At 68.3% G+C, this 57671-nt stretch carries 52 protein-coding genes and 1 riboswitch (1 of these 53 running past the window's edge); of the genes, 36 read left to right on the top strand and 16 right to left on the bottom strand.

Going from position 1 to position 57671, the window contains the following annotated elements; genetic code table 11:
- Positions 1 to 182, bottom strand: the 5' portion of a protein-coding gene (locus tag ON19_RS09830) for a hypothetical protein (protein ID WP_043689298.1). 517 nt of this gene lie to the left of the window's left edge; 182 of the gene's 699 nt are visible here — the first part of the coding sequence; its start codon is at positions 180 to 182; the stop codon falls past the left edge of the window.
- Between the two features lie 380 nt (positions 183 to 562).
- Positions 563 to 656, top strand: a riboswitch (SAM riboswitch).
- Between the two features lie 185 nt (positions 657 to 841).
- Between ON19_RS09830 and ON19_RS09825 the strand changes: the two genes are divergently transcribed.
- The 9 genes from ON19_RS09825 (at position 842) to ON19_RS09785 (ending at position 10863) form a co-directional block, all read left to right on the top strand.
- On the top strand, positions 842 to 2461 hold the full coding sequence (locus ON19_RS09825) for an ABC transporter substrate-binding protein (protein WP_043689296.1): 1620 nt from the start codon (positions 842 to 844) through the stop codon (positions 2459 to 2461).
- Positions 2462 to 2463: 2 nt separating this feature from the next.
- Positions 2464 to 3468: an ABC transporter permease gene (locus ON19_RS09820; protein ID WP_043689294.1), complete on the top strand. Its 1005-nt coding sequence runs from the start codon at positions 2464 to 2466 to the stop codon at positions 3466 to 3468.
- A 135-nt stretch (positions 3469 to 3603) separates the two neighbouring features.
- Complete coding sequence (locus tag ON19_RS09815) at positions 3604 to 4401, top strand: ABC transporter permease (RefSeq protein ID WP_043689351.1); 798 nt, start codon at positions 3604 to 3606, stop codon at positions 4399 to 4401.
- Positions 4398 to 6020 carry a dipeptide ABC transporter ATP-binding protein gene (locus tag ON19_RS09810; protein ID WP_043689292.1) on the top strand — a complete coding sequence of 541 codons (1623 nt, stop codon included), beginning with the start codon at positions 4398 to 4400 and terminating at the stop codon, positions 6018 to 6020. The genes ON19_RS09815 and ON19_RS09810 overlap by 4 nt, the downstream gene beginning before the upstream one ends.
- 83 nt (positions 6021 to 6103) lie before the next feature.
- Positions 6104 to 6433: a hypothetical protein gene (locus ON19_RS09805; RefSeq protein WP_157229642.1), complete on the top strand. Its 330-nt coding sequence runs from the start codon at positions 6104 to 6106 to the stop codon at positions 6431 to 6433.
- Complete coding sequence (locus ON19_RS09800; protein WP_043689289.1) at positions 6433 to 7545, top strand: LLM class flavin-dependent oxidoreductase; 1113 nt, start codon at positions 6433 to 6435, stop codon at positions 7543 to 7545. Before ON19_RS09805 ends, ON19_RS09800 begins: the two co-directional genes overlap by 1 nt.
- Positions 7542 to 8912, top strand: coding sequence for an NtaA/DmoA family FMN-dependent monooxygenase (locus ON19_RS09795; protein WP_043689288.1), 1371 nt, complete (start codon positions 7542 to 7544; stop codon positions 8910 to 8912). The genes ON19_RS09800 and ON19_RS09795 overlap by 4 nt, the downstream gene beginning before the upstream one ends.
- The gene (locus ON19_RS09790; protein ID WP_043689287.1) at positions 8909 to 9715 is read left to right on the top strand and encodes a DUF1684 domain-containing protein; all 807 of its coding nucleotides are present in this window, start codon (positions 8909 to 8911) and stop codon (positions 9713 to 9715) included. The genes ON19_RS09795 and ON19_RS09790 overlap by 4 nt, the downstream gene beginning before the upstream one ends.
- A complete protein-coding gene (locus ON19_RS09785; RefSeq protein ID WP_043689286.1) occupies positions 9712 to 10863 on the top strand; it encodes an LLM class flavin-dependent oxidoreductase in 1152 nt (383 codons plus the stop codon). Before ON19_RS09790 ends, ON19_RS09785 begins: the two co-directional genes overlap by 4 nt.
- 149 nt (positions 10864 to 11012) lie before the next feature.
- Here the strand turns inward: ON19_RS09785 and ON19_RS09780 are convergent, their stop codons facing one another.
- Complete coding sequence (locus ON19_RS09780; protein ID WP_043689348.1) at positions 11013 to 12014, bottom strand: methylenetetrahydrofolate reductase; 1002 nt, start codon at positions 12012 to 12014, stop codon at positions 11013 to 11015.
- Positions 12015 to 12198: 184 nt separating this feature from the next.
- Here ON19_RS09780 and ON19_RS09775 point away from each other — a divergent pair, with 184 nt between their 5' ends.
- From ON19_RS09775 to ON19_RS09760, 4 genes are all read left to right on the top strand, one after another.
- Positions 12199 to 13332, top strand: a complete 1134-nt coding sequence (locus tag ON19_RS09775) for a polyprenyl synthetase family protein (RefSeq protein WP_043689283.1) — start codon at positions 12199 to 12201, stop codon at positions 13330 to 13332.
- 37 nt (positions 13333 to 13369) lie between these two features.
- The gene (crtI, locus tag ON19_RS09770; RefSeq protein ID WP_043689282.1) at positions 13370 to 14953 is read left to right on the top strand and encodes a phytoene desaturase family protein; all 1584 of its coding nucleotides are present in this window, start codon (positions 13370 to 13372) and stop codon (positions 14951 to 14953) included.
- 63 nt (positions 14954 to 15016) lie between these two features.
- Positions 15017 to 16735 carry an alpha-(1->6)-mannopyranosyltransferase A gene (locus ON19_RS09765; RefSeq protein ID WP_083899257.1) on the top strand — a complete coding sequence of 573 codons (1719 nt, stop codon included), beginning with the start codon at positions 15017 to 15019 and terminating at the stop codon, positions 16733 to 16735.
- Positions 16732 to 17766 (top strand): phytoene/squalene synthase family protein, encoded by a 1035-nt coding sequence (locus ON19_RS09760; RefSeq protein WP_051168688.1) that lies wholly within the window; start codon positions 16732 to 16734, stop codon positions 17764 to 17766. Before ON19_RS09765 ends, ON19_RS09760 begins: the two co-directional genes overlap by 4 nt.
- An 862-nt stretch (positions 17767 to 18628) precedes the next feature.
- Here ON19_RS09760 and ON19_RS09755 read toward each other — a convergent pair.
- On the bottom strand, positions 18629 to 18997 hold the full coding sequence (locus tag ON19_RS09755; protein WP_043689281.1) for an Rv2175c family DNA-binding protein: 369 nt from the start codon (positions 18995 to 18997) through the stop codon (positions 18629 to 18631).
- Between the two features lie 118 nt (positions 18998 to 19115).
- Here ON19_RS09755 and pknB point away from each other — a divergent pair, with 118 nt between their 5' ends.
- The gene (pknB, locus tag ON19_RS09750) at positions 19116 to 21086 is read left to right on the top strand and encodes a Stk1 family PASTA domain-containing Ser/Thr kinase (RefSeq protein WP_043689342.1); all 1971 of its coding nucleotides are present in this window, start codon (positions 19116 to 19118) and stop codon (positions 21084 to 21086) included.
- Between the two features lie 45 nt (positions 21087 to 21131).
- Here pknB and ON19_RS09745 read toward each other — a convergent pair whose 3' ends face one another.
- Positions 21132 to 22517 carry a class II 3-deoxy-7-phosphoheptulonate synthase gene (locus ON19_RS09745; protein ID WP_043689279.1) on the bottom strand — a complete coding sequence of 462 codons (1386 nt, stop codon included), beginning with the start codon at positions 22515 to 22517 and terminating at the stop codon, positions 21132 to 21134.
- A 186-nt stretch (positions 22518 to 22703) separates the two neighbouring features.
- On the opposite strand from ON19_RS09745, the gene ON19_RS09740 reads away from it, so the two are divergent.
- Positions 22704 to 23204 carry a polyadenylate-specific 3'-exoribonuclease AS gene (locus tag ON19_RS09740; RefSeq protein ID WP_043689278.1) on the top strand — a complete coding sequence of 167 codons (501 nt, stop codon included), beginning with the start codon at positions 22704 to 22706 and terminating at the stop codon, positions 23202 to 23204.
- 67 nt (positions 23205 to 23271) lie between these two features.
- On the opposite strand, the gene qcrB is transcribed toward ON19_RS09740, so the two are convergent.
- From qcrB to ctaE, 4 genes are all read right to left on the bottom strand, one after another.
- Positions 23272 to 24891 (bottom strand): cytochrome bc1 complex cytochrome b subunit, encoded by a 1620-nt coding sequence (gene qcrB / locus ON19_RS09735; protein WP_043689277.1) that lies wholly within the window; start codon positions 24889 to 24891, stop codon positions 23272 to 23274.
- Positions 24888 to 26063, bottom strand: coding sequence for a cytochrome bc1 complex Rieske iron-sulfur subunit (gene qcrA, locus ON19_RS09730; protein ID WP_372478723.1), 1176 nt, complete (start codon positions 26061 to 26063; stop codon positions 24888 to 24890). The genes qcrB and qcrA overlap by 4 nt, the downstream gene beginning before the upstream one ends.
- 103 nt (positions 26064 to 26166) lie before the next feature.
- Positions 26167 to 27030 carry a cytochrome bc1 complex diheme cytochrome c subunit gene (qcrC, locus tag ON19_RS09725; RefSeq protein WP_083899255.1) on the bottom strand — a complete coding sequence of 288 codons (864 nt, stop codon included), beginning with the start codon at positions 27028 to 27030 and terminating at the stop codon, positions 26167 to 26169.
- A gap of 85 nt (positions 27031 to 27115) precedes the next feature.
- Positions 27116 to 27727 carry an aa3-type cytochrome oxidase subunit III gene (gene ctaE, locus ON19_RS09720; protein WP_043689275.1) on the bottom strand — a complete coding sequence of 204 codons (612 nt, stop codon included), beginning with the start codon at positions 27725 to 27727 and terminating at the stop codon, positions 27116 to 27118.
- A 210-nt stretch (positions 27728 to 27937) separates the two neighbouring features.
- On the opposite strand from ctaE, the gene ON19_RS09715 reads away from it, so the two are divergent.
- Together ON19_RS09715 and trpD are read left to right on the top strand one after the other, a co-directional pair.
- Positions 27938 to 28357, top strand: a complete 420-nt coding sequence (locus tag ON19_RS09715) for a hypothetical protein (protein WP_086006617.1) — start codon at positions 27938 to 27940, stop codon at positions 28355 to 28357.
- Positions 28358 to 28423: 66 nt separating this feature from the next.
- On the top strand, positions 28424 to 29485 hold the full coding sequence (gene trpD, locus ON19_RS09710; protein ID WP_043689270.1) for an anthranilate phosphoribosyltransferase: 1062 nt from the start codon (positions 28424 to 28426) through the stop codon (positions 29483 to 29485).
- Positions 29486 to 29697: 212 nt separating this feature from the next.
- On the opposite strand, the gene ON19_RS09705 is transcribed toward trpD, so the two are convergent.
- Positions 29698 to 29973, bottom strand: a complete 276-nt coding sequence (locus ON19_RS09705; RefSeq protein ID WP_043689267.1) for an Lrp/AsnC family transcriptional regulator — start codon at positions 29971 to 29973, stop codon at positions 29698 to 29700.
- A 5-nt stretch (positions 29974 to 29978) separates the two neighbouring features.
- The gene (locus ON19_RS09700) at positions 29979 to 31760 is read right to left on the bottom strand and encodes a DEDD exonuclease domain-containing protein (protein WP_051168687.1); all 1782 of its coding nucleotides are present in this window, start codon (positions 31758 to 31760) and stop codon (positions 29979 to 29981) included.
- Positions 31761 to 32344: 584 nt separating this feature from the next.
- Between ON19_RS09700 and ON19_RS09695 the strand changes: the two genes are divergently transcribed.
- From ON19_RS09695 to ON19_RS09630, 14 genes are all read left to right on the top strand, one after another.
- Entirely contained in the window at positions 32345 to 32914 is a 570-nt protein-coding gene (locus tag ON19_RS09695) for a C40 family peptidase (protein WP_043689335.1), read from the top strand.
- Positions 32915 to 33195: 281 nt separating this feature from the next.
- Entirely contained in the window at positions 33196 to 34197 is a 1002-nt protein-coding gene (locus tag ON19_RS09690; RefSeq protein ID WP_086006616.1) for an NlpC/P60 family protein, read from the top strand.
- Positions 34198 to 34350: 153 nt separating this feature from the next.
- Positions 34351 to 35352: a hypothetical protein gene (locus ON19_RS09685; RefSeq protein WP_043689262.1), complete on the top strand. Its 1002-nt coding sequence runs from the start codon at positions 34351 to 34353 to the stop codon at positions 35350 to 35352.
- Positions 35353 to 35901: 549 nt separating this feature from the next.
- Complete coding sequence (locus tag ON19_RS09680; protein WP_043689259.1) at positions 35902 to 37029, top strand: glycosyltransferase family 4 protein; 1128 nt, start codon at positions 35902 to 35904, stop codon at positions 37027 to 37029.
- Between the two features lie 29 nt (positions 37030 to 37058).
- The gene (locus ON19_RS09675) at positions 37059 to 37442 is read left to right on the top strand and encodes a hypothetical protein (RefSeq protein ID WP_043689257.1); all 384 of its coding nucleotides are present in this window, start codon (positions 37059 to 37061) and stop codon (positions 37440 to 37442) included.
- A gap of 37 nt (positions 37443 to 37479) precedes the next feature.
- Entirely contained in the window at positions 37480 to 37917 is a 438-nt protein-coding gene (locus ON19_RS09670; protein ID WP_043689255.1) for an SRPBCC family protein, read from the top strand.
- Entirely contained in the window at positions 37914 to 39224 is a 1311-nt protein-coding gene (locus ON19_RS09665) for an ArsA family ATPase (RefSeq protein WP_280925705.1), read from the top strand. Before ON19_RS09670 ends, ON19_RS09665 begins: the two co-directional genes overlap by 4 nt.
- On the top strand, positions 39214 to 39624 hold the full coding sequence (locus ON19_RS38810; RefSeq protein WP_051168686.1) for a hypothetical protein: 411 nt from the start codon (positions 39214 to 39216) through the stop codon (positions 39622 to 39624). The genes ON19_RS09665 and ON19_RS38810 overlap by 11 nt, the downstream gene beginning before the upstream one ends.
- Positions 39621 to 40631, top strand: coding sequence for an ROK family protein (locus ON19_RS09655; protein WP_043689250.1), 1011 nt, complete (start codon positions 39621 to 39623; stop codon positions 40629 to 40631). The genes ON19_RS38810 and ON19_RS09655 overlap by 4 nt, the downstream gene beginning before the upstream one ends.
- Before the next feature lie 176 nt (positions 40632 to 40807).
- On the top strand, positions 40808 to 41539 hold the full coding sequence (locus tag ON19_RS09650) for a lysophospholipid acyltransferase family protein (protein WP_043689248.1): 732 nt from the start codon (positions 40808 to 40810) through the stop codon (positions 41537 to 41539).
- A 50-nt stretch (positions 41540 to 41589) separates the two neighbouring features.
- Positions 41590 to 42243, top strand: coding sequence for a phosphoribosylanthranilate isomerase (locus ON19_RS09645; RefSeq protein WP_043689246.1), 654 nt, complete (start codon positions 41590 to 41592; stop codon positions 42241 to 42243).
- Positions 42244 to 42346: 103 nt separating this feature from the next.
- Positions 42347 to 43111, top strand: coding sequence for a sporulation protein (locus tag ON19_RS09640; protein WP_043689244.1), 765 nt, complete (start codon positions 42347 to 42349; stop codon positions 43109 to 43111).
- Positions 43112 to 43187: 76 nt separating this feature from the next.
- Positions 43188 to 44753, top strand: a complete 1566-nt coding sequence (locus ON19_RS09635; RefSeq protein WP_043689242.1) for an alkaline phosphatase D family protein — start codon at positions 43188 to 43190, stop codon at positions 44751 to 44753.
- Positions 44754 to 44805: 52 nt separating this feature from the next.
- Entirely contained in the window at positions 44806 to 46083 is a 1278-nt protein-coding gene (locus tag ON19_RS09630) for an FAD-binding oxidoreductase (protein ID WP_043689239.1), read from the top strand.
- 61 nt (positions 46084 to 46144) lie between these two features.
- On the opposite strand, the gene ON19_RS09625 is transcribed toward ON19_RS09630, so the two are convergent.
- The 3 genes from ON19_RS09625 to ON19_RS41745 form a co-directional block, all read right to left on the bottom strand.
- Positions 46145 to 47338 carry an MFS transporter gene (locus tag ON19_RS09625; protein ID WP_043689236.1) on the bottom strand — a complete coding sequence of 398 codons (1194 nt, stop codon included), beginning with the start codon at positions 47336 to 47338 and terminating at the stop codon, positions 46145 to 46147.
- A gap of 264 nt (positions 47339 to 47602) precedes the next feature.
- On the bottom strand, positions 47603 to 48364 hold the full coding sequence (locus ON19_RS09620; RefSeq protein WP_043689234.1) for an ESX secretion-associated protein EspG: 762 nt from the start codon (positions 48362 to 48364) through the stop codon (positions 47603 to 47605).
- A complete protein-coding gene (locus ON19_RS41745) occupies positions 48361 to 50106 on the bottom strand; it encodes a hypothetical protein (protein WP_157229641.1) in 1746 nt (581 codons plus the stop codon). The genes ON19_RS09620 and ON19_RS41745 overlap by 4 nt, the downstream gene beginning before the upstream one ends.
- A 296-nt stretch (positions 50107 to 50402) precedes the next feature.
- Between ON19_RS41745 and ON19_RS09610 the strand changes: the two genes are divergently transcribed.
- The 3 genes from ON19_RS09610 to ON19_RS41740 all read left to right on the top strand — a co-directional run bounded on the left by ON19_RS09610 (position 50403) and on the right by ON19_RS41740 (position 54063).
- Positions 50403 to 50705: a type VII secretion target gene (locus ON19_RS09610; RefSeq protein ID WP_051168685.1), complete on the top strand. Its 303-nt coding sequence runs from the start codon at positions 50403 to 50405 to the stop codon at positions 50703 to 50705.
- A gap of 6 nt (positions 50706 to 50711) precedes the next feature.
- On the top strand, positions 50712 to 53261 hold the full coding sequence (locus ON19_RS09605) for a TPR repeat domain-containing protein (RefSeq protein WP_043689231.1): 2550 nt from the start codon (positions 50712 to 50714) through the stop codon (positions 53259 to 53261).
- Between the two features lie 100 nt (positions 53262 to 53361).
- Positions 53362 to 54063 carry a hypothetical protein gene (locus tag ON19_RS41740; RefSeq protein WP_157229640.1) on the top strand — a complete coding sequence of 234 codons (702 nt, stop codon included), beginning with the start codon at positions 53362 to 53364 and terminating at the stop codon, positions 54061 to 54063.
- Positions 54064 to 54071: 8 nt separating this feature from the next.
- Here the strand turns inward: ON19_RS41740 and ON19_RS40080 are convergent, their stop codons facing one another.
- Positions 54072 to 54683 carry a DUF3558 domain-containing protein gene (locus tag ON19_RS40080; protein ID WP_083899253.1) on the bottom strand — a complete coding sequence of 204 codons (612 nt, stop codon included), beginning with the start codon at positions 54681 to 54683 and terminating at the stop codon, positions 54072 to 54074.
- A 9-nt stretch (positions 54684 to 54692) separates the two neighbouring features.
- Positions 54693 to 55079, bottom strand: a complete 387-nt coding sequence (locus ON19_RS09600; RefSeq protein ID WP_043689229.1) for a hypothetical protein — start codon at positions 55077 to 55079, stop codon at positions 54693 to 54695.
- Positions 55080 to 55301: 222 nt separating this feature from the next.
- Here ON19_RS09600 and ON19_RS09595 point away from each other — a divergent pair, with 222 nt between their 5' ends.
- Both ON19_RS09595 and ON19_RS40075 read left to right on the top strand, forming a co-directional pair.
- A complete protein-coding gene (locus ON19_RS09595; protein ID WP_157229639.1) occupies positions 55302 to 56261 on the top strand; it encodes a hypothetical protein in 960 nt (319 codons plus the stop codon).
- Complete coding sequence (locus tag ON19_RS40075; RefSeq protein WP_169334168.1) at positions 56258 to 57394, top strand: hypothetical protein; 1137 nt, start codon at positions 56258 to 56260, stop codon at positions 57392 to 57394. Before ON19_RS09595 ends, ON19_RS40075 begins: the two co-directional genes overlap by 4 nt.
- Here ON19_RS40075 and ON19_RS09585 read toward each other — a convergent pair.
- Positions 57363 to 57572, bottom strand: coding sequence for a DUF397 domain-containing protein (locus ON19_RS09585; RefSeq protein ID WP_043689226.1), 210 nt, complete (start codon positions 57570 to 57572; stop codon positions 57363 to 57365). The genes ON19_RS40075 and ON19_RS09585 overlap by 32 nt on opposite strands.
- Positions 57573 to 57671: the final 99 nt, after the last annotated feature.

The raw sequence follows: 57671 nt of genomic DNA, 5'->3' as shown, positions 1-57671 counted from the left end.
CGCAGCGCGTCGAGTGCGGCTTGGTAGGCGCCGAACAGGTCGCCTGGGGCGGCCACCTGCACGGAGTCGTCGGAGAACGCGGGAATCGGGGCATCCGGAGCCGCGAGCGCGGCGCCCGGCCCGGCGAGCACGAGAGCGATGGAACCGGACACGACAGCGGACAACTGGGTCAGAGAACGCATTGTGATCACGAAACCTCCTCATCGGCGGGACGATCGAGGGGCACAGTACTCCGGCAAACGCGTCCAGCAGTATGGATTACGAACAGCAATTTTGTGGCGAGTCCCGTTTGCCCGAAACGAACCGGCCCCGCGCCCCAACCTTCGGCAAGAGCCGTATGCTGCATCGGGCCGTCGGCATTCGGCGCTGGACGCTCGCCGGCGATGACGCGGTGCTCGCACCGCCCCGGCAGAGCAGCGCATGCCTGGTTACTACAAAGATCCGATGAATCCGGGTGCGACAAGATCTACGCTCACGGTGATTACTTCCCTTGTTCCCGGCTTCACTTGCTGGGCATCATGATTCGGCTCGACCCTGTCGCCCGATGACGGTGGGTCGGCGCCAACCATCCAGAGCGACCGAGAGACCTGGCTCATCGACGTCGCAGCAACCCCCCGGTCACCGGGTGCGGGTGCTTCCGCCGGGACCGATGGAGGAGTCGAAGTGATCATCGCCGACGCCGGCACGACGCATGAACCCGCCCGGCCTGCAGAAGAAGCGGTGAGCCGATGACCCGGCAGCGCCGCCGCATGCCCAGCCGAGCGTCGGCGACCGGTGTCGCCGGCGCCGATCCCCACGAGGGCGAACAGCTCGCCCGCACCGAAGTATCTGGAGTTGTCTCGTGATCCGAACCCGTCACCGAATCCTCGCGCTGGCCGGCGCGCTCGCCGCGGCCACCACCGTGGCCGCGTGCGGCAGCGATTCGGCCGCGCCCGGCGGCGACGCGGGCCCGCCCCGGCCGGGCGGCATCCTGCGCTACGGCCTGTCCCAGGCGCCGACCTGCTCGGACCCGGCCCAGGCCGGCACCAACCAGACGGTGTACGTGGCACGGCAGATCGTGGATTCGCTGACCGACCAGGATCCGGCCACCGGCGAGCTGAAGCCGTGGCTGGCGCAGAGCTGGGAGGCGACCCCCGACGCGAAGGTCTTCACCTTCCGCCTGACCGACGGCGTCACCTTCGGCGACGGCACGCCGCTCACCGCGGACTCGGTGCGCAACACCTTCGATTCGATCGTGCGGCTCGGCTCGGGCAAGGCGCCGCTGGGCAGCAGTTACCTCACCAACTACGTCGGCACCACGGCCGTCGACCGGCTCACCGTCCGGGTGGAGTTCAGCAAGCCCAACGCGCAGTTCCTGCAGGCGTCCTCGACCGCGCAGCTAGGCATCCTGGCCGACGTGACCACGGCCGAGCCCGCCGAGCAGCGCTGCCTCGGCGACAACGTCGGTAGCGGGCCGTTCACCTACGTGGCCTATCGCCAAGACGCGGCGGTGACGCTGGCCAAGCGCACCGGCTACCGCTGGGGTTCGGCGGTGTTCGCACACCGCGGCGAGGCCTACCTGGACAAGATCGAGTTCACCGTGGTGCCCGAATCCGGCGTGCGCACCGGCAGTCTCGCGTCCGGGCAGCTGGACGCGATCAGCGACGCACTACCGCAGGACGCGCCGCAGATCGAGGCGGCGGGCGGACGGGTGCTCAGCACGGCCAACCCGGGTGTGCCGTTCGGCCTGCAGCCCAACGTCACCCGCGGACCGCTGCGCGATCCCGCGGTGCGCCAGGCACTGCTGCCCGCGATCGATCGCAGGCAATTGGTGGACACCGTGCTCGGCCCGCAGTTCCAGCCCGCCACGAGCGCCCTGGCAGCCAGCACACCCGGCTACACCGACCTCTCGGCCCGCCTGTCCTACGATCCGGCGAAAGCGCGCACCATCCTCGACCAGGCCGGGTGGGTGCCCGGCGCGGACGGCGTCCGGACGAAGAACGGTGAGCGATTGTCGTTCTCGGTGCTGTTCAGCCAGGTGTTCGCGGGCAACCAGGCGATCCTCGAGCTGGTGCAGCAGCAGCTGCGGCAGGTCGGCGTCGAGCTGAAGCTGGACCTGGTGTCGGTGGCGGAGACCACGGCGCGGCAGAGCAGCAAGGACTTCGACACCTTCTACGGCAACACCACTCGCGCCGACGGCGACATCCTGCGCACCTCCTTCGGTCTCGAAGGGCGCAATCTCAACGCGCGCGGCCCCATCCCCGCGTTGGACGACGCGCTGAACGGGCAGGTCGGCACCGTGGACACCGCGACGCGCAACGAGCTCATCCGCACCGCGCAGCAGCAGGTGCTCGACGCGGGGCTGTTGATCCCGACCGTCGAGCTGTCCCAGGCGATCGGAGCGGGCGGGAACACGCAGGATCTGAAGTTCGAAGCCTCCGCGCGATTGCAGTTCTTCGACACCTGGCTGAGCGGACGATAGTCATGGCACGCTATCTGGCCCTGCGCGCGCTGCAGGCGATCTGGGTGCTGTGGGCGGCGTTCACGCTGTCGTTCGTGGTGCTGTACCTGCTGCCCGCCGACCCGGTCTCGATCGCGGCCGACGGCGGCGGCTCGGGCACACCGGTGGACCAGGCCGCCATCGCCGAGTTGCAGGCCCGCTACGGGCTGGATCGGCCGCTGTGGGAACAGTATTGGACCGCCCTCGGCCATGCCGTCCGCGGCGATCTCGGACATTCCATCGCGACCGGGCAGCCGGTCACCGACGCCATCGGTGACGCGCTGCCCGCCACGCTCGAGTTGACCGGCACCGCCCTGCTCTTCGCGGTCATCGGTGGCGTCGCGCTGGCCTTCGCCGCGACCCAGACCAGGCGGCCGTGGCTGCACAACGCCTTGGCCGCACTGCCATCGCTGGGCGTCTCGGTGCCGACCTTCTGGACCGGACTGCTACTGCTGCAGGTGTTCTCGTTCCAGTTGCGGCTGGCGCCCGCGTTCGGCGGTCAGGGGTTCGCGGGTACGGTGCTGCCCGCCCTCACCCTGGCGCTGCCGATCGGCGCGGTCATCGCGCAGGTGCTCACCGCCGGGCTGGAGACGACCTGGCGTCAGCCGTTCGTCGACGTGGCCTTGGCCAAGGGCGGATCGCGCTGGTGGGTGCGGCGAACGCACGTGCTGCGCCCGGCCAGTGTGCCCGCGTTCACCATCGCCGGGGTCCTGATGGGCAACATGCTCGCCGGATCGGTGGTGGTGGAGACGGTCTTCGCCCGCCAAGGCGTGGGGCGGCTGACCCAGACCGCGGTGCTGGCGCAAGACATCCCGGTGGTGCAGGGCATCGTGCTGCTCACCTCGGTGGTGTTCGTCAGCGTGAATCTCGCGGTCGACCTGCTGTATCCGCTGCTCGACCCGCGTATCGCGGCCCGTTCGCGCGGCGCGAGCGGCGAATCCGAGCACACCGCCGCAAACGCCGCCGAGGAGGCGATCATCCGTGCCTGACGCTGCTCCCGCCGTCCGTACCGGTGCGCGGCGCGCCGCTTGCCGAGGAGGTGCGTACTCGTGGTCGACGTGACCGAAGAACAGCGCAGAGCGGTACTGCCCCGCCTGCGGCGACCGGCCGTGAGCTGGAAGGCGTTGCGCGCCAATGCGGGACTGCTGGTCGCGGCCGCGGTCGCGCTGCTCGCCGTGGGATGGGCGCTGGCGCCGTCGGTGTTCGCGGCCGGCGACCCGCTGACCGGCGTGCCAGCGCAGAAGTTCCAGTCCCCCAGCGCCGAACACTGGTTCGGCACCGACAACCTCGGACGCGACCTCTACACCCGGATGGTGCACGGCGCCGGTCTCTCGCTGACCGCCACGCTGGCGGCCGTCGGCATCGCCCTCGTGGCCGGGTCGCTGCTCGGGCTGCTGTCCGGCGCGATCGGCGGGGTGGTCGACGCGCTGGTCATGCGGCTGGTCGACGTGCTGCTGTCGATCCCCGCACTGCTGCTGTCGCTGGCGCTGGTGACCGCGCTCGGCTTCGGCACCGCCGACGTGGCCGTCGCGGTAGGCGTTTCGCTGGTGGCCAACTTCGCGCGGGTGATGCGTTCGGAAGTGCTGCGGGTCCGCCAGGCGGTGTACGTGGAGGCGGCGCACGCCGCGGGCGTGCGCTGGTACACCGTGCTGACCAAGCACGTGCTGCCCAACTCCTACCAGCCGGTGCTCGCCTTGGCCGCGGTCGAATTCGGCATGGCGGTGCTGGCCGTGTCGGCGCTGAGCTTTCTCGGCTACGGCGCGAAGCCGCCCACCCCCGAGTGGGGCACGCTGATCTCCGAGGGACGCAACTACCTCGCGACCGCATGGTGGATGACCACACTGCCCGGCTTCGTCATCATCGCCGTGGTGCTCGCCGCCCAGCGCCTCGGCCGCGCGATCGCGAAGGGGGAACACGCATGAGCGCCACGGCGTCGCCGCTGCTGCACATCGAGGACCTGCGGGTTCGCTATCGGTCCGAAGCGGGCCCGATCACCGCGCTGGCCGGCGTCTCGCTCACCGTCGCCCGCGGTGAGGTGGTGGCGCTGGTCGGCGAATCCGGCTCCGGCAAGTCCACCCTGGCCCAGGCTGTGATCGGGCTGTACGGGGCGAACGCCGAGATCGCCGGTGGGACCGTGACCTTCGACGGGGCGGTGGTCGACACCGGCGACGAACGCGCGCTGCGGCGGCTGCGCGGCGCCCGGATCGGCTTCGTCCCGCAGGACCCCGGGTTGTCGCTGAACCCTGTCCGCCGCGTCGGCGATCAGGTGGCCGAAGCACTGCTCGTGCACGGGCGCGCCGACCGCAAGGGTGCCCGGGCGCGGGCGATCGACCTGCTGGCCGACGCGGGCTTGGATCGGCCGGAATCGCGCGCGACCCAGTATCCCCACGAGTTGTCCGGTGGTCAGCGCCAGCGGGTGCTCATCGCCGCGGCGCTGGCCTGCGCACCGGACCTGGTCATCGCCGATGAGCCGACCAGCGCGCTCGACGCGACCGTCGCGCGCCGGGTACTGGACCGGCTCGCCGAGCAGATCGCGGTGCGCGGCACCGCGGTGCTGCTGATCACCCATGATCTGGCCGTCGCCGCCGAACGCGCGGACCGGCTCGTCGTGCTCAGCGGTGGCGAGGTGGTGGAGAGCGGCCCGACCGCCGAACTGCTGGCGGCGCCGCGCCACCCGTATACCAAGCGTCTGCTCGCGGCGTCGCCGAGCCTCGCTCCACCCGGCGACTACCGCGCACCCAAGCCGCGCGCTGGCGAGCCGCTGCTGGTCTTGCGCGGGATCCACAAGAGCTTCCGCGCGCACGGCGGCGACACCGTGACCGCGGTGGCCGGCGTCGGTTTCGAACTCTGCCGCGGCGAGACGCTCTCACTGGTCGGTGAATCGGGATCGGGCAAGTCCACCACGGCGCGGATCGCGTTGCGGCTCACCGAACCCGACCGCGGCGAGGTCACCTTCGACGGGCAACCGCTGTCGAAGGCCCGCGGGTCGCGACTGCGCGCACTGCGTAGACGCTTCCAGGTGGTGTACCAGAACCCGTACGCCTCGCTGGACCCGCGCTGGCGGGTGGGCGCCATCATCGAGGAACCGTTGCGCGCGTTCGGGGTCGGGGATCGCGCGGGGCGGCGGGACCGGGTGGCGGAGCTGCTCGCGCAGGTCGCGCTGCCGTCCGAGTTCGCCCGGCGCAGACCCGCCGAACTCTCCGGCGGACAGCGCCAGCGGGTCGCCATCGCCCGGGCGCTGGCGCTGCATCCCGAGCTGCTGGTGCTCGATGAGCCCGTCTCCGCACTGGACGCCTCGGTACAGGCGCAGATCCTCGAGCTGCTGGACCGCCTGCAGGCCGAGCTGGCGCTGAGCTACCTGTTCATCTCGCACGATCTGGCGGTGGTGCGCCGCATCAGCGACCACGTCGCGGTGCTGCGGCACGGCCGCATCGTCGAATCCGGCCGCACCGCCGAGATCTTCGACAACCCGCGCCACGAGTACACCCGCGAACTGCTGTCGGCCATCCCCGCCCCCGCCGTCGCGAAAGGCGTGGCCTGATGTCCAACCGTTCCCGCCTCCCGGAACCCACCACCGGCCACAAGCCCGAGACATGGTGGCACCGACCGAAAAGGATCGCTCTGATGGTGTACTCCGCCTTCAACCGGAAACCGGCCGCCACCGATGCCGGAACGTCACCCGCGCCGGAGATTCCGGCCGATCTCCCGGACGCCGGGCCGGCCCGCTGGTGGCGCACCCGCCTGCGCGCCCCGCGTGCCGCCGACACCTTCGGCAGCGGCCGGGTACACGCCGTCGCACCCGTTCGCGCCGAGCGGGACCGCCGTGTCGTCCGGTCCTCGCGTGGCGTATCCGCCGCGCTGTGGCAGGAAGCGTTGTTCCTGGCGCCCGACGTCGCCGGTGCGGGGACGCATCCGGCGCTGCGGCGGCAGATCGACGCGGAGGGCACGGCCTGATGGCGCACCCCGGCTTCTTCCTCGCCGTCGAAGCGGCGGGCACCGGCGCGCACCCCGCCTCCTGGCGGCGTGCCGACTCCCGCGCCGAGGACCTGTTCACCGGGCGGTACTGGGTCGAGCTGATCGTCGCGGCCGAACAGGCCGGCCTCGACGCGGTCTTCCTGCCCGGCTCGTTCGGTGTTCGGCCCGGCGGCAGGCTCGACGCGGTCGCGATCGCCGCCCGTGTCGCCGCCGCCACCCATCGCATCGGCCTGATTCCGCAGGCGCCGGTCACCCACACCGAACCGTTCCACCTGGCGAAGGCGATCCAGAGCTTGGATTTCGCCACGCTCGGCCGGGCGGGCTGGGAGGTCACCGTCTCCGAAGGGGACGAGCAGGTGCGGGCGTTCGGGCGCAAACCGGCGCAGGACGCGGCGTCGCTGTGGCACGAGGCCGACGAGGCGATCGAGGTCGTCACCCGGCTGTGGGACAGCTGGGAGGACGACGCGGAGATCCGCGACGCACCGACCGGCCGCTTCATCGACCGGGACAAACTGCACTACATCGACTTCACCGGCGACAACTTCGCGGTGAAGGGCCCCTCCATCACCCCGCGCTCGCCACAGGGCCAGCCGATCGTCGCCGTGCGCGCTGACGGCGCCGCCGCGACCGAGATCGCGTTGCACCGCGCCGACCTGATCCGGATCGGCGCGCGGGACCTCGACGCGGCGCGAGCGCGGCGCACCGAGTTGCGTTCGGCGCTGGCCGATGTGGGGCGCGACCCCGACAGCGTGCACATCCTGCTGGATCTCGACGTCCATCTGGCCGACTCGGCGAATGCGGCGGTCACCGAACTGCGCGCTCTGGACAGCTGGGCCGCCCCGGTCGCCGCCGCGCCGACGGCGCTCCGCCACATCGGCACCACCGAGACACTGCGCGAGTTGCTCGCTGCCGTGGACAGCGCCGAGGCCGCCGACGGTGTGGTCCTGCGCCCCCTCGCGCTCCCCGCGGTCGTGCGCCTGCTGCCAACACTCGACCGGAAACCGCAGTCCAGCGGCATCTTACGCGATCGTCTCGGCCTGGCTCGCCCGGCGAGCCGCTACGCCGCCAGCACGGAAGGCACGCCGTCGTGACCGACAAGCCCCGCAAGCCCGTCCACCTCGCCGCCCACTTCCCCGGGGTGAACAACACCACCGTCTGGAGCGATCCCGAGTCGGGCAGCCAGATCGATTTCGCGTCGTTCGAGCATCTGGCGCGGACCGCCGAGCGCGGCCTGTTCGACTTCTTCTTCCTCGCCGAAGGGCTGCGGCTGCGCGAACATCGCGACCGCATCCACGATCTGGACGTCGTTGGCAGGCCGGACACCTTCACCGTGCTCAACGCGCTGGCCGGGGTGACCGAGAAGCTCGGGCTGGCGGGCACCATCAACAGCACCTACAACGAACCGTTCGAACTGGCCGAGCAATTCGCCTCGCTCGACCACCTCTCCGGTGGACGCGCCGCCTGGAACGTCGTGACCTCCTCCGACGCGTTCACCGGCGCGAACTTCCGGCGCGGCGGCTATCTCGAGCACGGTCAGCGCTACCACCGCGCGGCCGAGACCGTCGCGGTCGCCCGGGCGCTGTGGGACAGCTGGGCCGAGGACTCCTTGGTCATCGACCGGGAAGCGGGCGTATTCGCCCGCGAAATCCCCGAAACCCGCTATCGCGGAACCCAGTTCGACATCGCCGCCGGATTCGAGCTGCCGCCGAGTCCGCAAGGCCATCCGGTGCTGTTGCAGGCGGGCGACTCCGACGACGGCCGGGAATTCGGCGCGGCCACAGCCGACGCGATCTTCACCGGCCACGGCGCCCTGGAAGACGGGCAGCGTTTCTACGCCGACTTGAAGGGCCGCCTGGCCAAGTACGGCCGCACTCCCGACGAGCTGAAGATCTTCCCCGCCGCCACGTTCGTCCTCGGCGACACCGAGGCCGAGGCACAGGAACGCGCCCGGCACATCCGCCTGCAACAGGTCGGCCCGCAGACCGCGATCGCCTTCCTCGAGCAGGTCTGGGGCCGGGACCTCTCCGGCTACGACCCGGACGGTCCGCTGCCCGACATCGAGCCCACCGACAATGTCGAGATCACCCGCGGTCGCGTACGCCACGCCAAGGATCCCCGCGCGGTCGCCGCGGCCTGGCGGGTCAAGGCGGAGGCCGAAAAGCTCAACATCCGGGAGCTGATCATCGAGGTCACCGCGCGCCGGCAGTTCGTCGGCACGCCCGCGTCGGTCGCCGAGCGGATCGACACCTACGTGCAGTCCGACGCCGCCGACGGCTTCATCCTCGTCCCGCACCTCACCCCGCACGGGCTGGACGAATTCGTCGACCGGGTCGTCCCGGAACTTCAGGAACGCGGCAGCTTCCGCACCGAGTACACCGGCACAACCCTGCGCGACCACCTCGGCCTGCGCCACCCGCACCGTCGCACCACCGCCCACGAAGGAGCCAAAGCGTCATGACCACCAGTATCACCAGCGTTTTCGAGACCGAATGGGCGCACTGGCACCAGGCGCGCGAAGACCAACTGCGCGACCCGCTCGGCTTTCTCAGCCTGACCGCGCTGCACTGGCTCACCGACAGCCCCGAGCGGCTGCCGGACGTGCCCGGCACCTGGTGGGTCACCGACGGCAAGGTGTTCATCACCGCACAACCGGCCGACCGGCTGCACTTCGACGGACTGGACATCGCGGGCGTGCAGATCGTCACACCCGTCGAAGGCGCGCCCGGCCTGCACGTGTCGCACGAGCGGCGGGTGCTCGAGGTGATCCGCCGCACCGGCCGCCACGCCGTGCGGGTGCACGACCCGGCCGCGCCCGCCTTGCTCACCTTCGACGGCATCCCGGCCTACCAGCCCGATCCGCGCTGGGTGCGCTCCGGGCGGTTCACCCCGTTCGAAACCCCGCAGACCGTGATCACCGGCGCTGTCGTCGAGGGCCTCGAGCACCACCACAGCGCAGCGGGCACCATCGAATTCCGCATCGGCGAGGTGACCGAACGCCTAGTCGCGTTCGGCGACCGGGACGACCTGCGGGTGCTGTTCACCGACGCGACGAGCGGTGTGACGACCTACCCGGCGGCGCGTTCGCTGACCGTCGGCGCGCCGGGCCCGGACGGCACGGTGGTGCTGGACTTCAACCGGGCGGCGAATCTGCCGTGCGCCTTCACCGATTTCGCGACCTGCCCGGTCGCGCCCGCGCAGAACCGGCTGCGCGTGGCCGTCGAGGCGGGCGAACAGGATCCACGGCAGGGACGTGCGGCATGACCGTCCCGGTATCGATCCTGGACCTGTCCCCCATCAGCGCGGGCTCGACCGCGCAGCAGGCGCTGCGCAACACCGTCGATCTGGCCCGGCACGCCGAACAGTGGGGCTACCACCGGTACTGGCTGGCCGAACACCACTTCGTCTCGGTGGCCAGCTCCTCCTCGATCACCCTGATCGGGTTGGTCGCGGCGGCCACCCAGCGCATCCGGGTGGGTTCGGCGGCGGTGCAGGCGGGGCATCACACCTCGGCCTCGATCGTGGAAGCGTTCGGCACGATCGACGCGCTGTACCCCGGGCGGCTCGACCTGGGTCTGGGCCGGTCGGGTCATCGGCGCAGTCAGTTCGGGGCGGAAACCGCGCGGACCGAAGGCGGAAAGCCGGTGATCGACACGGTGACCGGGCGCACCGAGATCCGTGACGGCGTGGTGGTTCCGCCGCCGTTCGACCCGGGCCGCATCCTGGACCGGTCCAAATTCCTCGCCTCCGTGGGCGCGTTGCAGCAGCGCGGCGCGCAGCCGCTGGACTTCGCCGAGCAGGTCGATGAGGTGCGCGCCCTGCTGGAGGGCACCTTCGTCAGCGCGGAAGGCGTCGCGCTGCACGCGGTTCCGGGTGAGGGCGCGCAGGTGCGGCTGTGGCTGTTCGGCAGCACCGCGGGTGCGAGCGCCGAACTGGCCGGGCGGCTCGGGCTGCCCTTCGCCGCGGCCTATCACGTCTCACCGGGCACCGCGCTGGACGCGATCGCGGCGTATCGCAAAGCGTTCCGCCCGTCCGCCGAGCTGGCCGAGCCGTACGTGGTGATCTCCGCCGACGTGGTCGTGGCCGACAACGACGCGACCGCGCAGCGGCTGGCGGCGAGCTACGGCCACTGGGTCTACAGCATCCGCAGCGGCGCCGGCGCCGCCGACTATCTCGACCCCGCGACCGTCGCCCCGCTCACCGCCGAGCAGCGGCGCCTGGTCGACGATCGCCTGGCCACCCAGTTCGTGGGTTCGCCGGGCACCGTCGTGGAGCGGCTCGCCGCGCTGCGACGGGTCTCCGGCGCTGACGAACTGCTGGTGACCTCGATCACCCATCGGCACGCCGACCGCCTGGAATCGCATCGGCTGCTCGCCGATGCTTGGGGCCTGCGCGCCGCCCGCGCGGCCTGATCCGGCTCCCGGCCGGCGCGACCGCGTGCGCACCGGCCGGAGCCTCGGCGCGCGGGCCGATGCGTCGCGCCGACGACGCCGCCGCGGTGATCGTCGGATCGGTTCGAGCACGCCGTCCCCGGATGGTCGCCGTCCACGGTGGGGTGCGCTCAGGCGCTGACCGGCGCGGCCCTGACGCCGTAACCGAGGTTGGTCAGCACCTCGCTGGTCGCCTTGGCGAAATTGAGCGTGATGAAGTGCAGGCAGGGCGCGCCCTCGTCGATCAGCCGCTGCGCGATCTCGGTGGCGATCTCGATGCCGGCGGCGCGCACCGCCGCGGCGTTCTCCTCGCGCCCGTCGCCCGCCGCCGTGCGCAGCCGCCGCAGCACGGAGGCGGGCAGCGGCCTGCCGCACAGTTCCTCGGCGCGCTGCACCGTGCGCAGCGACGTGATCGGCATCAGCTCCGGAATGATCGGCTTGGCGCCCTCGATCGGGTCCAGTGCCACGAGCCGATCGCGCAGGCGCAGGTAGTGCTCGACGTCGAAGAACATCTGGGTGATCGAATACTCCGCGCCCGCACGCAGTTTCGCGGCAAGGAACGCGGTGTCGGTCGCCAGGTCCGGCGAGCGGTGGTGGCCCTGCGGGAACGAGGCGACGCCGACGTGGAAATCACCGAGGTCGCGCACGATGCGCACCAGTTCCTCGGCATAGGAGACGCCCTCGGGGTGCCTGTGCCACTCGCCGAGCGGGTCGCCGGGCGGGTCGCCGCGCAGGACCAGGATGTTGCGGATGCCGCAGTCGGCGTACGCGCCGACCAGCGAGCGCAGCTCGGCGACGCTGTGGTCCACCGCGGTCAGGTGCGCGACGGGCAGCAGCGTGGTCTCCTGCGCGAGCTCTCCGGTCACGCGGACGGTGCGGTCGCGAGTGGAACCACCCGCGCCGTAGGTCATCGACACGAAGGCGGGGTGCATGCGCTCGAACTGCCGCACGGCGCGCCACAGCCGCGCCTCGGCGGCGGCGTCACGGGGCGGATTGAACTCCACGGAGAACGGCACCGCGCGCCCCGTGTGGGCCCGCAGACTCTGTACGACCGAAGGTGTTCCAGAGACGTTCGGGTGCGTCCGGGACGGCCGGCCAGGGGTCGAGCTTCCCCGCACGTTGTCGAAAGTCACCGGTTCAGTGTAGAGGTGGCCGGTGGCGGCCCCGCGGGGTCGCTCGGACACCCCGCGTATTCTTCGCATCGGGCGACCCGTTCGCCACGCCGGGCGACACGCGCGACCGTTTCCGCTCGGCCCCGAATCACCCGCAGCGCCCGGGCACCCTCCGCGACCCCGTGCGTCCATCATCCGCACGACCTTGGAGGCTCCTCTGTCCGCCGGAACCGGGACTCAGACGCCGCGCCCCGCCGTGCCCCAGCCGGGCACCCCCGCCTTCGTCACCGCCGTGGAAGACGCCCTGACCGGGTTCTTCGCCACCCGCCACCCGACGACCGAGCGCCTCGGTCCGGTCTTCGTCGAGGCCACGGACGCGCTGGAACAGTTCGTCCTACGCGGCGGCAAACGCACCAGGCCCGCGTTCGCGTGGACCGGGTGGCTCGGCGCGGGCGGCGATCCGCACGCGCCCGAAGCCGCCGCGGTGCTCACCGCCTGTTCCGCGCTCGAGCTCGTCCAGGCGTGCGCGCTGATCCACGACGACATCATCGATTCCTCCCGCACCCGCCGCCGCTTCCCCACCGTGCACGTCGACTTCGAGCAGCGCCACCGCGACCGCGGGTGGGCGGGCGACTCGGCGCACTTCGGCGCCAGCGTGGCCATCCTGATCGGCGATCTGGCGCTGTCCTGGGCCGACGACATGGTGCACGCGTCCGGTCTGGCGCCCGCGGCCGTCGCCCGGTTCGCGCCGGTGTGGGCCGACATGCGCACCGAGGTGCTCGGCGGCCAGCTGCTCGACGTCAACGGCGAGGCGGGCGGCGACGAGTCGGTGGAGGCAGCGTTGCGGATCAACCGCTACAAGACCGCCGCCTACACCGTCGAACGCCCGCTGCATCTCGGCGCCGCCATCGCCGCCGCCGATCAAGGGCTGATCGGCGCCTACCGCACGTTCGGCACCGCCATCGGCATCGCCTTCCAGCTGCGCGACGACCTGTTGGGTGTGTTCGGCGACCCGGCGGTGACCGGCAAGCCCTCCGGCGACGACCTGCGAGAAGGTAAGCGCACCGTGCTGCTGGCCGAGGCGCTGCGCCGCGCCGACGAGTCCGATCCGGCCGCGGCCGCGCTGCTGCGCGGGAGTATCGGCACCGACCTGAGCGGCGAGCAGGTACAGCGGCTGCGCGCACTGCTGGTCGAACTCGGGGCGGTCGACGAAGTGGAACGCCGGATCACCGAACTCACCGACAGCGGGCTGGCCGCCGTCGAAGCCAGCTCGGCGACGGCCGTGGCCAAGGAACGGCTGCGCGCGATGGCCCTGGCCGCGACCAAGCGGGCGGCGTGAGAGCGATGGTCAGCGCCGCGACACAGAGAGGAACCGGATGAGAACCGTTGCGGGGCCGACCGATCGCGTTGTCGTCGTCGGCGCGGGTCTGGCCGGACTGTCGGCCGCCCTGTATCTCACCGGCGCCGGTCACACGGTCACGGTGCTCGAGCGGGCCGACCACCCCGGCGGCCGGGTCGGACGCTACCGCGGCCGGGACTACGCCATCGATTCCGGCGCCACCGTGCTCACCCTGCCCGAGCTGATCACCGACGCGCTCGCCGCCGTCGGCCGCACGCCGGAGACCTGCCTGCCCCCGCTGCGCATCCACCGGCTGGCGCCCGGCTATCACGCGCGATTCGCCGACGGCGCCGAGATCAGGGTGTTCGCCGATCCGGACGCGATGGCCGCGGAGGTCGAGCGGACCTGCGGACCGGCCGAAGCACGCGGATACCGGCGCCTGCGCGCGTGGCTGGCACGGGTCTACGCGGCCGAGTTCACCGAGTTCATGGACACCAACTTCGATTCGCCGCTGGATCTGGTGCGCCTCCGGGAAAAGCGCCGCGCGCTGGTCGATTTGGCGCGGCTCGGCGGCTTCGGCAGGCTCGGCCCGCAGGTGCGCAAGTTCCTGCGGGATCCGCGCCTGGCGCGGCTGTTCACCTTCCAGGCGCTCTACGCGGGTATGCCGCCCGCTCGGGCGCTCGCGGTCTACGGCGCGATCCCGCACATGGACACCTCACTCGGCGTCTACTTCCCCGAGGGCGGCATGCGGGCGATCGCCGCGGCGCTGGCGCATGCGTTCACCGAGGCGGGCGGCACGCTGGAACTGAACGCCGAAGTGACCGGGATCGACTATGCGGGCCGGCGGGCTCGGCGCGCCCGCACCGCCGACGGGCGTTCGTTCGACTGCGACGCGCTCGTGCTCACCGCCGACCTCGGGTCGCTCGACCGCTTCGGCGTGCGACCCCGGCGCGGGCTGCGCGCCTCGCCGTCCGCGGTCGTCGCGCACGGCACCGTCCCCGCCGCGGTCGCGGCACGCTGGCCCGTGCAGGCGCATCACACCATCGAGTTCGGCCAGGCCTGGGACCAGACGTTCACCGAGATCACCGCCCGCCGCGGCCGCGGCAAGTTGATGAGCGACCCCTCCCTCCTGCTGACCCGGCCCGCCCTGACCGATTCCGACCTGTTCATTACCCGCGACGGCGAACGATACGAACCGTTCTCGGTGCTCGCGCCCTGCCCGAATCTGTCGGCGGCGCCACTGGACTGGCCGCGGCTCGGACCCGCCTACCTCCGCGAGCTGCTCACCGTGCTGGAAGCGCGCGGCTATCGGGGCATCGCCGAGCACTTCGCCGTCGACCGGCTCGACACGCCGCAAACGTGGTTCGACCACGGCATGCTGGCCGGCACACCGTTCTCCGCGGCCCACCTTTTCCGGCAAACCGGTCCGTTTCGACCGAGCAATTTCCCGCGTTCGAGCGACAACGTGGTTATCGCCGGTTGCGGCACCACTCCTGGCGTCGGCGTGCCGACCGCGCTGTTATCCGGAAAACTGGCGGCAAACCGCATAGCGGGCGAGTTCGGGCGTGCTTCGCGTGGAACCCCCCGCACCAGCCGGATAGTGTTCGAAGCGACGCCGTAAACTAAGCGCCGACCTATTCGCTCGCGGTTGCGACCGCCGACCACTCGGGGGGACCGACACCAGATGGCATCCCCCGAAACGCGCACCGCAGAGGCCGCCTCCACCGGTGTCACCGACCACTCGTCGCCCGCCTCCGCACGCCGCGATTCGGCCACCCCCCGTGGCGCCCTGTGGTGGATGCGCGCCTCCGCCGACTTCGCCAGAAGCCCGGAGGGTCACGCCGCCCTGCTCGGTTTCTTCGGCGCGATCATGATCACGTTCGGCGGGTTCGGCGCGGGCAGCGTCCGCAAGCGGGACCCGCTGCTCGAGGCCATGCACCTGTCCTGGCTGCGCTTCGGGCACGGCTACGCGCTGTCCACGATCTGCATCTGGATCGGCGTGCTGCTCATGATCACCGCCTGGGTCCGGCTCGGGCGCGCCACGATCGGCACGGGCGACCGGACCGGCGCGGAAGTGACGCTCAACGAGCTGCGCGCCATCGTCGGCATCTGGATCGCGCCGCTGCTGTTCGCCGTGCCGATGTTCAGCCGCGACGCCTACTCCTACCTCGCCCAGGGCGCGCTGCTGCGCGACGGTTTCGACCCCTACCAGGTCGGGCCGGTGGCGAATCCCGGTGTGCTGCTGGACAACGTGAGTCCGGTGTGGACCACGACCACCGCGCCCTACGGCCCGGTCTTCCTGCTGCTCGGACGTGCCATCACCGCCGTGACCGGCGACAACGTGGTGGCGGGCACCATCGCGATGCGGCTGGTCATGCTGCCCGGCCTCGCGCTGATGATGTGGGCGGTGCCGTATCTGACCAAGCACCTCGGCGGCAAGCCCACCGTGGCGCTGTGGCTGGCGGTGCTCAACCCGCTGGTGCTGATCCACCTGATCGGCGGCGTGCACAACGAGATGCTGATGGTCGGCCTGATGTGCGCGGGCATCGCACTGGTGCTGGAACGCCATCACGTGGCCGGCATCGTGGTCGTCGCGATCGGCGTGGCCATCAAGGCGACCGCGGGCGTGGCGCTGCCGTTCCTGGTGTGGATCTGGATGCTGCACGAACGCGAACGCCGCGCCGCACAGCGGGTCGGGCGCGATCCGGCGCATCTGCCCGCCAGCGAGCAACCAGGCGACGCCGCGGAGCCGACCGAGGACATGCCGCATCCGGCGCTGATGTTCGCCAAGATCGCGGGGCTCGGCCTGAGCGTGTTCGCCGTCGTCTTCGTCGCCGCCTCGGCCATCGCCGGGGTCGGCATCGGCTGGCTGACCGCGCTGTCCGGGTCGAAGAAGATCATCAACTGGCTGTCGCTGCCGACCGGGATGGCGCACGCGATCACCTGGGTCACCCCGCTGCGGCTGGAATCGGTGCTCGAGGTGACCCGCGCGATGTGCGCGCTGGCCCTGGTCGCGGTGCTGGCCTGGACCTGGTGGCGATTCCGGCACAGCGAGCGCGAAGCGGTGCTGGGCATCCTGATCGCGTTCGTCGCGATCGTCATCCTCTCGCCCGCCGCACTGCCCTGGTACTACTCCTGGCCGCTCGCGCTGGCCGCCGGATTCGCGCTGTCCACCACGACGCTGATGGGCCTGGTCGGCGTGTGTACCTGGCTCATGCTGGTCTTCCAGCCGGACGGTTCGATCGGCCTGTACAACTTCTGGCACGTCGTCGCGGCCACCTTCGCCGCGGTGGTGGCGGCGCTGTCGCTGCGCACGGTGGACCCACTGCGCCTGCGCGCCGCGCCGCCGAGCAACGTCGCGGTCACCTCCGGCGACGCCGCCGCTTCGCCCGCCACTCCATGACCGAAGGCCTTCTACCGGGTTCCGCCCTGCTCCCGCTCGCCTACCGCGAGTGCAGGCAGATCGCCGCCACCCACGGCCGAACCTATTTTCTGGCCACCCGGCTGCTGTCGGCCGAGCGCCGCCCCGCGGTGCACGCCCTCTACGCGTTCGCGCGAATGGTGGACGACGTCGTGGACCGTGCGGGCCGACCCGCGGCGCACGAGGATCCGGCAGCGGAACTGGACCTGATCGAGCGGGACCTGCGCGCCGCGCTCGGATCGGGCCCCAGCGAGACGGGCACTTCGATCAGTGCTCCGCTCCCTTCTGGCACGGATACCGAGCACGGCCGGGCGTGGGAAGCCGACCAACGGCCGCGCACGCTCGTCCTGGCCGCCGTCACCCACACCATCCACCGCTACGGCATTGCCGCACAGCACTTCTGGACGTTCCTGGATTCCATGCGCATGGACGCGCCGGGTGCGCCGGGCTTCCGGAACCGCTACGCGACCATGGCCGAGTTGCGCGAATACATGCGCGGCTCCGCGGCCGCGATCGGATTGCAACTGCTCCCGGTGCTCGGCACGGTCGTCCCGGTGGAGGAGGCCGAGCCGTCCGCCGCCGCGCTCGGCGAGGCGTTCCAGCTGACCAACTTCCTGCGCGATGTCGCCGAGGACCTCGACCGCGACCGGATCTACCTGCCCGCCGACGCCCTCACCGCGTTCGGCGTCGACCACGACCTGCTGCGCGAGTGCCACCGCACCGGACGCACCGATCCGCGCGTGCGCCGTGCCCTCGCCCACCTCATCGCGGTCAACCGCGATCTCTACCGCCGCGCCGAACCCGGCATCGACCTGCTCGAATCCCGAGTGCGCCCCGCCATCCGCACCGCGGCCACCCTCTACGCCGACATCCTGCGCCACATCGAACGCAGCGACTACGCCGTCTTCGACCACCGCGCCGCAGTCCCCCGCCACCACCGTCTCCGCATAGCCGCCACCGAATTCACCACCGCCACCCTCCGCAACCGACTCCCCCGCCTCTCCGCGCCTTAGACCAGGCCGCACCTATCTGTCCGCCGCGCCCAGCAACTCCTCTGGCACCGCCGCCCACCCGCGACAAAGGAGCAAGCGGCGAACATCCGCCCCACCGCCACATCAACGGCAAACTTTCAGGCGACACGGCCCCACCGCACGCAACCACACCAGCCCAACCACCGGTCTCCAACAAAGCGAGACCGAACATGCGCCCGTTCGCGAAGCCACTAAGGGACCGCGAACACCCAGCGCCGCCGACGCTGAACCCAACACAGCCCGGCTCACGTCCGAGCGGCCACCGCGCAAGCGACAAAGGAGCGGGCGGCGAACACTCGCCCTACCGCCACATCAACGGCGATCCTTTCAGGCGTCGCGGCCCACACCGCACGCAACCACACCGGCCCAACCACCGGTCTCGAGCGAAGCGAGACCTAGCATGTTCCGTGCGTGCCCCAAACGGACCGCGACACCCCGCGCCGCAAGAGCCGGAAACCCACACAGCCCGGCTCACGTCCAAGCGGCGACGCACAAGTGACAAAGGAGCGGGCGGCGAACACTCGCCCTACCGCCACATCAACGGCGATCCTTTCAGGCGTCACGGCCCACACCGCACGCAACCACACCGGCCCAACCACCGGTCTCGAGCGAAGCGAGACCTAGCATTGCCCGTTCGCAGGCGCTAAAAACCAACACCGCCCAGCTCGCGCCCGACCGGCCGCCGCGTATGCGACGAAGGAACAAGCCGCGAACACTCGACCACCCGCAACGGCAAACCTTCGGACGACACGGTCCCCGCAGCACGCAACCACACCAGCTCAACCACCGGTTTCGAGCGAAGCGAGACCTAGCATGTTCCGTTCGCGCCCGCGCGGCCAAAGATTCAGAACGGATCCGCGGCCGCCCGGCGCAGGACTTCGCGGGCCAAGGGACCGTGCAGGGCGTCGACGGGTTTGCCGGGGAGGCTCTCGTCTTCGGTGAAGATCCATTCCAGGATCTCCTCGTCGGTGTACTTCGCGTCGCGCATCACGGTGATCAGGCCGGGCAGGTGTTTCACGACCGCGCCGGTGTCGTCGAAGAAACGCTCCGGGACGCCCGCCACACCGTCTCTGCGGACGGCGATCAGTTGATGGTCACGCAGCATCTGATGGACCCGGGTCACCACCAGCCCGAGCCGGTCGGCCACCTCCGGCAGCGGCACCAAGGTCACCGACTGCGGAACGACGTCGTCACTGCAGGGAAATGCACTCACGCGGATAACGGTAGACGGTGCCGCGCCGCACGTCGTGAGACACCCGGGGTGGTGGGAGTCGATACCATCGTGGGGGCCGCACCCAGCGGCGAACATTGTGAAAGCCGGAGGACTTCTCTTGATCGGCCAGATGCTGGAAGGGCGCTATCGGATCGATGCGCCGATCGCCCGCGGCGGAATGTCGATGGTCTTCCGCGGGGTGGACACCCGCCTGGACCGGCCGGTCGCCATCAAGGTGATGGATCCGAAGTTCGCCGGCGATCCGCAGTTCCTGTCCCGGTTCGAGTTCGAGGCGCGCGCGGTCGCCAAACTCAAGCATCCGTCGCTGGTCGCGGTGTACGACCAGGGCGTCGACGGTGACCACCCGTTCCTGATCATGGAGCTGGTCGAGGGCGGCACACTGCGCGAGTTGCTGCGCGAACGCGGCCCGATGCCGCCGCACGCGGTGCGCGCCGTCGCCGAGCCGGTGCTCGCGGCGATCGGCGTCGCGCATTCGGCGGGTCTGGTGCATCGCGACATCAAGCCGGAGAACGTGCTGATCTCCGACGCGGGCGAGGTGAAGATCGCCGATTTCGGGTTGGTGCGCGCGGTGGCCGCGGCGAACACCACGTCGGCGAGCGTCATCCTCGGCACCGCCGCTTATCTGTCGCCCGAGCAGGTCACCAGCGGCTCCGCCGACGCACGCAGCGACGTCTACTCCTTCGGCTTGCTGATCTTCGAATTGCTCACCGGCCGGGTTCCGTTCACCGGCGACACTTCGATCTCGGTGGCCTATCAGCGCATCGAGAACGACGTGCCGAGCCCGAGCGGATTCATCTCCGGGGTGCCGCCGGAGTTCGACGAACTGGTCGCCAAGGCGACCGCACGCGAGCCGGCGCATCGGTTCGCGGACGCGAACGAGATGGCCGCCGCGCTGCGCCAGATCGGCGTCGCGCTGCAACTGCCCTCCTACCGGGTGCCCGCGCCGCAGGAGTCCGCCGAACATCTCAGCGCCGGCTACCGAACCGTCCAGCCGGATCACGACGACCGGCCGGAGTTCGCCGGGGCGTCGGCCCACGAGCCTCCGGCAGCGCAGCCGGTGCAGCACACCAGAGTGGTCACCGCCCAGCGGCCCCGGCTCGACTACCCGCCGGACGCCTACGATCGTCCGCCGCAACCGGTGCGCCAAGCCCACCCCGCGTCGCCGTACCCGCCCTATGCCGACGAACTCAACCGGTCCCGGCGCACGGTCTGGCTGTGGGTGGCCATCGTCGCGATTCTCACGTTGGTGGTCGGTATCGGTGGCTGGTGGCTGGGTGTGGGCCGCTACACGGCCGTGCCGCCGATCGCCGGGCTGGACACCGACAAGGCGGTCACCACCCTGCAGAACGCCGGGTTCGAGACCGAGATCCGGCAGAAGGCGTCGGACACGATCCCGGTCGGTGGCGTGGTCGGCAGCGACCCGTCGGCCGGATCCAAGATCACCCAGGGCTCCACGGTCGCCGTCCTGGTCTCCAACGGCAAGCCCAAGGTGCCGGACGTCAAAGCGGGTGATCAGACGTCGAAGGTCAATCAGTTGATCCGGGACAACGGCTTGCAACCGGTCGACGCCGGGGAGGAGTCGAGCTCAGCGCCCAAGGGAACGGTGGCACGGGTGGAGCCGAGGCCGGGGACGGTGCTGCCGCTCGGCGCGCAGGTGAAGGTGTACCGCAGCAAGGGGTCGAAGCCGGTGAAGATCCCGGACGTGCGCGGCAAATCGACCGCCGAGGCCACCAAGATCCTCACCGACGCCGGAATCGCGATTCGCGAGACCACGACTCAGTTCGACCGCGCCGTCGAAGCGGACAAGGCGATCGGCACCCAGCCGGCCGCGGGCGCCACCATCCAGTCCGGCGACGGCGTCGTCCTGCTGGTGTCCAATGCCCTGCAGATGCCCGATGTACGCGGGTGGACCGTCGGCAACGCCCGCACCAAGCTGGAAAGCCTCGGCTTGCAAGTCGAGGTGAAACAGTTGGCCAAGTCGGACAGCTCGCTGGTGGTCTCGCAGACCCCGGCCATCGGAGTCAACCTCGAAGCTGGCGACACGGTCACGATCGTCGCGCTGCCCTAGCGGGTCTCGTACCGGCACCGGGCGCAGAAGCGCCCGGTCCGTTGCTCAGCGCAGCATCTCGGCGACGAGGAACGCCAGCTCCAGCGACTGCTGAGTGTTCAGCCGGGGGTCGCAGGCGGTCTCGTACCGGCCGGACAGATCCAGGTCGGAGATGTCCTGGGCGCCGCCGAGGCATTCGGTGACGTCCTCGCCGGTGAGCTCGATGTGCATGCCGCCCGGGTGCGTGCCCAGCGCGTGGTGCACCTCGAAGAAGCCTTGCACTTCGTCGACGATGCGGTCGAAGTGACGGGTCTTGAAGCCGGTGGACGCTTCGTGCGTGTTGCCGTGCATCGGGTCGCACTGCCAGATCACCTGGTGACCGGTGGCCTGCACCTTCTCGATGATGGGCGGCAGCACGTCGCGCACCTTGCTGTGGCCCATGCGGGACACGATGGTCAACCGGCCCGGCTCGTTGTTCGGATCCAGCCGCTCCACGTACTCCACGGCCTGCTCGGGCGTGGTGGACGGGCCGATCTTCAGGCCGATCGGGTTGGCGAGCAGTTCCGCGAACGCGATGTGCGCGCCGTCGAGCTGGCGGGTGCGCTCGCCGATCCAGAGGAAGTGCGCGGACAGGTCGTAGAGCACCGGCTCGCCGATGGCGTTCTCGCTCAGCCGCAGCATGGCACGCTCGTAGTCCAGTACCAGCGCCTCGTGGCTGGCGTAGATCCGGGCGGATTTCAGGCTCGGGTCGTTGACCCGGCAGGCGGTCATGAACGCCAGGCCGCGGTCGATCTCCTCGGCCAGTGCTTCGTAGCGCGCGCCCGCGGGCGACTTCGCCACGAAGTCACGATTCCAGTCGTGCACCTTGTGCAGGTCGGCCATGCCCGCGCCGGTGAGCGCGCGCACGAGGTTCATCGCGGCGCTCGCGTTGGCGTAGGCCCGCACCAGGCGCGACGGGTCGTGCTCGCGCAGCGCCGCGTCGGCGGCCAGCGCGTTCACCATGTCGCCGCGGTAGGACTTCAACCCGAGCGAGTCGACGTCCGAGGAGCGCGGTTTCGCGTACTGACCGGCGATCCGCGCGACCTTCACCACCGGCATACTCGCGCCGTAGGTGAGCACGACCGCCATCTGCAGGAGGGTGCGGATGTTGCCGCGAATGTGCGGCTCGGTGTTGTCGGCGAACGTCTCCGCGCAGTCGCCGCCCTGCATGAGGAACGCCTCGCCACGGGCGACCTCGGCCAGCTGCTCGCGCAGCTCCTCCACTTCGGCGGGCACGCAGATCGGCGGCACGCTCTCCAGCACAGTGCGCATTTTGGCCGCCTGCTCCGGATCCCAGGACGGCTGCTGCAGCGCGGGTCGCGCCAGCGCGTCGTCCAGCCGCCTGCGCAGTTCTGCGGGCAGCGGCGGCAGTTCCGGCAGGCGATCGATGGGTACGTCGACGGTCCAGTTCACGTATTTCAGAATACGTACCGCTACCCCTGCGGGGATAGCCGGTAGCAGTGCCGGAGCACCGCACCAAGGTGGCGGAAATCTCCACCACATGGGCCCTTGCACACGCGGCGCCGCCCGTCACCATAGGGTTGCCAGGAACCCGTACCTGCCACAACGGCACCGGAAGCCGAGGAGAGACCGATCTCGCTGCGATATTTTTACGACTGCGAATTCATCGAGGACGGTGTGACCATCGATTTGGTCTCCATCGGCGTCGTCTGCGAGGACGGCAGGGAGTACTACGCGGTGTCCACCGAATTCGATGCCGAGCGCGCGGGCCCGTGGGTCCGCAGGTACGTACTTCCGCAACTGCCTTCGCCGTCCTCGCCGCTGTGGCGCAGCCGCGACCGGATCCGCGACGAGTTGTACGCGTTCCTGGTGCCGCGGCCGACCGTGCAACCGGAGCTATGGGCCTGGGTTTCCGCCTACGACCATGTCGCCTTGTGCCAACTGTGGGGCTCCATGGTGGATCTGCCGAACGCGCTGCCGCGCTACACCAACGAGTTGCGCCAGCACTGGGAGGCACACGGCCGTCCCGAGCTGCCGCCGATCCCGCCGGATGCGCACGACGCGCTGGCCGACGCCCGGCACAACCTCGCCAAGTTCGACGCCATCGAATCCGCTCGCCGCGCGACGCCACGCCTGTGACGCGCGTGCCGTGACGCACGACGGCCCCGAGTCGGAGATTCGACTCGGGGCCGTCGCGTGTCGGGCGTCAGTGGCCGTGCTTGCCGTTGGCCGCCTCTTGAGCCTGCTGCAGCACCTTCAGCTGCCTGTGCTCTTCCTCGTGCTCGATCTCGAAGTGCCGATCGCTCTCCTCCTGCGGGTCGGCCCGCAGGAAGCTGCCGGTGCCCGGCTTGCCGGCCGAACCGAGCTGGTTCATCTTCTTCGGGACCGGGGCGCCCTGGTACTCCAGCGGAATCGGGTGCCCGTGGTCGTCGACCGGGCCGAGCGGCTGGTGCACCTCGATGTACTCGCCGTGCGGCAGACGCTTGATCACGCCGGTCTCGATGCCGTGCTCGAGCACCGCGCGGTCGCTGCGCTGCAAGCCGAGGCAGAACCGGTAGGCGATGTAGTAGGCCACCGGCGGGGCGACGAGCAGGCCGATGCGGCCGATCCACGTGGTCGCGTTCAGCGAGATGTCGAACTTCAGCGCGATGATGTCGTTGACGCACGACAGCGTCAGCACCACGTAGAACGCGATCGCCATCGAACCGATCGCGGTCCGGACCGGGACGTCACGCGGACGCTGCAACAGGTTGTGGTGCGCGCTGGTGTCGCCGGTGAGCCGCTTCTCGATCCACGGGTAGGCGATCAGCACGGTGAACACCAGACCCATGATCAGCGCGACCCAGAACACCGCGGGCACGGTGTAGTTGCCGATGTACAGCTCCCATGGCGGCATCAACCGGGCCATGCCGTCGGTCCACATCATGTAGAAGTCCGGCTGCGAACCCGCCGACACCTGCGACGGGTTGTACGGGCCCAGGTTCCAGATCGGGTTGATCTGGAACACGCCGCCCATGATGCCCACGATGCCCAGGGTGAAGGCGAAGAACGCGCCCTGGTCGGCGGCGAACACCGGCACGATCCGTGCGCCCACCACGTTGTTCTCCGTCCGGCCGGGCCCGGGGAACTGGGTGTGCTTCTGGTACCACACCAGCGCCACGTGCGCGGCGATCAACGCCAGGATGATGCCCGGGAACAACAGCACATGCGCGATGTAGAGGCGCGGGATGATGATGTCGCCGGGGAAGTCACCGCCGAAGATCAGCCAGTGCATCCAGGTGCCGACGATCGGGATGCTCATCGTGATACCGCCGAACGCGGCCCGCAGGCCGGTGCCCGACAGCAGGTCGTCGGGCAGCGAGTAACCGAAGAAGCCCTCGAACATCGCCAGGATCAGCAGCAGCGAACCGATCACCCAGTTCGCCTCGCGCGGCTTGCGGAACGCGCCGGTGAAGAAGATCCGGAACAGGTGGATGATGATCGACGCGGCGAACAGCAGAGCCGCCCAGTGGTGGACCTGCCGTACGAACAGACCGCCACGCACCTCGAAGGTGATGTTCAGCGCGGTCTCGTAGGCCCGCGACATCGTCACACCACGCAACGGCTGATACGCGCCGTCATAGACGACGTGGCTCATCGACGGGTCGAAGAACAGGGTCAGGTAGACGCCCGACAGCAGCAGGATGATGAAGCTGTAGAGCGCGATCTCGCCGAGCAGGAACGACCAGTGGGTCGGGAAGACCTTGTTGATCGACCGCTTCATGAACGCGGCGGCGCGATACCGCTCGTCCGCCTCGTGGGCTTGGGCTGCGGCAGAAGGACTCATGAACGGCGCTCCCAGTAGGCCGGGCCGAGCGGCTCGATGAAGTCGCCGTTGGCGACCAGGAAGCCCTCAGCGTTGACGGTGATCGGCAGCTGCGGCAGCGCGCGAGCGGCGGGACCGAAGACCGGCTTGCCCCACTCGGTCGCGGAGAACTGCGACTGGTGGCAGGGGCACAGGATCCGGTTGGTCTGCTGCTCGAACAGCGAGGTCGGGCAGCCGAGGTGGGTGCAGATCTTCGAGTAGGCGAAGTAGTCGCCGAAGTTGAAGCTCTCCTGCCCCTTGCGCTTGATCGCCTTCTGCGCGTCTTCGGTGCGCAGGCGGATCAGCATGACGGCGTTGCGGATGCCGCGCAGGGAATCCAGCGTCGCGTGCTCGTCGCCGCGCCACTTCTCCTTCCACGGGAACACCGTCTCCATGGCGCCCGCGTCGAGATCCTCCGGACGCACCAGCACCACGTCCTCCGGGCGACCGGTGTCGCGGCGGATGTAGATGGTCTCGCCCGGGAAGTCCGGGGTCCAGCCGGAGACCCACAGCGGCGACTTGTCGCCCTTGGCCCACGGGTTCTTGATCATGCCGCCGACGAACACCAGCAGCGCGCCGATGCCGAGCACGCCGACGCCCGCGCCCGCGGTGCGCGTGATCATCTTGCGGCGGCCGAGGGTGGAGGTGTCCAGCGCGTCCTGCAGCTCGGCCACCAGGGTGCGGCGCTCGACCTCGGGCGACGGACCGTCGTGCCGCTGCTGGATGGACAGCTCGGCGGGGATGAACAACTTGCGGATCAGCACCACCGCGACGCCGATGACCAGCACCGAGATGCCGAAGGTCAGGCCGACCAGCGGGGTGAACAGCGAGTAGGCCGCGTGGCCCTCGTCTTCCTTGCTCTTGAACTCCCACGGCCAGAACAGGAACACGCCGACCAGCGCCGCGGCCGCGATGCCGGACACCGCGAACCAGAAGGTCACGGCGCGCTCGGCACGCTTCTCCGCCCGGGTGCCCGGGATCGGGAAGCGTTCGCGGCGGTAGGCGACGTCAACGCCGTCGCGCTCGGTACCGAGCTTGACCAGTTCGTCGCGCGACATCTTGTCGAGGTCGGCCTCGGTCGGCTCCGCCGCGGGGGCGTTCACCGGCTGCTCCTTCGACTGGTGCGCGTCGTGGCCCTCATCCGGCCGACCCATGTCGTCTCGCTCCTTATCCCTATCGCTCATGACCTGTGTCCTTTCGGCATGACCGGAGCGCCCTCCGTGGTCACGCGAGCTACCGCCTCCGGGCGCTGACCGGTCATGACCGGGATCCGATCCACATCGCCGCGCCGACCACGAGCGTGATGCCGACCACCCAGATGGCCAGGGCCTCGGTCGCGGGACCGAATCCACCGAGATCCCAGCCGCCCGGGCTGTGCTCCTCGGCGGAGTTCTTGACGTAGGCGACGATGTCGCGCTTTTCCTCCGGGCTCAGCTGGCGGTCGGAGAACTTCGGCATGTTCTGCGGGCCGGTGAGCATCGCCGCGTAGATCTGCTGCTCGCTGGCGGGCGCCAGCGGCGGCGCGAATTTACCGGAGGACAGCGCGCCGCCGCGTCCGGTGAAGTTGTGGCAGGACGCGCAGTTCATCCGGAACAGCTCCGACCCGCGGGCGATGTCAGCACCGCGCAGCGACTCCTGGGCCACCTCGCCGTCGGCGTCGCGGAGCACGGTCGGACCGCCGCCGTTGGCCGCCACGTAGGCGCTCAGCGCGTCGGTCTGGTGGGCGTCGAACTTCGGCGGCTTGCGCTGCGCCTGGGCCTCGTTGCGAGCCATCGGCATGCGGCCGGAGGACACCTGGAAGTAGACGGCGGCCTCGCCGACGCCGATCAGGCTGGGACCGCGGTCGGCCACGCCTTGCAGGTTCGCGCCGTGACAGGTGATGCAGGACGTGTCGTAGAGCTGCTGGCCCTCGCGGATCAGCGCGGACTGGTCCTGGTGCGCGGTCGCGCGCTGCGGGTCCGGCGTCAGGGCCGATGCCAGGAAGCCTGCTCCGACGAGACCCACCAGCAGCGCAAGTCCGCCCGCGATGCGACGGCGAACGCGGCGCTGCCTGCGCGTCCTGCTGGCCTGGCCGTTCCCGGGGCTGGCGGGCTCTGGCGCTGACGGGGGAGATGAACTCATCTGTGTCCCTTTGGAGTAGACGGAACCGACTTGTGCGAAAGATCTTGGGTCTCGCCGCGCCCGCTCGGCGGCGCGACGTCCACGATCAGCGGACGAAGTAGATCGTGGCGAACAACCCGATCCACACGATGTCGACGAAGTGCCAGTAGTAGGAGACGACGATCGCGGCGGTGGCCTGCGCCGGGGTGAACTTGCTGACCTTGGTACGCAGCAGCAGGAACACGAACGCGATCAGACCACCGATGACGTGCAGACCGTGGAAGCCGGTGGTGATGTAGAACACCGAGCCGTAGGAGCTGCTGGAAATCGACGTTCCCTCATGCACCAGGTTCATGTACTCGTAGCCCTGGCCGAGGACGAAGAACGTGCCCATCGCCAACGTGACGACATACCAGCGGCGCAGGCCGAACACGTCGCCCTTCTCCGCGGCGAACACGCCCATCTGGCAGGTGAACGACGACGCGACCAGCACGGCCGTGACCGGCACGGCGAGCTTCAGGTTCAGCTCGGTCGGCTCCGGCGGCCAGTGACCGTGCGCCTGGGCGCGCGCGACGAAGTACATCGCGAACAGGCCTGCGAAGAACATCAGCTCGCTGGACAGCCAGATGATGGTACCGACGCTGACCATGTTGGGCCGGTTCAGCGAATGCACACGCTGGGTAATGGCCGATCCTGGGGTCCCTACTGCGGTCGTCACGGGGGTAAGTATGACTCGTCGTAGTACGACGCCAGTACCCGGGTACGAAACTCGTTCTTCCGTGTCGGAAAACGCAGGGAAGGACAGGCTCTCGACCAGGGAAGGGCGTGGGGCGAGCGGTGTCCGCGAGCCCGGAACGGGTCGCACCGCGGACGAACGCCCGGACAGCATGACAGGCGAGAGTAAGGAGAACCTGAGATGGAGGCTCATATGGCATCCCGGCTGTGGCGGCGGCTACTGCGCCGAGACCGGCAGACGGCGCTGGACCCCCACCGCGCGGACCTGGTCGTGGTCGCGTCCGGCTTCGACGACGCGGAGGCGTGTTCGACCGCGCTGGCGCGCGCGACCGGACTGACGCCGGACGCACCCGCGGTGCTGCGCCACCACCTGCGCATCCCGCCCCAGCACGTGGAAACCGTCTGCGCGATCGCCGCACAGGACGGCTACTCCCCCGCGCCCCAGGAAGGCGGCCCGGGCGCCGACGCGCTCGAAACGGTGATCCTCCAGCGAGTACAGCTGCTCGACGCCCTGCACTGCGCCCAGGAACGCTCGCGGATGGCCGGCCTCGCCCAGCGTCACGACGGCACCGCCGACGGCTGGGACGCCCTGCAACCGGGCACCCCGGCATAACCGGTCGCGCACTAGGCTCCCTGAGGAGAGACTGGTGCGCGAAACCAGTGTGACGGGAGAAGTGGAATGAGCGTGCGCAGCTGGCCCCAGGTGCTCGGAGTCCTCGCTGATGGTGGCGACCTGGCCGCGGACGACACGTCGTGGGCGATGAACGAGATCATGTCCGACAACGCCACCCCCGCGCAGATCGCCGCGTTCGGCGTCGCGATGAAGATCAAGGGCCCGACACCCACCGAGCTGACCGGCCTGGCCACGGGCATGCTCGAGCACGCCCGGCTGGTGCGGATCGATGGGGACGCGGTCGACATCGTCGGTACCGGCGGTGACCGGTCCGGCTCGGTGAACATCTCCACCATGTCCTCGATCGTGGTGGCCGCGGCCGGGGTTCCCGTGGTCAAGCACGGCAACCGCGCCGCGTCGTCGAAGAGCGGCGGCGCGGACGTGCTGGAAGCGCTCGGTGTGAAGCTCGCGCTCGGTCCCGAGGCGGTGGCGCACTGTGTGCGGGAGGTCGGCATCGGCTTCTGCTTCGCGGCCGTGTTCCACCCCGCCCTGCGGTACGCGGGGGCGGCCCGCAGCCAGATCGGCATCCCGACGGTCTTCAACGTGCTGGGCCCGCTGACCAACCCAGCGCAGCCGCGCGCCGGGCTGGTCGGCTGCGCGTTCGCCGACCTGCTCCCGGTGATCGCTGGCGTGTTCGCCGAACGCGGTGCCAGCGCCCTGGTGGTGCGCGGCAACGACGGGCTCGACGAGATCACCACCTCCGACACCACGGAGGCATGGATCGTCTCGGGCGGACGGACGCGTCGGACCACCATCGACCCCACCCGCATCGGCATTCCCCGGGTCGACCTGGACGCGCTGCGCGGCGGCGACGCGGAGGTGAACGCGGGCGTGGCCCGCGACGTGTTCGCCGGTCACGGCGGAGCGGTCCGCGACGCGGTGCTGTTGAATTCGGCCGCGGCGATCGTGGCCTACGACTGGTCGCGCGGCGCGGGCGATCCGGACGCGGACCTGCACGCCGCGCTCGCCGCGGGCATCGACCGCGCCGCCCAGGCGATCGATGCGGGCAACGCGGCCGCGCTGCTGGAGCGCTGGGCCAAGCTGACGCAGACGCTCGGCGACAGCTGACGCTCGGTCGGTCGAGGCGTGCTGTCCCTCGCCGCCGCCCCAGGGGTGAATGCGCCCGAAGGCACCTTGTTCGACGTGGAGATCCGCAACCGCGCCGACGGCGTCGCGCACCGGCACGACGCGCGGGCCGCTCGGGGCGATGTGGTCGAAGTGCTCGCGCCGAACGACACCGCCTATTTCATGGTGCGCCCCGTCCGAGAACTGAGCGGGGATCACTCGCCCAGCGAGAACCCGGCCTCGACTTCGGCCCGCGAGTACGACTTGAACGCGATGTGCGTCGTGGTGCGCAGCACACCGGGCGTCTTGTCGATCCGGCTGGTGACCACCTCGGCGATCTGCTCGTGATCGCGCACCCGCACGATCGCGATCAAATCCACGTCACCCGCGCAGGAGTAGACCTCGGCGACGCCCTCGGTGTCCGCGACCGCCTGCGCGGTCTCGGGGATGCGGCCGTTGTCGGCGTGAATCAAGACGATCGCGGTAATCATGGTGCTCAGCCTAAGCGGTCGAGATAGGCCTGCTCGGTCGGTTGGGCGCGGACCGCCGCGTCGGCGATCTCCGCCCAGCCCAGCCACCGCGCCGCACCGAACATGGGCTCGTGGTACCCCTCGGTGGTCCGCACGATCCGCGCCCCGGGCCGCGCCAGCCAGCGGACGACCAGCGCCACTTCCTCCGGTACGGCGCCCCGCAGCGGTGGGGCATCATCCGCAGGAGAGCCGGTGTGGTCGGGATTCGCTGTCGGCATCACCGTTTCGGCGGCGGCCACGATCTGTTCGACGATGGGCATCGGCGGCACACCGCGCGGCGCGGCGCCGGAACCGGCGAGGCGGCCGTAGCGGATGACCGCGAACTCCCACCCGCCGTTGCCGTCGGGATGCGCGGCGATCAGTTCGGCTATGCGCGCCAGCGCGGCGAGTCGCTGGGTACGGCGCAGCGCGCGCACCACCCGCACGGCACGGTCGCGTAGCCGGGCGGCCGCCTCGAAATGCTCCGCACGCGAATGCGTTTCGATCCGATCGAGCATGAGCCGAATCGGCGCGTCGCTGTGCCCGGCGAACAACGCGCGCACGAGCGCGGCCGCGGGCGCGTACTCCGCTTCGCCCAGCGCCCTCCCCACGGAGCCCGCCGGACACCCACCGACGAGTGCGGGCGGGCACTCGTGGGTCGCCTTCCGGGACAGCCGCGTCGTACAGGTGCGCAGCCCGGTGAACTCGGCGATGATCACCCCCAGATCGACGGCATCGTTGCGAGAGTTGAACGGCCCCAACGCATCCCGGGACGGTTCGCGCACCACCGAGAACCTGGGGAACGGCTCGTCGGTGAGGGTGAGCCACCAGGCCCGCTTCGGGAACTTCGACCGGCGGTTGTAGGGCGGGGCGTGTGCCACCAGCAGCCGCAGTTCGCGCACTCCCGCCTCGAGCGCGTGCGCGCACACCACATGGTCGACCCGAATCGCCAGCGACACCATCTCTTTCATCCGGCCACGGGTCTCCGAACCGGTGAAGTAATTACGGACACGGCGACGCAAGTTCACGGCCGTACCTATATATAGGACTTCATCGGAAGGACCGCGGAACAGATACACCCCGGGCGAAGCGGGTAGATCGGCCGCCAGGACACGCTTGGAGCGCTGCCGGGGCGTGACGTCGGGCAGATAGTCGAGCAGCTCGGTGAGACTGTGGACGCCTTGGTTCCCGACTCGCCCGATCAGCGCGTGCAGCACGTCGACGGTCGCACGGGCGTCTTCCAGTGCGCGGTGGGTCGGCTGGGTGGCGGCGCCGAGCAACCGAGCCAGCGAACCCAGCCGCACCGAGGGCGCTTCGTCGCGCCCGAGCACCCGCCGCGCCAGTTTCACGGTGCACAGCACCTGTGCGGGCGGCCACGGCGTGTCGCACTGCGCCGCGGCGGCGCGCAGGAACCCCATGTCGAACCGGGCGTTGTGCGCGACCAGCACGGCGCCCGCGGCGAACTCCAGGAAGCCGGGCAGCACCGCCTCGATCCGCGGCGCGGCGTACACCATCGCGGTGGTGATGCCGGTGACGTGCACGACCGCGGGCGGAATCGTGCGCCCCGGGTTGACCAGCGTCGCGAACTCGCCGAGCACCTCGCCGCCGCGCACCTTCACCGCGCCGATCTCGGTGATGCCGTCGGCCCCGGGACTGGTCCCGGTGGTCTCCAGGTCCACGACCACGAACGTGGTGTCGTAGAGAGGCGTGTCGAGCTCGTCGAAAGCCAGCTGCTGGGCGGCGGCCGGGCGCGGCGCGGGGTCGGGCACGGCGTGCAGCGTAGGGCCGAGGTCCGACAGAAACGGGCGCGCGAGAACAGCCCGCGATGCGCGAATAACACCGTGGGGATTCTCGGGCGGTACCCGGGAAATGATCTAGAAATACCCGAAAGAGACCCAGATCACATAAAGGAAAAAACTGTATCAAACATTGCGGCGCGTCCAAGGGTACGGGATCGCCCGGAGCCGGGCGTGTCGGTCGCGTACGGCTCTACAGCGTACGAACGGGCGACCATACTCGGATCTATGCCAGATTCCCTGTCTCCACCTGGCAAAACGCTCCATCGAACACCAGAGTGTCACCTACCGGATCCACCCACCCGAACTCGGCCTCGACACGAGATCTTTCTGTCGTTATCTTTTCGTGATTCGATAGGACGTATCTCACACCGATTCGCCGACAATTTGTTGAGCATCGGCTTTTCGCATTCCCCGCGGCTTTACAAATGACCGTGATGTGTTCGTAACCTTTTCGAGACCTCACGGAGTCCGCCGCGCCGAACGGTGCGGTGCCGACGAAGTCCCGCGGCACCACCGGGTGCCGGCGTCGTGAGGCAGATTGGGAGTACCGCATCATGACGACCAACGCCGTCAAGCGTCACGCACGCCGCGCTGTTGCCGCCGGGGCCGTCGGCGCTGCCACCATCGGCGCGTTCCTGCTGCCCGCAGCCCCCGCGTCGGCCCAGCCGGTGACCATCCCCGGCGTGGGAACCTTCGACGTTCCGAACGAGATCCCGGTCCCACAGGCTCTCCCGGGCCTCGAACTGCCCGGTCCCGCTCCCCTCCCGTTCGCCGCCCCCAAGTCCTCCGGCGAGGTCGCCCTGGACGCCGCGCTGAGCAAGGTCGGCTCGCCGTACGTCTACGGCGCCGCGGGCCCCAACTCGTTCGACTGCTCCGGCCTCGTCCAGTGGTCCTACCGCCAGGCGGGCCTCGAACTTCCGCGCACCAGCGGCGCGCAGCTCGCCGCGGGCAGCCCGGTGTCGCTGGACAACCTGCAGCCGGGCGACCTGGTCTCGTTCTACGGCGGCGGCCACTCCGGCCTCTACGCCGGCGACGGCAACGTGGTGCACGCCGCCACCTCCGGCACGCCCGTGCAGGTGGCGCCGATCTCCTCCATGCCGATCGCGGGCGCTCGCCGCTTCTGAGAAGCAGCTGGTCGGGCCGCGATCGCGCGGCCCGACCGCAACACGGCGCTGTGATCGTTTCGTTCTCTACTGGACATCGACCACGGCCGTTCCGTAACCTAACCGAGACCTTCCACTGAATACCCCGGGTTTTCCACGGGCAAACACCGGAATTCACGAAGGTCTCTGCGTCGGTTTCACGAGAGATCGCTTCACGAGAGAACGGGGCACCGCGGGCTGTGGCTGCACATCACCGGAGACAGCACACCAAACGTCTGGTGGGAGGGACGCTGGCCGCCGGAATGCTGGCCGCGGGCCTCTACAGCGGCGGTCCGGCCGGAGCGGATCCGGTAGCGCTTCCCACCACCGCCACCGAAGCCGTGCAGCGGATGATCGACCTGTCTCGCCAGTCCGAGCAGCTCAACCAACAGGCACTGGGCGCGGAAGCCGAGTTGGAGGCCAAGCTCGCCGTGCAGCGCGACGCCGACGAGCGGCTCGCCGCCAGCACCGACATGGTCGACCGAGCCCGCGACGAAGTCCGCCGGTATCAGCCGGTCATCGACCGCACCGCGATCGCCGCCTACCAGGGCGCCCGCACCAATCGCCTGTTCGCCGTGCTGGTCAGCGACTCGCCCCAACAACTGCTCGACCAGATGTCCACCCTGGATGTGGTGTCCGCGCAGACCTCCGAGCAGCTCGCGCACTACACGAAGGCCACCGACGCCGCGACCGCGGCCGAATCGGCGGCCCGCACCGCCGCCGACGCCGCCCGCGCCGCCGCGCAGAAAGCCGACGCGGTGCGCCTCGACCTGGAACACAAGCGCAACGACCTCGGCGGCGCCGTCGCCGAGGTGGTGGCGGCCTGGGGCGCGCTGTCGGCCAAGGACAAGTCGGCGCTGGCCGGCTCGCCGTTCCCGCCCGGCTTCGACCGCGACACCCTCCTGCAGGGCCTCGTTCCCGGCAGCGGCACCAGTGCGCTGGCCGCCGGGCTCACGCGGGTCGGCGACCCGTACGTCTGGGGCGCCACCGGTCCGAACCAGTTCGACTGCTCCGGTCTGGTCCAGTGGGCGTTCAAGCAGGTCGGCAAGAACGTGCCCCGGACCAGTTCGCAACAGGCCGGCTACGGCACCCCCGTGGCAAAGGACGATCTGCAGCCCGGCGACGTCGTGTTCTTCTACTCCGACATCTCGCACGTCGGCATCTACGCGGGCAACGGACTCATGCTGCACGCCTCCACCTTCGGTGTTCCCGTCGCGGTCGCACCCATCAGTTCGACGCCCTACCACTCGGCTCGGCGATACTAGGCGTCGTGAGCGAGCCAACCAGCGGCAAAGCGCCATCCACGGCCCAATCGACCGGCAACGGACGACGATGAGCGGTCCGCGCGGTCGATTCCTCACACCGGCCGCCGCACGGTGCCTCGGTGCCTCCGCCACGAACCGGGCCGAGGCCCGCAGATGAGTGGAATGCGGAAGTTGCGCGCCTGGTGGTCGGCGCGGCGGCGCTTCGAGTTCTGCCTCACCGTCGCGATGGTGATGGCGCTGACCGGCGTCTGCGTCGCGCTGATCATGCTGCCCAACACGGTGCTACCGAAACTGCGCGCCGCTGAACCGAGTACGGCCGAGGCCGTGGGCCAGGCCGCGGCCGCCGATCCCCGGCTGGCCGAGGTGCGGCGCATCGTCGAACCGTTCGGACCGATCGTCGCCCGCCAGGTGCCGACCGGTGACGGGCGGCAATCCCTGGTCGTCGGACATCCCGACCAGCGGATCGAGATCGATGTCCTGGAGCGCGCGCTCGCCGATGCCGTCACCTCGGTGACCGACGTATGGGGTCCGGGATGGGCGCAGTCCGCGCTCGTCGTCGTGGCCTCGTCCCCGTCCGAGTTCGCCGCTCTGGTGCGGTCGGCCGAGCTGCTGCCCGCCGAGGTCGCCGCCGCCTCGATCGCCGACCCGTTCACGCCGGGCAGCCTGCCCACCGGTCAGCGCGTCGTCTTCGGTCCCGACACCGGGCGCCGCCTCGATCCCGAGGGCATGGCGAGCCTGCTGCGGCACGAACTGACGCACATCGCGGCCCGCGCCGACACCGTCGACGGCGCCCCGCTGTGGATGCTGGAAGGCTTCGCCGACTACACCGCGCACCATCGCGAGTCACTGCGATTCGCCGAGGTCGCTCCGACCCTCACCGCTCATGCGCACGCGGGCCGGATTCCCGACGATCTACCCGCCGACGCCGATTTCTCCGGCCCCGACGCCGCCTTCACCTACGAGAAGGCCTGGTCGATCTGCGCTTTCGTGGCCGAGAAATACGACCAACCCCGCCTCGTCCAGCTCTACCACCGCATCGCGGCGGGCAAGCAGGACCCGGCCACCGAAGACCGGATCCTCCGTGAAGTCCTCGGCGCCACCCGCACCGAGTTCATCGACGACTGGCGCACCTGGCTCCGAGCCAGAACCACCTGACGCCGATCCCTCTGACGATCGAAGCCACCTGCTTCGACCGCTCGAACGCCGCAGGACCAGGCCCAGTCCAACCCTCGCGCCGCAACGCACACGCCAACGGCCGACCGCATGGCTATCGAGCTTCGGTAACCAGACACATCCCCGCCATGCATCGCAACCACATCCCGGCGGGGCATCGCAACCTGCGCCCAAGGCTCCTGCGTACTGCCGAACACGATTCCGAGACCGCCCATCGTGCGTCAGCGGCCGCACTCCCTGCTAACCGACCACCGCATCCCGCGAAGTCGAAGTCACAGCGCCCTTGCGACCCAGCAACACACCGCAACCCAGATGCCGACATCACCGCCTGACGCGACCACACTGGCACAACTCCCGGTTTCGAGCGAAGCGAGACCGAGCATGCGCCGTTCGCGGCCCGGCTCGCGTCCGAGCGGCCGCCGCGTCCGTGACGAAGGAGCAAGCGGCGGTCGCTCGGACGCGAGCCACAAGGGGGCCGCGAACACCCAGCGCCGAAGGCGCTGGAAAAACCAACACAGTATTTTGTTGCGCATGGGCCGAACTTTGCTGGTTACCAATGATTTCCCGCCGCGGCCGGGCGGTATCCAGTCATATCTGCAGGCTTTGGCCGGTGAGCTGCCCCCGGATGACCTGGTGGTCTACGCTCCGCGCTGGCGTGGCGACAGCCATCTGAAGTTCGATGCCAAGCAGAAGTTCCAGGTGGTTCGCCATCCCACCACGCTGATGCTGCCGACGCCGCTGGTGCTGCGCCGCGCCACGCGTCTGCTGCGCAGCGAGAAGTGCGACACGGTGTGGTTCGGTGCGGCGGCGCCGCTGGCGCTGATGTCGCCCGCGCTACGGCGCGCGGGCGCCGAACGCATTCTGGCCAGCACCCACGGCCACGAGGTCGGCTGGTCGATGCTGCCGGGCGCCAGGCAGGCGCTGCGTGCCATCGGCGAGCACACCGATGTGGTCACCTACGTGAGCCGCTACACCCGCCGCCGGTTCGCCTCCGCGTTCGGGGCGAACGCGGCGCTGGAGTATCTGCCGCCCGGCGTGGACACCGAGGTGTTCCGTCCGGATCCGGCCGCGCGTGCCGAGCTGCGCGACCGTTACGGCTTGGGCGACCGTCCGACCATCCTGTGCCTGTCGCGCCTGGTGCCGCGGAAGGGACAGGACGCGCTGATCCTCGCGATGCGCGAGGTCCGCGAGCGGGTCGACGGCGCGGTGCTGGTGATCGCGGGCGGCGGGCCCTTCGAGGACAAGCTGCGCGCCCTCGCGGTCGCCGCGGGCGTCGCCGACGACGTGGTGTTCACCGGCCGTGTGCCGTCCGGCGAGCTGGCCGCGCATCACACGCTGGCCGACGTCTTCGCGATGCCCTGCCGGACCAGGGGCGCGGGCTTGGACGTGGAGGGTCTCGGCATCGTCTACCTGGAGGCGTCCGCGTCCGGCGTCCCGGTGGTGGCGGGAAATTCCGGTGGCGCGCCGGAAACGGTGATCGAGGGCAAGACCGGTCGCGTGGTGGACGGACGGTCCGTGGCGCAGATCGCGGACGCGCTGGTGGCGATCCTGTCCGATCGGGACGCCGCCGCGCGGATGGGCGCGGCGGGGCGGGCGTTCGTCGAGCAGCAGTGGCGCTGGGACACCCTGGGCGCGCGCCTGCGACAGCTGCTGCGGTGATCCGCGTCGCATCTACTACGCTCAGCGGAGTGAGCAGTATCCAGGTCGCAGATCAGACGTTCGTCGCCGCATCGGGGGCCGCCGTGGCCGAACTGCTGGCGGGACCGAACACGTGGCGCCGCTGGTGGCCGGATCTGGACTTGGAGGTCCGCGAGGATCGGGCCGAGAAAGGTATCCGCTGGGCGGTGGCGGGGGCGCTGACCGGAACCATGGAGGTGTGGCTGGAGCCCTCGCTCGACGGGGTGATCCTGCACTACTTCCTGCATGCCGAGCCGCAGCCCGCGCTGCCCGCCGGCAAGCTCGCCGCGGCCAACCGGGCGCGCCGGGTCGCGGGCAGGAACATGGCGTTCGAACTGAAGTCCCGGCTGGAGGCCGATCGCCCCGCCGGTGTCGCTCCCGCGCCCCTGGCGTGATCTACCAGCACCGACGCTGAAAGGAACCGCTGTCCGCATGGCCGACAGGACCCAGAGATCGATCGTCATCGAGGCCCCGTCGCAGCAGGTGATGTCCGTTATCGCCGATCTGGAGTCCTACCCGGAGTGGGTATCGGCGGCGAAGTCGGTCGAGGTGCTGGAGGCGGGCCAGGACGGTTTGGCCAAGACCGCGCGGTTCGTGCTGGACGCCGGAGTGGTCAAGGACACCTACGTGCTGTCCTACGACTGGCGCGCCGACCGCAAGGCGGTCAGCTGGCGGCTGCTCAGCGGCGAGCTGCAGAAGGCGCAGAACGGCACCTACGAGCTGATCGATCGGCCCGGCGGCGGCACCGAGGTCGTCTACACGCTGACCGTCGACCTGAACATCCCGATGATCGGCATGTTCAAGCGCAAGGCCGAGAAAGTGATCACCGACACCGCGCTGAAGGAACTGAAGAAACGGGTCGAAGGCTGACCGCGCACGAGACCCGGGTCGAACTGTTCATCGGCAAGGGTGGCGTAGGCAAGACCACGCTCGCGTGCGCCACCGCCATGGCCGAGGCCAGGGCGGGCCGTCGCGTGCTGGTCGCATCGCTCGATCAGGCGCATTCGCTCGGCGACGCGCTTGGCTTCCGTTTCCCGCACGACCCGGGCGCGGTGCCCGGCGTCGCCACCGTGCTGCCCGGTCTGGACGTGATCGAGCTGGACTCGCTCGCGCTGCTCGAAGACCGGTTCCGGGACGTGGTACGGATGGTCGCCACCGGCCGCGGGCACGAGCACGGTTTCGATCTCGCCGCGCTGGACCCGGCCGAGCTGACCGGATTGCCCGGTGTGCAGGAACTGCTGATGCTGGTGGAGATCACCCAGTTCGCCGCGGAGGACGACTGGGATCTCATCGTCGTCGACTGCCCGCCCTCGGCGGACATGCTGCGCATCGTCACCGCGCCCGGCACCCTGCTCGGCTACGTCGAGCGCATGTGGCCCCCGCACGCGCGGGCGATGAGCGCCGGCGGCACCGATCTGCGCCGCGCCGTGCTCGCCGCGACGGTGGAACGGATCGTCAAGGCGGTTACGGAGGTTCGCGACCTGCTCGCCGACCACCGGCGCACGGGGGCGCGGCTGATCACCGTCGCCGAGCGGGTGGCGGTGGCCGAATCGGCGCGGGTGCGTTCCGCCGCGGCGCTGCTGGGCCTGCGGCTGGACGCCGTGGTGGTGAACAAGGTGCTGCCCGAGCTCGCACCGCCCGGCGATCCCGCCGGAGCCGAACATCCGGCGGTGCACTGGTATTCGAATCGTTGCGGCGAGCAATCGGACGTCATCGCCGAGTTGCGGAGCACGATGCGGGGTATCCCGGTGCTGATCGCGCAGCACACCGGTCCCGAGCCGATCGGGCTGAACTCGCTGGCCGCGCTGTCGTACGCGACGGACTCGGCGGGCGACACCGGCGACGCTGCGCTTATGCTGAGCGACAATCAGACGGAGGTCGACGCGAGTTCCGGCGAACCGCTGGTTCTCCGGGAATCCGGCACCGGATTGCACGCGGTGTACGCGCTGCGCATGCACCTGCCGGTGGTCGACGCCGCCACGTTGCGCCTTGGCCGAGTGGAGGACGATTTGATCGTGGGAGCGGACGGGGTCCGGCGCCGGGTGCGCCTGGCGCCGGTATTGCGGCGGTGCACGGTCGACAGCGCCGAGCTCGATGACGGAGACCTGGTGGTCCGCTTCCGGCCCGATCCGCTGGTCTGGGCGCACGCGTCCGAAAGTCACGACGATGACCGGTGATCCGCACCCGCCCAAGGGCGACGCGGCCGGCGGACACGCGGACGGTGTCGCCGAATTCGCCGCGGAATTGAAGCTGCTGGCCGAGGCGGTGCTGGAGCGGGTCGAGCCGGTGCTGCGGCAGGCCGCCGACGGACAGGTCGAGTGGTCCAGTTGCAACTGGTGCCCGGTGTGCGCGGCCGCGGCGCTGGTGCGCGGGGAGCACCACGAGGTGCTGGCCGCGGTCGCCGATCACGGCACCGCGATCGTCACCGTGCTGCGCGAGGCGCTGGCGGGGGTGCCGGTCGAACCGGTCATGCCCACCGCCGCCGATCCGGAAACCGGTGCGCCCCATCGCCACGGTCCACGCTCGGACGACGAACGCCCGCGGTATGTCGACATTCCCGTGACTATCAAGGTATGACGCACCAGATGGCCGGTACGCGACCGCTGACCGTGGGAATCGACGTCGGCGGCACCAACATTCGGGCGTCGGTGATCGATGACAGCGGCGAAGTGCTCGACACGGTCCAGGCGCCGACGCCGCAATCCGCGCGGGCGCTGGAGGACGCGCTGGACCGGGCCGTGCGCGACCTGTCCGGCAGGCACCCCGTCGGCGCGGTCGGCTTGGCGGTCGCCGGGTTCATCAACGGCGATCGCTCCACGGTGCGGTTCGCCCCGCATCTGCCCTGGCAGGACGCCCCGGTCGCCGAGCGCCTGACCGAACGGCTGGAACTGCCGGTGATCCTGGAGCACGACGCCAACGCGGCGATGTGGGCCGAATACCGGTTCGGCGCCGCCGCGGGCGGGCACAACGTGGTGCTCGTCGCGATCGGCACCGGCATCGGCGCCGCCCTGCTGATCGACGGCCAGCTGTACCGGGGCACGCACGGCGTCGCGCCGGAACTCGGTCATCTGCAAGTTGTTCCGCAGGGCCGAGCCTGCCCGTGCGGCAAGCACGGGTGCTGGGAGCGCTATTGCAGCGGAACCGCCCTGGCCGACACCGCGATCGAGCTGCTGGCCAGTGATCCGGTGCGCTCGGTGCTGGCCAGGGACGTCGCGCGTGATCCCGGCTCGCTGACCGGTCGGCGGGTCGCGGGCGCGGCGCAGGACGGCGACCCGCTCGCGACCCGGGTGATGGCCGACTTCGCGCGCTGGCTCGGGCTGGGGCTGGCGTTCGTCAGCGACATCTTCGATCCCGATCTGGTGGTCATCGCGGGCGGTGTCAGCAGTTCGGCGCCGCTGTTCCTGGACGAGGCGCGCGAGGAGTACGCGCGCGCGATCACCGGTGCCGGACACCGGCCGCTGGCCCGCATCCGGACCACCCAGCTCGGTGAGGCCGCGGGCATGATCGGCGCCGCCGACCTCGCCAGGGCGGCCCTGTCCACCGGGGCGCGCAAGTCCGCGCGGATCGCGCGGACCAGCCGTTGACGCCGCGCCCCACACCCCGGTCGGCCGGGCGACACGCCGACCATGACCATCGGTCGGCGTCGGGGCCGTAGTGTGGTGAGATTCGCCGCTGCGGTTGGATGTGATCTTGCACCAGCGGTAAAGTCGGCAATTGACGCAGGTGCCCGCTACTATCCCGGTCCCGGGGGAAGGACGTCATGTTCTACTGGCTGCTGAAGTACGTGCTGCTGGGACCGTTCATCCATCTCTACAATCGGCCGACGGTCGAAGGTGTGGAGAACATTCCGGCGGACGGGCCGGCCATCATGGCGGGTAACCACCTCTCCTTCGCCGACTGGCTGTTCGCTCCGTTGCTCAGCCCGCGGCGGATCAACTATCTCGCCAAGGCCGAGTACTTCACCACCCCTGGCATCAAGGGCCGGTTCCAGAAGTTCTTCTTCAGTGCCTCGGGCCAATACCCGATCGACCGCAGCAGCGCCGACGCTGCCGAGGACGCGCTGAACGCCGCTCGCAAGCTGCTCGATCAGGGCCGCCTGGTCGGCCTCTACCCGGAGGGCACCCGCTCCCCCGACGGCCGCCTGTACAAGGGCAAGACCGGTCTGGCCCGTCTGGCGCTGGAGACCGGCGTCCCCGTCATCCCGGTCGCCGTGATCGGCACCGACGAGGTCAGCCCGCCCGGACCGTTCCGCTGGCGCCGCCGCAAGGTGACCGTCAAGTTCGGCGAGCCCATCGACTTCTCCCGCTACGAGGGCATGGGCGGCAACCGCTTCGTCGAACGCGCCGTGACCGACGAGGTCATGTACGAACTCATGCAGCTCACCGGCCAGGAATACGTCGACGTCTACGCCCACAGCCTGAAGAAGGGCGTTCCGAGCGGCAGCCGCCCCGAAGCCGTGTCCGTCCGCATCCCCGACACCGCCGCAGGCTGATCCACTCCACCGCCGGCTGATCGCTGTTCCCCCGCGCCAGGACGTCGAGCGTGCGGACGAAGATCTGCGGCATCCGCTCGGAGGCCGACCTGCACGCTGCCGTCGCCGCCGGTGCCGACGCGATCGGATTCATCTCGGGCGTCACGCATATCAGTGAGGACGCGCTCGACCGGCGCCGCGCCGCAGCCCTGTCGGCGGCCACTCCGCCGTTCGTCACCCGCGTACTGGTCACCCATCTGGAGGACCCGGCACTGATCATCGACCTTGCCGACCAGATCGGTGCCGACGCGATCCAGGTGCACCGGCTCGTCTCCGTCGCGGTGGTGGCCCGGGTCCATGAGCGGGCCGGGGGGCGTCCGATTCTGGCCGCCGTGCCGGTGACCGGCCCGGAAGCCGTCCACTCCGCACGCGCCGTGGCTCCGTATTGCGATGCCGTCCTGCTCGATTCACCCACCGCGGACCGGCTCGGCGGCACCGGGCATGCGCACGACTGGTCCATCAGCGCGACCATCGTCCGCGCGATGGCCGAATGCGGTCGTCCCGTCGTGCTCGCGGGCGGCCTCACACCCGGCACGGTCGCCGCGGCCATCCGGCGCGTCCGTCCGTACGCCGTCGATGTGAACAGCGGCGTCGAAACCTTTGATGGCGACAAGGATCCGGCCGCTTGCGCCGCCTTCGTCGCCGCAGCTCGACCCATGCCTTGACGAACGCCGCCGCGACTTCCCGGTGCCATAGACTCGGCCCGGTTGTCCATGGCGACAAGGTAACGACAAGTCTTCGGTAAGACGGGGCGGCGAGAGTACGAGCATGTTCAAGAAGTTGCTGGCGGCGGCCGGGGTCGGTGGGGCCGAAGTGGAGACCGAGTTGTTCACGCCGGGTGTGCAGCCCGGGGGCGCCGTCGAGGGCGTGATCCGGTTGCGGGGCGGCGCGGTCGAGCAGGAGATCGCCTCTGTGGCAGTGGAGTTCGTGACCAGGGCCGAGCAGGAGTACGAGGATCACGAAGGTGTTCGTGATATCGCGTTCGGCCGCAACGGGGTGCACGGCCCGCTGCATCTGCCTCCGGGCGCGGTGCTGGATTTCCGGTTCGCAGCACGCGCGCCGATGGAGACGCCGATCACCTTCTACAACGGCCGCCACCTGCCCGGCACGGTCGTCTCGCTGCGCACGATCGTGGAGATCCACGGCGCGGTGGACGCCGCCGACACCGACCCGATCGGCGTCGGCGCGCTGCCCGCACAGCACGTCGTGCTGGAAGCCGTGGAACGTCTCGGATTTCACCTGCGCAGCGCGGACGTGGAGTCGGGACGGGTGCACAACACACCGCAGACGCTGCCGTTCTACCAAGAGATCGAGTTCGCCGGTTCACCGCACTACCCGCGCCTGAACCAGCTCGAGGTGACTTTCGTTCCGACCGAAACCGGCATGAGCGTGGTCTTGGAGGCGGACAAGCGCGGCGGCTGGATCTCCGAGGGCCGCGACGTCTTCGATGCCCTGTGGGTGGACTACCAGCACTTGGGCGGCGTGGACTGGGCGGGCGAACTGCACCACCGTCTGGCACGCCTGGCGCACTGACGAACGAGCGCGCTTGTTGGCCGCACGGACCCGGCGCGTTCACGTGACGTTGACGTGATTGCGCCAGGGTGGCCTGATGACCGGCTCGCCCTCAGGCCCATCCCGGCGCACCGTCTTACGCGCCTCCGCACTCGGACTCGTGGCGGCCCCTGTGCTGACCGCGTGCTCGTCGGACAGCGGCCCCGGGCTGGTCCGGCAGCGGCCTGTGCTCACTCATGGTGTTGCGGTAGGTGACCCGCGCACCGACGGCGCGCTGATCTGGGCTCGCGCCGATCGTCCCGCCACCTTGATCGTGGAGACCGCCGCCACGCAGTCGTTCACCGATGCCAAGCGTTTCACCGGACCGCTGCTCACGCCGGATTCCGACGGCACCGGCCGCGTGCGGGTCAACGGCCTGCCCGCGGGACAGCAGGTGCACTACCGCGTGACGTTGCAGGGCGAGGACGGCGCCACCTCCGAACCGGTCACCGGCGTCTTCCGCACCGCGCCCACCGCCGCGGCGGACATCAGGCTCCAGTGGAGCGGCGACGTCGCGGGCCAGGGCTACGGCATCAACCCGGAGCTGGGCGGCATGAAGATCTTCGCCGCCATGGCCGCCCGCGACCCGCACCTGTTCGTACACTCCGGCGACTCGATCTACGCCGACGGACCGCTGAAGGAATCGGTAACCCTGCCGGACGGCCGGATCTGGCGCAATATCGTGAGCGAGGCGAAAAGCGCTGTCGCGCAGACCTTGGATCAGTTCCGCGGCAACTACGCCTACAACCTGACCGACGCGAACTACCGCCGGTTCAACAGCTCGGTCGCCCAGGTGGTGCAGTGGGACGACCACGAGACGGTGAACAACTGGTACCCAGGCGGGCTGGTCGCCGAGTCCAAGGGTTACACCGAACGGAGTATGGACACCCTGGCCGCCCGCTCCTGGCAGGCCTTCCACGAGTGGATGCCGCTGGAACCCAGGGAAGCGGTGGACGGTCGCCTGTATCGCAAGATCGCCTACGGCCCGCTGCTGGACGTCTTCGTGCTGGACATGCGCGCGAACAAGGACGCCAACGACGCCAACAACGGACCCAGCGGTCGCATCCTCGGTCCGGCGCAGACGAAATGGCTGATCGACAGTCTGCGCTCCTCCACGGCCACCTGGAAGATCATCGCCAGCGACCTGCCGCTCGGCGTGATCGTCCCGGACGGCGAACAGAAGAACACCACCGCCTACGAAGGCCCGGCCAACGGAGATCCCGGCGCACCGGCGGGCCGGGAACGCGAGATCGCCGAGGTATTGTCGTCGATCCGGGCGAACAAGGTGGCCGACGTCGTCTGGCTCACCGCCGACGTGCACTACACGGCGGCGCACCGCTACTCCCCCGAGCGCGCGGTCTTCACCGACTTCGACGAGTTCTGGGAGTTCGTCTCCGGTCCGCTGAACGCGGGGGCGTTCGGCCCGAACCAGCTGGACGGCACATTCGGCCCGGAGGCGGTCTACGTGCACGCGCCGCCGGTGCAGAACAGCTCGCCGCTGGACGCCTTCCAGCATTTCGGCGAGGTGCGCATCGACGGAAAGTCAAGGGAACTGACCGTCGACCTGTGCGATGACGCCGGATCCGTCCTGTTCAGCAAGAGCCTTGCGCCCGCGTCGCGGTAGCCCTCGAGTTCGGGGAAGCGGCGCGGGCCGCGCTGTGGTTAGCTTTTCTGCCATGAGCACGCCGCAAACTGTCTCCAACGCCGAGGAATACCTCCCCCGGGACACCGCAGATGTCGTTCGCACGGTGCGGGATTCACGCGGGCGATCGGAACGCCTGATGGTGTGCGGCGGCGAGCTGCTCGACGAGGGCCTCACGCTGCCCGCCCAGCCGACCGTGGTGTCGCTGCGCCGGATGAATCAGGTGCTGGACATCAACCTGGGCCGGCGCACCGTGCGGGTGCAGGCGGGCGCCAAACTCTCCGACATCGACCGCAGGCTCGGCGCGCACGGCCTCGGCCTGCCCATCGTCGGCGACCACCGCGACATCACCGCGGGCGGCTTCGCCTCGGTCGGCGGCGTCAGCGCGGCCTCGCACAAGCACGGCCTGTTCATCGACCAGATCGTCGATCTGGAGTACGTGGACACCGACGGGCGCATCGGCACCTGCGGGCGCACCCATCACACCGAGCGGTTCCAGCGCATCCTGGGCGCGGGCGGGCGCGCGGGCATCATCACCGCGCTCACCTTGGACGCCGTCGAGATCGACAAGGAACGCACCTGGCTGACCACCAACGCCGACCGGTTCCTCGACTTCGACTCCTTCGTCGAGCACGCCTACGCCGAGATCGCCCGGCCGGGCAATGCCGAACTCCAGGTGGGCCGCTGGGTCGACACGGCGCCGTTGAAGGTGGCGCGTCCGGTCGGCACCGGTCACGTGCAGCTGGGCACCGTGCGCTTCGGTCAGTGGTCGAGCCTGTACCCCACCGCGCCCACCAGAGGGCTGCGAGCCCGGCGCGAGGTCGGCTCCCGGGCCCGCAAGTCGCTGGGCGCCATCGCCTCCGCCGCGCCCGGCAAGGCGGGCATGCCGGTGCGCAACGCGGCCGCGGGCGCGGTGCTGTTCGCACCGAAGGTGCAAACCCTGCGCGACGCCGAATATCTGGCCGATACAGCGCTCAGCTCCTCCGAGCGTGGTCCCGCCTACCGGGTGGGCGTTTTCGCGCCCCTGTCGAGCTATACGTCGGTGTTCTACCGCCTCCACGACCTGTTCTCGGGGCACCGGGAACGCACCGGCTGCTTCACCGTCATCTCCGCGATGACCTACGGCGTGCGCTCGCGCTACCTGCGCGCGGAATCCGCCGCCCGCGGCCTGCCCCCCGAAGACCACGGCCTCATCACCTTCACCTGCCGCCTGCGCCCCGCCGCCCTGCCCTCGGAACTGCTGCGCGACATCATGTCCGGAATAGAGGAGATCTGCCGGTCGGAGAACACGCTGCGGTACGAGGCGGAGTAGGCCTACCGACAATCGTCCGGGCTGGCCGGCGCGGCCGCTTACTCGGTCGGACCGGCCGGTGTCAGCGGCGCGCGCCGCGCGCCTCCTGCGGAGTGTCCAGCGGTTTCCCGATCGCCATAGCCACGGCGCAACCAGCAGCGGTCACCGCTGCGATCATCCCCACCAGGACGGTCGAAATTCCGACGAGCAACCCACCGACAGCGTTTCCCGCTGGCCGGAGACCGGCCAGTATCGATCCCGAAATAGCGAAGACCCGCCCCTGCATCTCGCGCGGAACACTGGTCAACAGCCTCGTATCGGCGAAGAGCGAGGTGACGCTCAGGCCTGCCCCGATGGCGAACACCGAGACTCCGAGCACCCACATGGAGTCGGACGAAATCGCACCTAGAAATCCTGCCGCGAATAGGGCGAGTGCGCCGGAAACCACTTTGGATTCCTCGCCGGTCATGAATTTCGACGTTCGCTCACTGCTGAGCACGATCGCCACCGACAACATCCCGCATTGATATACCGAATACATGACCCCGTAGGTGATGCCAGAATGAGAGATACGCTGCGCCAGCGCGGGCAGCAGAATGGCGAGAACAGAGGTGAGCATGTTGACCGAAGCGCCCAGGATGAGGACCCATCGAACTACCCTGTTCGCGAACATGAACCGCACCGAGGCCACAAATGAAGTACTACTGCTGACGGCCTTCTCGTTCACGTCTTCCTGAATGCGCATTGCACAGCAGATCAGCGTGATTGTGACACCCGAAACCAGGAAGGTCGCGGAGTCGAAAACGAGCAGCCCCGCACGACCCGATATCGCTACCATGGCTCCACCCACCAACGGTCCCGCTATCATTGCGATTCGTACGGCGGTGTGCACCTTGGCATTCGCGTTTCGACGCTGCTCATCGGGAACAAGTCGACTTATCAGCATTTGCAATCCAGGCCCGTGCACAGTTCCCCCTACCGAGGTGGCGAGCATTGCCACCCAGAGTCCGGCGACTGAATGTGCCGCACCCGCCAGGACGACAGCAAGAATGATCGCGAAGGCACTGTAGTCGGCCACCGGAATTAGCATGACTCCGCGCTCGCGATCTAGTAGAGCGCCTACACCGGGCGCGAGAACTATCGCGACAAACCCTGAGACGGCAAGCATGAGACCCGCGGTACGCACATCACCGTATTCGTCCACAAAAATCCACACGACACCGGTGGAGAACGCGATGTTACCGAGAGTCGAAATACCTTTCGCCGCCGCGACCATCCATATCCCTGGGCCGCTCACCTCCGGACGGCCGATCCCGCCAGCGGCACAGAAGAGATGGATCTCCGCAACCGGTCGACGTACTCTGCGCCCCTGATTTCCGCCAAAATTCTCTCGCCCCGATAATGCCGGTAAATTGCCCGGCGCTGCCCATCCGTCCGGTTGCGGCGAGACCCGTGGATGATCTCACGCTCGCGCAGGCGGACAGAGCGCACCGTTCTCCGGGGTCGATGCCGCCCAGTACCCTGCAATGACATCCGGCGGCTACTCCCCCAGATCCGCACGGCGGTCCAGCTCACCGGCAATGACATCGGAGGACGCGGGTAGGACTACAGTCTCGGTGTTCTCGACACTGATGAGATAGCGGCCGTGGGCCGGGTGGTCGTCTCGGATATCTATCCAGCTCACGTAGGAGGGTGGGTGTGGCCGCCGGTCGTGCAGGTAGCGTTCTACACGCAGGTGCCCCTCCGCGGTGCGGGGCAGACGGAGCAGGGTCCGGATACGCTCTTCGACCGGATGCTCGCGGTCGGACGACGACCGCCACGACGTAGGTGCTTCTTCACCGCGTACGCGGGGTGTGTAACCGATCATTCGGCCCGCAGCACCAGCGGGTGCGGCGGGCATGGTCGCGGCGATGTGCCGACCGAGGCTCTGCCGGCGCGTGACGACCAGCTTGATGTCTCCACCGAAATCAGCCGTCATCCCCGACCTCTGGAAGAGAACGACGCCCAGGTCACCCACCGCCACCGCGACCGTGCGGACCCGCTTGTGCGACCGAAGCGATCTGCCTATACAAGCGATTCGCAGCTCAGGATCGGCGAGTGCGCGTAGCGGACCGGTCAGATCCGGATTGCCGTGTCGCGGATACCGGGCGCTGATCTCCGCGGTCAGACTGTCGTATTCATCCTTATTGGTCGGTGTCTCGATGATGCTGATCGGATCGGGGTACTCGTCGCGCCCGGTTTCCGTCGCCCATACCCACGCGAACTCGTCCGGACTGAAGTCCCAGACTGTCTGCGTCGTCACCGGCTGGTGCCCTCGGCTTCGTCGTCCATCATCGGGCCGGTGCCGGAGATCGTGAATACCCGAGGTTCGCTTTCAGCGCCGCCCGGGTCATCGTCCATCATCGGGCCGCTGCCACTGATTGTCACCGTCTGCTGCTCGCCGGGTGCCTCGTTGTCCGGGGTCGAGTCGACGTCCATCAGCCCGGCCCCGGTAATCGTCACCGCGGCGGAGCTGGGCAATTCGGTACCGCCACTATCCGAGGCTCCACGGTTCGTGGTGACGTTCTCCGTTCCCTCCGCCACTTCGGCAGGTCCGAGAGCAGGAGGACGCGACTGGTCCGAGCTGGGGCGGTAGGAAGATGGGTTATCGTGCGCCACTACCGGAGACTCGACGCGAGCTGTGGGCCGGTAGTCCTGCCCGCTGACCGCGGCTTGATCTGATGGCGCCCAGGACTGGGACGGATAGCGCGCCCCGTAACCCTGATCGAAGTCGTCGATACGCGCCATGCGGTCCTCGTACTCGAATCCCGTGACTTGATCCGCCCCGACAACGCCGACTGGGCTGTCGGTACCTTGGGTCCAGTCGGAGTGCACCCGCCGAAGGTAGTCGGGCGACTGGTGCGTAGCTTCGTCGTCGTCCTTCTTGCGTGCTCCAGCAGCAGGGCTCATCGGTCCCATCGGCGAACCCGCGCCTGCGCGTATGCCAGACGGACGACCGGTGCCGGTGATTGCCGTCGGCTGCCCTGAGACGGGAGTTCCGGGGAATGACGAACCTGGACCGCCGGGGCCGACATTGTTCGGCCCGCTCGGGGCGCCAACGCCCGGCCCGCCCGGCGAGAGACCCGGGCTGCCTGAAGTGCCCGATGGGGTGCTGAGCCCAGCAGGTGTGGTCGCATTGCTCGGTGTAGTACCCGGTGCAGTAAGTAGCCCCTCCGACAGTTCGAGTCCAGACGGGGCCGTCGGCGTTCCGGACGAAACAGGATCTGGAACGTTAGTAGCACTCGGATTTTGCTGGGGCGCTTCGTTATTGGAGGTCACAGGCGTCCCGGTAGTACCGGAACTGCTGAATTGACTGGTGTCGATGCCCGGGGCCCCGTCGGTCCCAGCAATCTGTGGAACGGTGGTGTAGGCGGGAACGCCGGCTCCAGATGGAGGGAACGAGGGTGTGTACGCGCTGTTGAGTGCGCGGATAACCGCTTGGCGTGCCTGCTCGCGCGCAGCGCGCGTCTGGTCATCGAACTCGGGATTGATCAAGCCGGGAAGGATCGACTCCACCGGATTGTCCGGATCCGGGGTCACCGCCACCGACGCGGGTGGGGGTTGGACGGCAGCACGCACCGCTTCGGCCGACCACGCGAGCGAGTCCAACCGATTGGCCACCGAGTCGAATACCCGGCCGATCTGATTCGCAGCCCGGGAGAACTGGATCGACGCCGCCTGAGCCGCGTCACCACTGGCGCCCTGCCAGAGGCCGTTGCCGAAGATCCGATTGAGACCCACTTGGTTGAATGTGGACAGATTCACAAGATCGGAATAGCTCTCGAACCAGACCCTCTGCAAGATCCGCAGGCCCGCCGCGTCCATGCCACCTGATCCGTGCACTGCTTCGTACATGGCCTCGTGTGTCATGCCCTCGAAGTGCTCGATGGTTCGCACAAAGTCGGGGTCCGTCCCGGCTCCGAGATCACCGAGCTCAGCGTCTCCCGAGTTGATGCGGTTTCGTGCCGCGTCGGCTCTCTGCTGGGCGTTGACGGTCTGCTGCACCGCGGCAGGGCCGAGTACACCCGGAAGCGATATCGGACTCGGAATTCCCGGCAAGGAACCAGGATTCGACGAGGGTTCGGTCTCTCCACCCATCCAGCGCCCCCTTGGTATTCCCCACAGAGTGTCCCGATCGGGAGGCTAGCATGCCGGGATCGAACCATGCCCGCCCGCGCCGACCCCGTCATGGGTGCGCGAGCTGGCCCGAAGATGTTCTCCCAGGCTATCGTTCGACGAAGTAGCGCCTATGGCTCCGCACCGTACGGAGCTCGTCTTACTCGAAGGGGGACCAGTTCGCCGTGCTCGACGCCGACATACAACATCTGAGGTCGTTGGCAACCACATTGGACGGCATCTCCGCCGAGATCGATGCAATCGACGTTCGCACCAGCGCCGACAAAATCGGCGAAGCGCTACCCGGTTGTTCGCTCGGGCAGGTGTGCTCCCAGGTGGGCGAGTTCACCGAGGGAGCATGGCTGCGCGCGGCGCAACGGATCCAGCAACTGTCCGCCATCGTGAAGCAGTCCGCGGATACCTACCAGACCACCGATGAAGATTTCAAAAAGAAGCTGGACACCATGGATTTCCGGGTGCGGGGATAGCCGCTGATGCCGACGCGTGCACAAGTCGAAGCGTGGAAGCTTGAGAAGCTCGCCGAGTGGGCAAGTGAGCTGGAAGCCGACACTCAGGAATACGAGAACCAGCTCGGCCGGATGCTGACCCACTTCACCGATGCGACATGGTCGGGTGCGGCGCACGATGCGGCGGCCGACCGCTTCACCGAGGAAAACGATCAGGGGCGCAGGCTGTCTCAGGAGATCAGAGGCACCGCAGCCGCTCTGCGAGCGGCTGACGCTCGATTGGCCAATGAACGCCGTATCCTGCTCGGCCGGGTCAGCGATGCGTTGAACGATCCAGAATCTCCGATTCCGCTCACGGTCGACGACAGGTGGACAGTTGCGGTGACCTATCTCGGCGCCGAACTCCCCGCGGACGATCGTCAGAAGGTCAAGGACAAGGTCGATCACCACCAGGGCCTCATCAACGCCGCGTACTACAGCCTGATGAACGCTGTCAACGAGGTCGGTGCCGCCATAAGGGCCGGCGCTCAACAGATCCGGGCACGTGGCGACCTGCTGGGTGACGGAATCGATACTCCGGCCGCGACCGCCACCGACATCGCCGAACTCGGCCGCGAGGACGGCAGAGCGGTCCTGGCCGCCATTCGTCCGGACGGAACCGTCGATCCCGCGATCCTCGATCAGATCGCCAGCCGCCTGCCGCAAGGCGTTCTCAGTGAACAGGAACTGCACATCCTGGCCGAGGGCGGTGAGATCTCGACGATGCCTGCCTCAACCCAGCAGTACTACCGCGAGTTCTTCCAAGGTGCCGGCAAAGACGGCATCGTTGCCCTGACCGACCATCTGGAAAGTCAGGATAAAGCGGGTAATCCGGCCGCGTCCGCCAAGCTCACCGCATTGGGCAACGGCCTGCTAGCTGTATCGAACGAAAAGGTAGGTACCGGCAAGGACGCGAACGGTAGGTTGCAATCACCTGGTGGCTACGAACAGCTACCGAAGGACCTTCGTGATCTGGTCTCGAGGCGATGGCAAGACCTCGACCCCAACGAGTTGGCCAAGCCTGGCCAACAGGCCAAAGACTTCCGCGATTTGTCGAGCGTCGGCGATTTGGTCTCGCACGCTTCCTCGGGTAACCAGCCCGGCAAGATCTTCGGCATCGAACTTTCGCGTCAAGGCGCGAGCATGGCCGAGTACCTCGACGCCAACCAAAAGGTCCGTGGCGACATGTTGCCCGGCGAAGGATGGCAGCCAGGAGACAAAGACAGGATCGAGAATGGCGCCCGCGAGCTGTTCGACACCGGTCTGCGTAACCACGAATCCAGCGCCGCACTTCTCAGTGGAGACCTTCCCGCGGATATCCCGAAGCCGGCTGGCGAAGACGTGCGACCCGGTGAGATCGCATACGACCGCGACAAATTCGCCAGCACGGTACTAAACCACGATTGGGGCGATGACGGCAAGACTCCGGCAAAATTGTTCGATTGGGTTGCGACAGAGACACACGAAGTGGATTCCGACGGCAAACCTACAGAGCAGGCGATACTTGCACGTAGAACCCTCATCGAATTGCCCGAGTTCTTCGCACCGGTAGAGGGCCCACAAGATCCTGCCCAACTCGGCGATAAACCCGATACACACCGAAGTAGCAACTTGGTCACCAAAGACGGCACAACTGTTTTTCAAAGTAATGCCGCGGTCTTCGCCGAGAACCCTGAACTCTCGAAAGCTCTTGCTAATGTCATGGGGTCCAATATCGACGCATACTCCGAGCGGTTCGGCGAAACCGGCCTGACCCCCAAGGGCCTGCAACCGCGACTGGAAGGAACGGACGCGGATCGCCTGCTCTTTCTTGCAAGCCAGTCAGATCAGGGGCGGCTGACGCTAGAAGTCTCCCGCCAAGCGTACGAGGCCAATGTCATCAATCAAGCGTTTACGAACTCTGACACCAATGCAGGCGTCCAAGCCAGCGAAAGCGTCCGAAAGATTGCCGGCCTGGATGCTCGACTGACTGCCGCAGCAGAGAATGCGATGACTTTCCAGGACGAGCACAAGATCGGCGATTATAACGACCACCAAATCGAACTATTCGAGAAAAAGCGGGCAGCGGCTGAGATCGTCGCCGAGATGACGATCGGCCAGATCGAGGTACCGCGACAAGTCCCAGGCGGACCGATAGCCTCTATGGTCGCCGACCAACTCAAGGAATCCGCAACAGAGGCCGCAATAGAAAAATTCGTGCCCGAACCGAAGGAACTCAGGCAAACGTTCCCGGACATCGCGAACATCAACGCTCAAGGCGAGCGCGATATTCAGATGCAGATCATCAGCTCGGCGCTTGCGACCGGACAGGATGTGCCGTCGGCCCTGATAGACCCGACCACCAGACAACCCATCGACCTCAACGGAACGCTTGAAGAGTATCAGATTCGAGCGCGGGACGAATTTTTCAGAGACTATAATTTCACACAATTCATCACAGACTACACTCAGTCGCGGACAGGGATTCTGGATGCACAGACTGCACGAGACTCGACAAGTCTGAGCGTCATACTGACCGGCCAAGCACCCCCCCAGTAAGAAGTGATCGAACGGAACACTTGAAGGCGTCCGGTATCGATCAGCGCGACATGATACACGCCTGAGCAAGCCGGTGAATCGACAGCAAGGAGCATCAAGGGTGAGTTGTCGTCCAACAAAGTACGCTGCAAGCACGATTGCTGCGCTGTTCGTAATCTCAGTCGCGGCGTCTTGTGGACAAGATAACAACCTCGGGCAATCCGATTCGCCGCCGACCGTCGAAGATTCAGCGCAGCCGAACTACCCACCGCCGCAGTTCACATGGGATATTCCGATTCCACTGGATGAGCCAATGCTGTCAGCGGCGCAATTTGCTGTGGAATCTGCCGCACTCTTCCCCAGAGCCCTCAGCGAGGCGGACCCTACGGCACGACACGAATTCAACTCCCGAGTTATCGACCAGCAAGCTATCCAGGATTACGAAGTATCGCCGCTAACCGGAACTGGAGCCATGACGTTCCGCGTGGTTGGAGTAGAGCAGAAATCTAGTCATATTGTGGTTTCAATATGTGAATACGATATACCCGGGGTATACGACATCACCGAGGATGGCGAGCTGGTGTTGAGCGAGCCGGATGCACCGTACTCACTGCAGCAGCCGTCCATTCGCAATGCTGCCGAATACGTGAATGGCAATGCCGAAATCAGCCACGGCTGGATTTTCGATAGGCGAGGGGAAACCGCATCGAAGCCGGTCAAGCCCAACGATCCTGAGATGCTTGCAAAGGTAGAGAATACCTGTCGGCCATTCGCTCCCGAACCTTTCGCACGAAAGCCCCCGCAACAATTGCCCGGAAAATAACCGTCATGTCAGCCTTCGGGCAATACAGATTCGATCGCCGACGCTACTTCAACGATGCGATCACATGGCTTCTCCGAAGTGAAGGCGGCATTGGTGCTCGTCGAAACATCAAGCGCGCCATCGGCTGTTTTCATCGCTACGCCACAGGAGCCCGAGTGTACTTCTGTCTGCCTGTATCGCAGCGCATCACGTCCGTCTACCACAATCTTCTCGGAAGATTTCGCGTAGCGGTCCCGGAATTCAGCCAGCGAAATATTTGTCGACCAAACCGTCAGCGTCCGCACAGGAAGCATCTGGCCGCGGATCGACTCCTTGTGGTCGAAGCTGCATCCGATGAATGAATAGGTGTCGAAACTGAAGTCGTTCCGCTTCCTGGTGGACGGGTCGAATCCGGCTGTGGAAATCGTGTCGTCGCCAATACCTGCGCATGGGTCGAACCGGACGGCGTTGCGCCATTGATCATTTTGAGCAGGTGCAGGATTCACCGGCACTGCGATACGGATAGCCGTTGACGTTGCTGCAGAGCTGGTCGAATGTTCTACCGAGTCTCCGCTAGGGCTGCATGCGGCAACAAATGCGGACAACGCTATGCCCCAGACACACACGAGTGCACGTTTCATCGCCGACCGTCACCTTTCCCCGGCGGATTCCGCTATAAATCTTAGGATATCGGCGTTCCGCACGTCCGCCTCTTCGACCATGTTTCCGGTACGCATGTACGCCTCTTGCAGGCGCATCGCGCCTTCGATCAGCTTGTCTACCGCTTCAATCCCTTGAGCAGCCTTGTTGGAGAACCCTTGCTGCAGTTCTCGGGCGGAGTCGAATCCACCGAAACCAACCGCGCGGACCGCATCACTCAACCGTTGCCGTATGACGTACAATCCAGAGATCATTTGGTCGTAAAGTCCGATGGCTTCGCGTACAGCAACGGGGTCGAATTGAATGATTCCCGCGCCGGCGGCCTGGTTGAACGCTGCGATCTCAGCTTGGCCGTAGTCGATACTTGCTTCGGTCATTGTCCAAACCCCCGGATCGACTGTCCTCCGAGGCAGGGTATCACGCTACGCCCTTGCGGCTTTCGGCCAGTACGTCTCCCGTCAGCTAGATCGAGGGGCAGTGCAGTCTGGGGATACGCCGGGGGAGTTGGCCGCGCAGCCGTTGCGCGGCTATTGTCTGGCCTGTTCGAGTCGGGCGGGCTGCCTCGTGACTCGTTCGGGCCCTGTGTGACGGGGGATGTAATGAATACGAATAGCGCTACGGCAGAGTCGGTCAGTCGGTGGACACCTGTCGCGACAGCGGCGGGAGCTTCAGGCTTCGGGCTGACTGCCGGAGGAGTTCTGCTCGGGATTTACAGCCGCGTCGCTGCATCGACCGTGCCGCTGGACGAAGACGGTGTCAAGGGCAAGGATATCTTCGGATCCTTCTCGGATGAGCCGATTCACGGTGTGCCTGAGCGGTTCGGCATCGCTGCGGTGATCCTCGGCGTCCTCGTGTTGGCCGTGGTCGTAGGTGCGGTGGTCTACCGTTCGCGGCGTCCGAATTCCTCTCGAGGCGAAGGTTTCGCGCTTCTCGCACTACTTCTCACTCTTGTTGCACTTCCGTACATGGCGGCCAGCAGTCATCTGCCCGGCGTCTACGCACTGATCCGATTGGATTATCCGTACTTCTCTCGGCTGCCGACTGCGGTGGGGGCGTGTGGGCTGGTGTTCGCCGGGGCTGTGCTGCAGCTCGGTACGGCGCTCGGTTCGATGACGGTCACAGTTCTTCGACGGCGTGTGGTGGTGTTGTTGATGTCGCTGGGGTTGCTGGCGTCCGCCGGGATCGGAGCGACCGCGGTCCGTGCCGGCGATGATCGCCTCAATGCCAACCACAGCACGACCACTCACGTAGCGATTCCGCCAGTTCCGGAAAAGCTTGGCACCGAACGGTATCGGGTGTCGAAATCGGATTTTCCGAAGCGCACCGCGATGCGGGATATCGTGGTTGCGGGCGCCGGCTTCGTCGTCGCCACGCAAGAGGGTCTGACCGCATACGACGGATTGTCGGGCAAACCACGCTGGCGCTATGTGCGCACGAACGTGGAGCGAGATAGAGGTCGCGGCGTCGCCTACGTTGACGGCAGCTGTACTCCTCCGATGACGGGAAGGTCGTGCTCGCCCGTTGGCGATCCATGGGCTGGAGGGCTTTCGACGCGTTGACCGGTGCGATCCTCTGGACGAAGGTCGACCTTGCCGAGGACTTTCCCGGAAAGCCCTTGGCCGCACGTATCGGGGAGACATCATTCAGATACACATCCGGATACCTGACCGTGGCCGCGGGGGCACACACCGCGCGATACGACGCCCGGACTGGAAAGCAGCTTTGGCTGACGGACCTCAGCTCTGTTCGTTGCGCTAGGCCGAGGGAATCAGCGCTCACGATCACCGATAACGCGATCTATCGAGCCTTCGCATGCCAGCAGGGCAACGAAACGTGGGTAGTGGCCACAGCGCTGGATCCACAGACAGGCGCCATCACCCGGGTACGGAAGCTGGCGCAGGTAAATGGCGCGGCAGGTGCCTCCGTCAGCATCAAGCGGCTCGCCAATACCGTCGTGGTCGACTGGTACTTCGTCAAAGCCGAAGGCGGCGGCAGGGTCGTGCTCCGCAAACCGGAACAACTCGACACCGCCGCCGTCGTCGAGGATGACGACGACGCAACACTCATCGGGGCGGACCCGCACAGTTCCGATGTCCTGGAAGAGACGTTCGGTCCGCACGCCGTGTGGGTGAAGAATATCGACAACATGGCCATCCGGTATCAGGTTCCGGACGCGTGGGGTTCGAGCATCCAGCCTTCCAATGCGTTCCTCGGTGCCGAACTGGTCGAAACGGGTTGGGACCAAGAGCGAATCATCGTGCGTTCATGGAACCGTGCGGACGGGCTGCCATCGGCAGTCCGGCGGGCGACAACTGACGATCGTTGCCGTGCTCAGTGGCTGCTTCCTGCGCCGGGTGCGCTGCTCGTGCTGTGCCACGGAGATACGAGGACCGAGATCATCGGGTTCGGCTCCTGCATGCCGCGGTCGTCGTCGTTGGCCTTTTGGCCTTTTGGCCTTTTGGCCTTTTGGCCTTTTGGCCTTTTGGCCTTTTGGCCTTTTGGCCTTTTGGCCTTTTGGCCTTTTGGCCTTTTGGCCTTTTGGCCATGTAAGGCCGGAAAACTGAGACGCGACCGCCACAGGCGAATCGTCATGTGTGCGTCGCCCTCGCCGAATCGCGGTTCTGACCCAATCCACGGACCGACGGTAGTACCGGCGCGCGTTACGCGGGGTCGCGGAACTCCCCGTCGATGACGCTCAGTGTGAAGGCATCCCAGTCGCTGGGCGTGAAGATCAACTTCGGACCGGAAGGGTTCTTCGAGTCACGAACGCCGACATCGCCGCCTAACAGCCACGCAACCTCTACACACTGGCCCCCTGTCTCGCTGTGGCTGCTCTTGAACCACTGAGCACCAGATAGGTCAGCTCTCACTTCTCATACTCCTTCGTCACCCGGCGTATCAATTCTCGGGTTTTCACTTCATCCAAGCATGTGCTCCGAACATCCGAAGCGAGCTCACTGTAAAGCCAA

Source organism: Nocardia abscessus NBRC 100374 (assembly GCF_000308455.1).
Taxonomy (GTDB): Bacteria; Actinomycetota; Actinomycetes; order Mycobacteriales; family Mycobacteriaceae; genus Nocardia; species Nocardia abscessus.
This window is presented reverse-complemented; position numbering and strand designations above follow the sequence as displayed.

What these genes read in the sequence shown, in the direction of transcription:
- ON19_RS09760 (WP_051168688.1), top strand. Translation starts at nt 16,732, where the DNA reads ATGACCGAAGGCCTTCTACCGGGTTCCGCCCTGCTCCCGCTCGCCTAC.
- ON19_RS09605 (WP_043689231.1), top strand. Translation starts at nt 50,712, where the DNA reads ATGCCGACGCGTGCACAAGTCGAAGCGTGGAAGCTTGAGAAGCTCGCC.
- ON19_RS09695 (WP_043689335.1), top strand. Translation starts at nt 32,345, where the DNA reads ATGACGACCAACGCCGTCAAGCGTCACGCACGCCGCGCTGTTGCCGCC.
- ON19_RS09600 (WP_043689229.1), bottom strand. Translation starts at nt 55,079, where the DNA reads ATGACCGAAGCAAGTATCGACTACGGCCAAGCTGAGATCGCAGCGTTC.
- ON19_RS09630 (WP_043689239.1), top strand. Translation starts at nt 44,806, where the DNA reads ATGAGCACGCCGCAAACTGTCTCCAACGCCGAGGAATACCTCCCCCGG.
- ON19_RS09765 (WP_083899257.1), top strand. Translation starts at nt 15,017, where the DNA reads ATGGCATCCCCCGAAACGCGCACCGCAGAGGCCGCCTCCACCGGTGTC.
- crtI (WP_043689282.1), top strand. Translation starts at nt 13,370, where the DNA reads ATGAGAACCGTTGCGGGGCCGACCGATCGCGTTGTCGTCGTCGGCGCG.
- ON19_RS09625 (WP_043689236.1), bottom strand. Translation starts at nt 47,338, where the DNA reads ATGGTCGCGGCGGCGAAAGGTATTTCGACTCTCGGTAACATCGCGTTC.
- ON19_RS09820 (WP_043689294.1), top strand. Translation starts at nt 2,464, where the DNA reads ATGGCACGCTATCTGGCCCTGCGCGCGCTGCAGGCGATCTGGGTGCTG.
- ON19_RS09670 (WP_043689255.1), top strand. Translation starts at nt 37,480, where the DNA reads ATGGCCGACAGGACCCAGAGATCGATCGTCATCGAGGCCCCGTCGCAG.
- qcrA (WP_372478723.1), bottom strand. Translation starts at nt 26,063, where the DNA reads ATGGGTCGGCCGGATGAGGGCCACGACGCGCACCAGTCGAAGGAGCAG.
- ON19_RS09595 (WP_157229639.1), top strand. Translation starts at nt 55,302, where the DNA reads ATGAATACGAATAGCGCTACGGCAGAGTCGGTCAGTCGGTGGACACCT.
- ON19_RS09650 (WP_043689248.1), top strand. Translation starts at nt 40,808, where the DNA reads ATGTTCTACTGGCTGCTGAAGTACGTGCTGCTGGGACCGTTCATCCAT.
- ON19_RS09655 (WP_043689250.1), top strand. Translation starts at nt 39,621, where the DNA reads ATGACGCACCAGATGGCCGGTACGCGACCGCTGACCGTGGGAATCGAC.
- ON19_RS09785 (WP_043689286.1), top strand. Translation starts at nt 9,712, where the DNA reads ATGACCGTCCCGGTATCGATCCTGGACCTGTCCCCCATCAGCGCGGGC.
- ON19_RS09685 (WP_043689262.1), top strand. Translation starts at nt 34,351, where the DNA reads ATGAGTGGAATGCGGAAGTTGCGCGCCTGGTGGTCGGCGCGGCGGCGC.
- trpD (WP_043689270.1), top strand. Translation starts at nt 28,424, where the DNA reads ATGAGCGTGCGCAGCTGGCCCCAGGTGCTCGGAGTCCTCGCTGATGGT.
- ON19_RS09640 (WP_043689244.1), top strand. Translation starts at nt 42,347, where the DNA reads ATGTTCAAGAAGTTGCTGGCGGCGGCCGGGGTCGGTGGGGCCGAAGTG.
- ON19_RS38810 (WP_051168686.1), top strand. Translation starts at nt 39,214, where the DNA reads ATGACCGGTGATCCGCACCCGCCCAAGGGCGACGCGGCCGGCGGACAC.
- ON19_RS09705 (WP_043689267.1), bottom strand. Translation starts at nt 29,973, where the DNA reads ATGATTACCGCGATCGTCTTGATTCACGCCGACAACGGCCGCATCCCC.
- ON19_RS09680 (WP_043689259.1), top strand. Translation starts at nt 35,902, where the DNA reads ATGGGCCGAACTTTGCTGGTTACCAATGATTTCCCGCCGCGGCCGGGC.
- qcrB (WP_043689277.1), bottom strand. Translation starts at nt 24,891, where the DNA reads ATGAGTCCTTCTGCCGCAGCCCAAGCCCACGAGGCGGACGAGCGGTAT.
- ON19_RS09635 (WP_043689242.1), top strand. Translation starts at nt 43,188, where the DNA reads ATGACCGGCTCGCCCTCAGGCCCATCCCGGCGCACCGTCTTACGCGCC.
- ON19_RS09715 (WP_086006617.1), top strand. Translation starts at nt 27,938, where the DNA reads ATGGCATCCCGGCTGTGGCGGCGGCTACTGCGCCGAGACCGGCAGACG.
- ON19_RS09800 (WP_043689289.1), top strand. Translation starts at nt 6,433, where the DNA reads ATGGCGCACCCCGGCTTCTTCCTCGCCGTCGAAGCGGCGGGCACCGGC.
- ON19_RS09790 (WP_043689287.1), top strand. Translation starts at nt 8,909, where the DNA reads ATGACCACCAGTATCACCAGCGTTTTCGAGACCGAATGGGCGCACTGG.
- qcrC (WP_083899255.1), bottom strand. Translation starts at nt 27,030, where the DNA reads ATGAGTTCATCTCCCCCGTCAGCGCCAGAGCCCGCCAGCCCCGGGAAC.
- ON19_RS40080 (WP_083899253.1), bottom strand. Translation starts at nt 54,683, where the DNA reads ATGAAACGTGCACTCGTGTGTGTCTGGGGCATAGCGTTGTCCGCATTT.
- ON19_RS09690 (WP_086006616.1), top strand. Translation starts at nt 33,196, where the DNA reads ATGCTGGCCGCGGGCCTCTACAGCGGCGGTCCGGCCGGAGCGGATCCG.
- ON19_RS09805 (WP_157229642.1), top strand. Translation starts at nt 6,104, where the DNA reads ATGGTGTACTCCGCCTTCAACCGGAAACCGGCCGCCACCGATGCCGGA.
- ON19_RS09810 (WP_043689292.1), top strand. Translation starts at nt 4,398, where the DNA reads ATGAGCGCCACGGCGTCGCCGCTGCTGCACATCGAGGACCTGCGGGTT.